Genomic DNA, 54432 nt, shown 5'->3' with positions numbered 1-54432 from the left:
ACGTCCACAGCCCGACCTCGTCCTCCGGGGTGAAGGTGGTGAGGGCCTGGAGCAGAGCCGCCCTGGTCACGGCCATCCGGGACTCGCTGGTGCCCGGCACCGGGTCCGACATGGACGAGGAGGCGTCGACGACCGCGGTCAGCCGGGCGCTCTGCACGGTGATCGTCCACATGCCGAGGGCCTCCTCGATCTCCTTGTCCGTGATCGGTTCGTCCGGCAGCACCTTGTACGGCTGCGGCGCTCGGCCTCCCGCTCCGGCGACCAGGGCGGCCGGGGCCTCGTCGTCGTCCGTACGGAAACCGCGTTTCTCCAGGATCCTGCGCCCCGCGGGCTCGCCGAGGAGTGTCATGAAGCGCAGCGCCGCCCGGCTCTCGTCGGTGGTCAGCGTCGGTTCGTCGACCAGCGCGAACGGGTGGTCGAGGCGGGGCGAGCCGTCCTTCGGATAGAACAGGTCGAGGTCGTCGCCGCTGTCCGCGGACGCGTTGTACGCGAACGCCGCCTGCTCGGCGAGGATCAGTGCCTGATTGCGCCTCGCGTTGCCCTGCTCGGCGGCGGAGAGGTCGCGCGGCAGGGTTTCCAGGACCTGGCCGTCGCTGTCGGAGGTGCGCTGCGAAAGGGCCTTCGCGGTGGCGGCCGCCTGCGTGTCGCCGTCCTTCGCCCCGCTCGTCGCGTGGACCAGCTGGGTCAGCGCGAGCAGGCCCGTGGCACTGTGCGAGGGGTCGCCCGCACCGAGCTTCAGGCGGCCGCTCGTCAGGGCCGCGCCCGCCAGCTCGGTCCAGGAGTACTGCTTCTCGGGCCAGCCGAGGGACTTCGCCGCCGTGGGAATCATGGCGACGGCGATGGGGGACAGGGCGACATTGCCCGCCGGGGTCACCGGAATCGACCGGTCGTCCGCCAGGACCCGGTTCACCCACACGCCCGAGTCCGGTACCCACGCCTCGAAGTCGGTCGCGCCCTTGCGCCGCGACCGCAGGTCTTCCATCACCTCGTCGCTGTCCCGGGCGGTCACGCTGATGTCGAGGCAGCTGCCGTCGGACGTCACGTCGTTGTCCCGTGCGTAGCCGGCCGCGTCCTTGAGGGCGGGCGCGATGCCGGGTGCGGCGACGATCCTGAGGCGGACGGCGCTGTCCCAGCAGGACGCGCCGAAGGACAGCGGGCCACCGTCGACCGCGGCCGCGGTGCCGGCGGCGAGGGCGAGCGCGAGGCCCGCCGCGAGTGCCACGTTGCGGCGCGGAATGCGTGACCGGGGGCCGGTGCGGCCCCTTCGCGGCCCGTCGGGCAAGCTGTGACGTCCCATGACGGTGTGCCCCTCCCTGATCGAGCCTTGAGCCGTAGAAGCCGGAAACGGCCGAATGGTATGGCACAAGGGGGATGCGCTCCGCATGACGTCCGTCCACCGACGGCCCGTCGCGCACGATCTTCGTAACTTCTTTCGAGACCCTAGCGGGGCGAAGACGGGGATGAGGCGGGGATTACTCAACTGGAGGCATGCGTGCAGGTGGGGCAGGGGCCGGTGGCTGATTCCTTTCCCGGGGAACGGCCCACGCGGCGGATTCTCCGCGACGAGACGCTGCTCGTACTGGGGGTCTCGCTCGGGGCGAGCGGGGTCTCCGCGCTGATCAGCTTTGTCGGGTCGGTCACCCGACCGGGAGGTCTGAAGGATCAGGCGGCCACGCTCAACGCCTCGGCCGCGCCCGGCCGTCCGTGGCTCGATCTGGCCTGGCAGCTGTTCGGGATCGCGTCCGCGCTGGTGCCGGTCGCCCTGGTCGCGCACTTCCTGCTCCGCGAGGGGAAGGGGCTGCGCACGCTCGGCTTCGACCGCACCCGTCCGTGGCCCGACCTCGCCCGGGGCGCCGCGATCGCCGCGGTGATCGGCAGCTCCGGCATCGCCTTCTACCTGGCGGCGCGCGGCTTCGGCTTCAACCTCACCGTCGTGCCCGAGGCCCTGCCCGACGTGTGGTGGAAGTTCCCCGTCCTGATCCTCTCCGCGATCCAGAACTCGGTGCTGGAGGAGGTCATCGTCGTCGGGTATCTGCTGCGCCGCCTCGACCAGTTGGGCTGGACGCCGGTCTCCGCCCTGGTGGCCAGCTCGGTGCTGCGCGGCTCGTACCACCTCTACCAGGGCATCGGCGGGTTCATCGGCAACATGGTGATGGGCGTGGTCTTCGTCTACCTGTACCGCCGCTGGGGCCGGGTCGGTCCACTGGTGGTAGCCCACGCGCTCCTCGACATCGGGGCGTTCGTGGGATACGCGCTGCTGGCGGGCAAGGTGGGGTGGCTGCCCACCGCCTGAGCGGAGCCGCCGGCACCTGCGCGGCATGCCGGGGGCGTGGCGTGTGAGGGGCGTACGAGTCGGTCGTACGCCCCTTTGTGCTGTTCACGGCCTGCTCGTGCTGTTCACGCGAGCAGGTCGCCCTCGATCACGGTGACCGCACGGCCGGAGAGGAACGTGCGGTCGCCCCTGAGCTCCGTGCGGACCCGTCCGGAGCGGGCGGAGGCCTGGAGGCCGGTGAGTTCGGCACGGCCGAGGCGCTCGGACCAGAACGGGGCGAGGGCCGTGTGGGCGCTGCCGGTGACCGGGTCCTCGTCGATGCCGATGTTCGGGAAGAAGCAGCGGGAGACGAAGTCGTAGCCCCTGGAGGGATCTTCGGCGCGGGCCGTCGCGATGATGCCTCGTTCCGAGTGACGGCCGAGGGCCACGAGGTCGGGGGCGAGGCCCAGGACCGTCTTCTCGTCGGCGAGTTCGACGAGCAGGTCGCCGATGTTCGGGCCGGTGTCGTAGGTGGTGAGCGGCTCGGCGCCCAGGGCCTCGGCGACGCCCGGCAAGTTCTCGACAGCGGTGAGCGGGGCGGTCGGGAAGTCCATCGTGATGGAGCCGTCCTCGAGCGCGGTCGCGACGAGCACACCGCTCCTGGTCGCGAACCGTACGGGGCCCCGGGCCGCCCCCGTGGTGGCCAGCACGTGTGCGGTGGCGAGTGTCGCGTGGCCGCACATCGCGACCTCGGCGGCGGGGGTGAACCACCGCAGTGCCCAGTCCGCGTCACCGCCCTTCGGGAGGGGGTGGGCGAACGCCGTCTCGGCGTGGTTGACCTCCAGGGCCACGTGCTGCAGCCAGGTGTCGTCCGGGAAGGACGTCGAGGCGTCGAGGAGGAGGACCCCGGCCGGGTTGCCGGCGAAGGGGCGGTCGGTGAAGGCGTCGACGATACGAATCCGCATGCGCACGACGGTAGGCGCTGCTCACGGGCACGGGCCAAGGCCAATCCGCGGCGGGCGGCCTTCTTCTGACCCTCTCCGGTCCGCCTCCTGGCCGCCTTCTGCCGGCAGAACCTTGTCGTGCGACCTATTCCGATATATCGTTGACGCATCGCGACAGATCAACGATGGAATGGAGTGATGGCGATGCGTTCCCATGGAGAGGAATACGGACCGGGCTTCGGCCCCGGTCACGGTCGTGGACACGGCCACGGTGGCCCCGGTCGGGGCGACCGGGGAGGCTTCGAAGGGCGGCGTGCGGCCTTCGGTCCCTTCGGGCCCGGCTTCGGCGGTCCCGGATTCGGTCCGGGCCCCTGGGGCGGGCGCGGAGGCCGGGGCGGACCGCGTGGCAGGGCGCGGCGCGGCGACGTACGTGCCTCGATCCTGGCCCTGCTCAAGGACCGGCCCATGCACGGTTACGAGATGATCCAGGAGATCGCCGAGCGCAGCGGAGGGGCGTGGAAGCCGAGCCCCGGCTCGGTGTACCCGACCCTTCAGCTGCTGGAGGACGAGGGCCTGATCAGCAATGCGACCGAGGGCGGCAAGAAGCTGTTCTCGCTGACCGAGGAAGGCCGCGTCGCCGCCGACGAGGGTGCGGAAGCGCCCTGGGAGGATGCGGGACGCGGGGTCGACTGGGAGGCGCTGAGCGACATCCGGCAGGCCGGCTTCGGTCTGATGGAGGCGTTCGGGCAGGTCTGGAAGACCGGCAGCAAGGAGCAGCGCGAGAAGGCGCTGGCCGTCATCAACGAATCGCGCAAGAAGCTGTATCTGATCCTTGCCGACGAGGACTGATGGCTCGGTCCATCCGGCCGAACCGGCCGCGACGAAGGGGGTGCCTCGACTTCGAGGCACCCCCTTCACGTGTGTGCCGGAGGGGTATGTCGTGGAGGCCTCTAGGCGACCAGCCCACCCAGTTTGCGCAGGGACTCGTTGAGGGCCGCCGTCGCCGAGTCCTTCAGCTTGCCCGCCATCAGTGAGACGGCGGCGCCCGTGAACTCGCCGTCGATACGGACCGTGGTGGCCCCGCCCTCGGGGGCCAGCGTGTAGCGCGTGGCGACGATCACGGACATCGGCCCCTTGCCGCGGATCGCGAACGTCCGGGCCGTCTCCAGTTCCTCGATGGTCCAGTTGACCTCGGCCGGGAAGCCCATGAGCTTCATGTTCTCCTCGAAGGTGCCGCCCACTTCCAGGGTCTGGGGGCCGCCCTTCGGGAAGCTGGTGTGAGTGGAGTTCCACTCTCCGTACGAGGAGAAGTCCGTGAGCTGCGCCCAGACCTTCTCGGGGGGCGCCTCGATCCGTGCTTCCGCGCTGACTTCGGCCATGCGGCCACCCCTTCGTCTCGGGCGCTGCGCCGGGCGCAGCTGCCTACGGTGTCGCGGAACGTAGCCGCAGGGGCCCGAACATTCAATACTGATGAACCGTCAGGAAATGTGGAGGCCGTTGCCGCCGCGAGGGGCGACGAGCGGGGACTGCGCTCAGCCGACGCGCCGTATCACCGCCGCGTCGAACAGGTCCCACGCGCGCGGGAAGGGGCCTTCGTCGTGGCAGTGCCACGCCTCCCAGAACAGGTCGGCGAGCAGCGCGTCCTCAGGGGCGTAGACCCGGTACACGTACTGTCTGCCGTCGACCGACGGCAGGGCCACCAGCCAGCACCTGCTCTCCATGTCGCTGTGGACGAGCACCCGAGCGACGTGGTTGCGCGAGGGGCGCGGATCCGAGCGGCGCGCGCCCCCGACGCGAAAGCGGCGCGGTGTCATCCGTAAGGAGGAGGAAGCGGCTACCGGCGCACACCCTGCGCCGGACGCGAAAATGCTTCCTCACGAGGATGACCGGACGCCGGGTGGCTGATGAGGTGGGGGATGTGCAACACCGTACTTCCCATCAGCAGGCCGCCGAGCGAGGCCCGGTCGGCGTGGACGCGGACGCCCGGATCGGCGCGGAGCTGGCAGCCGTGGTCGCCGGAGCGCGCAGACGGGCGCTGCGGGACGGGGACCGGCAGATCGACACGGCTCATCTGCTGCACACGCTCCTGGAGTCGGACCCCGAAGTGCGCGAGCTCTTCGGGGGCGGCCCGCAGATCGCCCGCCTGCTCGGCTACCTCGTGCAGCGCAGCATCGGATACGGGCTGCGCTGGCAGGGTTCCGTCGAGGACTCGGGAGCCGTGCCGACGGTCACCGGCGACGGGTGGTCGCCGGTGGCGGCCGCGGTCATGACGGCCGCGTACGAGCGCGCCACGCGGCGGGGTGACCTGCTCGCGGAAGGCGTCGACCTGCTCGCCGCGCTCATCACCGAACCCGGGTCGCGGGCCGTGGAGGTGCTGGGGCGCGCGGGGGTCGACGTGCGGGAACTGCTGGCGCGCCTGGAGGGTGCGGCCGGTCGGGGCGTCGAGGCCTGAGGTACTCGGACCGGACCTCCGAACCGTTTCCGGCCCACTTGCTCGCGGGGCGCGCCCCGGGCTCCGGCGCGCGGAGACGGTGTGGCCGGTGATGTGCCCGTCCGGCGTGCCGATCCTGGACGCCCACTTCGGTGCTCCGGTGCCTCGACGTGCCGGGGGTCGGCCCGTCCAGTCGATGAGACAGGTGTCAATGGGGGTGACGCTCATGTCATCGCCTGTCATCATGGTGCATACGTCAGAGAGCAGTCAGGGCAACCGCGGCAGGGGCATCGGCCTGGGGCTCGCGCTCGGGTCCGCGGTCGCGTTCGGTGGATCCGGTGTCGCCGCCAAGCCGTTGATCGAGGCGGGCCTCGACCCTCTGCACGTGGTGTGGCTGCGCGTCGCGGGTGCCGCGCTGGTCATGCTGCCGTTGGCCGTGCGCCACCGGCGGCTGGTGCGTGAACGCCCCGCGCTGCTCGCCGGATTCGGACTGCTGGCCGTCGCCGGCGTCCAGGCCTTCTACTTCGCCTCGATCTCCCGGATACCCGTCGGGGTCGCGCTGCTCGTCGAGTACCTCGCGCCGGCGCTGCTCCTCGGCTGGGTGCGGTTCGTGCAACGCCGGCCCGTCACCCGTGCCGCCGCCCTCGGGGTCGTCCTCGCCGTCGGTGGTCTGGCCTGTGTCGTCGAAGTGTGGGCGGGGCTGAGCTTCGACGTCCTCGGACTGCTGCTCGCACTCGGCGCCGCGTGCTGCCAGGTCGGCTACTTCGTCCTGTCCGACCAGGGCGGCGACGCGGGCGAGGAGGCGCCGGCCCCGCTCGGCGTCATTGCGTACGGACTGCTCGTCGGTGCGCTGGTCCTGACGGTCGTCGCGCGGCCGTGGGGCATGGACTGGTCGGTCCTCGCGGGCACGGCGGCCCTGGACGGAACGGCCGTCGCGGCCTCGCTGCTGCTGGGCTGGATCGTGCTGATCGCGACCGTCGTCGCCTACATGACCGGCGTCCTGGCGGTGCGCAGGCTCTCGCCCCAGGTGGCGGGGGTCGTGGCGTGCCTGGAGGCGGTCGTCGCGACCGTGCTCGCCTGGGTCCTGCTGGGCGAGCACCTCTCGGCGCCCCAGATCATCGGCGGCGCGGTCGTGCTGTGCGGTGCCTTGATCGCGCAGACCTCCACGCCGGCCAAGACCTCGCAGACACCGGCGGATGCTTCGCAGGCGCCGGGGGAACCGGGGGCGGGGGAGGGCTCGCAGGAGCCCGGGGCGCGTGCCGCGGGGGACGCCGAAAGGGAGTTGTCGGGACGGGGAACCGCGGTCTAGGCTCTTGATCATGCATTCGAACGCTCTCGTTCTTCCGCCTCCGGCCGCCTGAGCGGGCCGTCCGGAACCCGCGCCCGGCCACCGGCCGGGCGCGCCGGTGTTGCCCGCGGACGAAGTCCGAGGACCCTCCGTGCCGAAGCGACAGCCGTGCTCTCGGCGACGTCCCGTTCACATCGACTGCCATCTCCGTGGCCACCGCCGTGCTCGTGGTGATCGTCGTGTTCGTGCCGCCTGCCGCGCGTGACGGCCGCCCGTCCCGCGGCGGCGCACGCCGCTGAAGCGCTGACGTGCTGTCTGCACGGCGTTGGACGTGGTCCTTTCCCGAACTTCTGCGGATCTGCGGAGAGAACACGTGTCGAATGCCGTCTCCGGCCTGCCCCTCGGGCGAGGCCTCCTCTACCTGACCGTCGCCGGCGCCGCCTGGGGCACCGCGGGCGCGGTCGCCGCGCTCGTCTACCGCTCGAGCGACATGGGCCCCGTCACTCTGTCCTTCTGGCGCTGCGCGGGCGGCCTGGCCCTGCTGCTCGCCGTCCGGTCGCTGCGACGCCTGGCACACCCTCTCGCACGGCCCCGGCTGCGTACCCGCCTGCTGCGGACCGGTGCCACGGGCATCGGGCTGGCGGTCTTCCAGACCGCGTACTTCGCCGCCGTCGAGGCCACCGGACTGGCGGTGGCCACCGTCGTCACCCTCGGCGCCGGGCCTGTGCTCATCGCGCTCGGAGCGCGGCTGACCATGGGAGAGCGGCTCGGGCGGGCCGGACATGCCGCCGTCGCCGGGGCGCTCGCCGGGCTCGCGGTGCTGGTGCTCGGCGGCGGGGACGCGACGGTCCGGCCGTGGGGGATCGCGCTCGCGGTCGTCTCCGCCGTCGGCTACTCCGTCATGACCTTGCTGACCCGCTGGTGGGGGCGTGGCGGCGGCGTCGACGCGTCGGCCGGCACCGTGGGGGCGTTCGCCGTCACGACCCTGTGCCTGCTGCCGTTCGCTCTCGCCGAGGGACTGGTACCGCACACCACGGAACCCGTCAGGGTCGTCGCGCTGCTGGCGTTCGTGGCGGCTGTCCCGACCGCCCTCGCCTACGCCCTGTACTTCGCGGGTGCGGCCGTCGTCCGCTCGGCCACCGTCTCCGTGATCATGCTCCTCGAACCCGTGAGCGCGGCGGTGCTCGCCGTCGGGCTGCTCGGCGAGCGGATCACCGCGGCGACCGTCGCGGGCACCCTGCTGATGCTCGGATCGGTCGCGGGGCTCGCGGTCGCCGAGGCACGGGGCAAGGGGACCGCCGGGACAGTGTCCGAGGAGGCGCCGGCGCCGCTCCGTCCGCGTCTCCACGACGCCCGCAAGCCGCAGGACCCCGAACTCGGCGAGCGCGTATGACCAGCCGCGCGGGCCCACCCCTGTAGGGCCCGCGCGGCACGGTCATTCCCGGGGTGACCCGGTGTCAGGCCCGGCGCCGCCTCAGCAGGTGGGCTCGCGCCGCCGCGTCCCCGGGACCGCCCCTCTCGGACAGTTCGTCCGCGACACGGTTCTGGATTTCCTCCGACCGGTGATTGGCGTACTTGAACTTCGCCCGTACGCCGGTCACTTCGAGCCGCAGGCCGCGAATCCCGGACAGCATCCGGCCGTACGGGCCCTCCCCGACGGCCACGCGGGCCGAGCCGCCCTCCGGCTGGAAGTGGCCGACCTGCCGGTTGAGGAGCTCGGCCTTCTCCGCGGGGTCGTCCACCACATGGGCGGTGCAGCGGAGCTGGACGGCGGCGTAGAAGCTCGTCGGGGTGCCGTGGTCCGACGGGGCGTCGGGCGGAGCCTGCCAGGGGCCCGGCACGAACACGTAGTCGTCGACCACGCTCAGCGTCACGAGCGGGTCGGCCCGGAGCGCGGGCCACAGCGGGCTCGGGCGGGCCAGGTGGGCGAGGACCTCACCGCGCTCGGCGTCGTGGACGAAGTGGACCGGCTGGACGTGCGGCGGCTCACCGGACAGGCCGTTCACCGCGAGCTGGCCGAAGTCGTGGACGGCCAGCCACTGCTGCCACTCGGCGTCGTCGAGGGACGCGTCCCAGGGATGGATGAGCATCAGAGCGTCGTCAGGTAGTCGGGCACCTCGATGCCGGGCGCCAGGTCGTCGGCCGCCACGGGAGCCCCGTAGCTCGTGCGGACCGGGAGGACGCCGGTCCAGTGGGGCAGGCCGAGGTCCTCCGGTTCGTCGTTCGGCCCGCCGGTGCGCAGCTTGGCGGAGACCTCGGCGAGGTCCAGGCGCAGTACGGCGGTGGCGGCCAGCTCCTTGGCGTTGGCGGGCCGGGAGTCGTACGAGCGGCCGGGCACCACGTGGTCGACCAGCGCGTCCAGCGCCTCCCGCTTCTCGTCCGGGTCCGTCACCTGGTGCGCCACGCCGTGCACCACCACCGAGCGGTAGTTGATCGAGTGGTGGAACGCCGAGCGGGCCAGCACCAGCCCGTCGACGTGCGTGACCGTGAGGCAGACCGGCAGTCCTGGGTCGGTCTGACCCGCCATCCGCAGCGGGCGCGAACCCGTCGAGCCGTGCACGTAGAGCCGCTCGCCGACCCGTCCGTACAGCGTGGGAAGCACGACCGGCGCCCCGTCCCGGACGAAGCCGAGGTGGCCCACGTACCCCTCGTCGAGTATCGCGTGCACCATCTCGTGGTCGTACGCGGCGCGGTCCCGGGAGCGGGTGGGGACGGTGCGGTCGGTCGGGGTGTAGGTGGCGGGGTGCGGGGCGGCCGTCTCCGTCATGGTGCTCTCCAGGTCAGCGTCGTCATCTGTTCTCGTGGGTACGCGGTGGGCTCGGGCATGCCGTGCTCGCCTTGCGCCCTGTATTGCACTAGTGCATACTCTGCTTTGTGCTAGGAGAGTATCGGATCGAAGGAAGGCGCGCAGCCGAGATTGCGGCCAGCGTCGAGCGAGCGGTGGGCTCCGGAGAGCTGGAGCCCGGTCAAGTGCTGCCGCCCATGCGGGAGTTGGCGGACCGGCTGGGCGTGAATCCCAATACCGTCGCGGCCGCCTACCGCACGCTGCGGGAGCGCGGGGTCATCGAGACCGCGGGCCGGCGCGGCAGCCGGGTACGCCCCAAGCCGGTGACGACAGCCCGTGAGCTGGCCCGTCCGGACGTACCGCCCGGGGTGCGCAACCTGTCCGACGGCAACCCGGACCCTGCCCTGCTGCCCTCGCTCGCCGAGGCGTTCGCGGCCGCCGCGGAACTCTCCGACCGCAGGCCGGTGCTGTACGGAGAGGCGGGCGTTGACCCGGAGCTGGCGCGGGCGGCCCGCGCCGACATGGACGCGGACGGTGTGCCGGACGGGCCGGTCCTCGTCACCTCGGGATCGCTCGACGCCATCGAGCGGGTGCTCAGCGTCCACCTCCGGCCCGGGGACGCGGTCGCCGTCGAGGATCCGGGCTGGCACAGTGTGCTCGACCTGGTCCCGGCCCTCGGGCTGCGGGCCGTGCCGGTCGGCGTCGACGACGAAGGGCCGCTGCCCGACGACGTACGGGCCGTCCTGGCGGGCGGCGCGCGGGCCCTGATCGTCACCGACCGGGCGCAGAACCCGACGGGCGCCGCGGTGAGCGCCACGCGCGCGCGTGCCCTCCGTGCCGTCCTGGGGGAGTACCCGGAGACCCTGCTCATCGAGGACGACCACGGGCACCGCATCGTCGACGTGCCACTGCACCCGCTGGCCGGGGTGACCCGGCACTGGGCACTGCTGCGCTCGGTCGCCAAGGCGTACGGGCCCGACCTGCGGCTGGCCGTGGTCACCGGCGACACCGAGACCCTGGACCGCGTCCAGGGGCGGCAGCGGCTGGGACCGGGCTGGGTGAGCCGACTGCTGCAGCGGGCCGTCGTGCACCTGTGGGCGGGCGGCGAGGTGGACAGCCGGGCCGTGGCCGTCGCCTACGGGCGGCGCCGGGACGCCCTGATCGGCGCGCTCGCGGAGCATGGCATCGAGGCGCACGGGCGCAGTGGCATGAACGTGTGGGTGCCCGTACCGGACGAGACCGGGGCCGTCGCGCGGCTGCTGCACTCCGGCTGGGCCGTGGCGCCGGGGGCCCGCTTCCGGACGGGTGCGCCGCCCGGGCTGCGGATCACCGTGTCGACACTCGGAGTGGACGAGGCCCGGCCCATGGCGGACGCGATCGCCGCCGCGGTGGGGCCCGCGCCCGCACGGCGGTACGTCTGACCGGCGCCGGCCTTGGCCCCGGCCTCTGGCCTTCGGCCCCCGGCCCCCGGCCCCCGGCCTCTGGCCTTCGGCTCGGGGTGTCCGGTGGCGAAGGTCAGGCACGGAGCCGGGCGAGGTCCCGGACCTACGGCGAGGTCCTGGGCCTGGACTGGGTGAGTGCCGCGCCCGCCAGCACGATGACGGCACCCACCGGCGTCGACCAGGTCAGTGATTCGCCGAGGATCGCGACACCCGCGGCGGTGGCGATGACGGGGATGAAGTACGTGACCATCTGGGCCGTGGTCGGGCCGACTTCGGCGACCAGGCCGTACTGGATGAGGACCGCCAGGCCCGTGCCGAGGGCGCCCAGCGCGATCACCGCGAGCAGCGGTACGAGCGCGAAGTGGGTCGGAGCCTCGGTGAACAGCGGTGTGACAACCGCCAGTTGGACCGTCGCGATCAGCAACTGGGCGCCCGTCAACGACAGGTTGGACTCACTGGAGCCGGCCAGCGTGCGGCGGACGTAGATCCAGCCGATCGGGTAGCTGAGGGAGGCCAGCAACGCCATCGTGGTGCCGGCGGCGTCCAGGCCCTGGAAACCCTGCCAGGCGCCGAGCACCGTCAGCACGCCGACGAAACCGATGCCGAGGCCCGCCACGCGGCGGCGCGTGGGCCGGTCCTCGGAGAGGGCGACCATCGACAGGGCCATGCCCCACAGGGGCGAGGTCGCGTTGCAGATCCCCGCCAGCGTGGACGGGATCGTGAGCTCGGAGTAGGCGAACAGGGAGAACGGCAGCGCGTTCAGGAGCAGGGCCGCGACCGCCAGATGTCCCCAGGTGCGTACACCGCGCGGCAGGCGCTCGCGCTTCCAGACCATCGCCGCGGCGAGCACCAGCGTCCCGAACAGCAGCCGGCCGAGCGTCACCTGGAACGGCGCGTACCCATCCGTACCCACCTTGATCAGAAGGAAGCTGAAGCCCCAGACGAGGGAGAGCGCGCCGAACCGCAGGCGCCAGTCGAGGGCCGGGCAGGGGTGGAGCGCGGTGTCCCGGGATGAAACCGCAGGGGCGTCGGGGGAGGTGGGAAGGGGGATCCGGGGCTCGGTCGGGGCGCTCATGCGTCTCACGATGACGGAGACGATCTCGTAGAACAAGCGAGATTTCTCGGACGGTATCTCGTAGTCTTGCTTACATGTTGAATCTGGAGCGCCTGCGCACTCTCGACGCCCTCGCCCGGCACGGCTCGGTGAGCGGCGCGGCCGACGGGTTGCACGTGACGACTTCCGCGGTCTCCCAGCAGATGTCCAAGCTGGAGCGGGAGGTCGGGCAGCAACTGCTCGCGAAGAACGGGCGGGGGGTCCGTCTCACCGACGCCGGGCGGCTGCTCGCCGACCACGCCGCGCGCATCCTGTCCCAGGTCGAGCTCGCCCAGTCCGACCTGGAGGCGCAGCGCGGGCAGGTGGTGGGTGAGCTGCGGATGTCGGCGTTCCCGACGGCGGCGCGCGGGCTGTTCCCCGCCGCGCTGGCCGCGCTGCGGTCCGAGCATCCCGCACTGCGGGTCCGCTCCCGCGAGCTGGAGCCGGAGGGCGGGGTCGCCGGGGTACTGCGCGGCGACATCGACCTGGCCGTCGTGCTCGACTGGTACAACAAGCCGTTGCCCATGCCCGAAGGGCTGGTCAAGGCCTCTCTCCTCGACGACCCCACCGATGTGGCGATGCCCGCGGGGCACCCCCTCGCCGACCGTTCCGAGGTGGACCTCGAGGACCTGGCCGACGACGAGTGGATCGCCTGGGAGGAGGGCGAGTTCTGTCACGAGTGGCTGCTCTTCACCCTGCGCGGCAAGGGGATCGAGCCGGTGATCGCCCACCGCGCGGAGGAGCATCACACACAGCTCGCTCTGGTCGCGGCGGGGCTCGGGGTGTGCGTCGCGCCCCGGCTCGGGCGCGGCCCGGTGCCGGAAGGCGTGCGGACGGTCCCGGTGCGGCACCGGGTCACCCGGCACGTCTACGCGGTGTGGCGGGCGGACGCCGACCGCCGTCCGTCGATCCGGGCGGTCGCGGACGCGCTGCGGAAGGCGGGCTCGGCGCTCGGGTGACCCGGCCCGCCGTCGGCCATGGTGCGTGGCGTGCGCGCACGCCCGGCGACGCAGCGGGCCGCAGACCGCGGGCCCGGGATGCGGGCCGGGGTGCGGGGAGAGCGGGCGACGCCCGTGCCGCCCGAACCCCCTCCCGTCACGGCGAGGCGAGCTTGCGGAAGTCCCATGAGGCCGTCGCCTCCGGCGTCAGCCGCATCCAGGCGTGTCTGCCGTCGTGCGGCATCTCGTCCAGCCCGAAGTTCTTACGGGCGAACAACCGCTCCACGGCGTCGAGTTCGGGACACGGCTCGCCGGTGCGCGGCACCTCGCCGACGAACTCGACCGAGCCCGACAGCTCGACGCCCCGCAGCTCGTCGTACTCCTCTCCCGTGTCGACGACCACGGCCACCCGGGGATCGCGTCGCAGGTCGGCCCACCGCTTGCTCCGGGTGATGGAGTACAGCCAGAGCGACTTGCCGTCCCAGGCGAACCACAGTGTGCTGACGTGCGGCGCGCCGTCGGCGGAGACGGTCGCGACGCGGCAGGTGCGCTGGGCGGCCAGGAACTCGTCCAGCTCCTCGGGAGTCATCATGATCCTTCGGCCCCGGCGCTGAGTGGCGGCCATACGGTTCCCTCTTCCCCGACATCATGTCTGACGCCTCGTCAGGAAAGCATGGTCCGTCTTCCGTCCGTACGCAATGGTGGCTACGCTCGCCCGCCACCGCCGGTCGGGCGGCACGGTCGCGCCGGCCCGAAGACCGCTTGCGACAGGGGAGCCCATGCCGTCGTACGAAGAACTCCGCGAACTCCTCGATCCCGCGACCACGGTCTTGCTGACCGTCGAGTGCCAGCAGGGTGTCGTCGGCCCGGGCAGCGCGCTGCCGGAACTCGCCGAGGCGGCCCGCGCCTCGGGCGCGCTGACCCGTGTCGCGCGCCTCGTGGACGCGGCCCACGAGAGCGGCGTACAGGTGGTGCACGCGATCGCCGAGCGCCGTCCCGACGGCCGCGGCGCGAACCACAACGCCCGGCTGTTCCGCGCGGCCGGGCGTCTGCCGGTCCAGCAGTTGAGGGGCACCGCCGCGGTCCGGGTCGCGCCACCGGTCGTGGTGGCCGAGGAGGACCTCGTCGTACGCCGTCTGCACGGCCTGTCGCCCCTCGCCGGCACCGAACTCGACGCACTGCTGCGCAACCTGGGCTGCCGCACCCTCGTCGTGACCGGGGTCTCCGCCAACGTGGCCGTGCCCAACACGGTGTTCGACGCCGTGAACCGCGGCTACACCGCCGTGGTCCCCGGGGACGCCATCGCGGGCGTGCCCGCGGACTACACCCCCGTGATGATCCGCAACACGCTCGCCCTGGTGGCCACCATCACCACCACGGACGAGGTGCTGGCCTGTCTCGAACAGCGCCGTCCGGTCAGGCGAGCGTGATCGAGTCCCCGGACACGGTGATCTTGGCCGCGGTCAGCCCGCTGGTCGCGGGGCCCTTCTCGACGCTGCCGTCCGTGACGCTGAACTGGCTGCCGTGGGCGGGGCAGGTGATGAGGCCGTTGTCCACGCTGTTCACGCGCTGCTTCTGGTGCGGGCACACCGTCGAGAAGGCCTTGAACTCCCCGGCCGTCGGCTGGGTGACGACCACCGACTGATCGGCGAACACCTTGCCGCCGCCCTCCGGGATGTCGCTGGTCTTGGCGAGCGCCGCGCCCCCCGCAGATCCGGTGGATCCGGACGAGCCGGTGGATCCGGCGGAGCCGGTCGAGGTGTCGGAGGAGCCCGACGAACTGTCGTCGGAGCCTCCGCAGGCGGTCAGCGTGGCGGCGATACCGGCTCCGCCCAGCGCCGCCAGGAGGGTGCGGCGACAGACTGCGGGCGCAGGCTCGATCGATTCGCTGGACATAGTGGCGGTCCCTTCCACAGATGTGCAGATGTTCAGATGTGCGTCTACGCGGATGTGCCTTGATCCGACAAGGGGTACGGGAAGGTCATCCACACGGTTCAGACGGTCCGGTGATCGAGCGACTTCTTGATGAAATCGAGATCGAGCCGGAGCAGGGTGTCTATCACGCCTTCCTGTGCCACCAGGTGCGTCGCCCCTGCCAGCGGGAGCACGGTGTGCGGCCGGCCCGCCGCGAGCAGCGCCGCCGAGAACCGCAGCATGTGTGCGGGCGCCACATTGTCGTCGGCCATACCGTGGACGAGCATCAGGGGGCGCGTGAGCTTGTGGGCGTGCGCCACCAGGGAGCAGCGTTCGTAGTGGTCCGGCTGTACGTCCGGATGCCCGAGGAACCGTTCCTTCCAGTGCGTGTCGTACAGCCGCAGATCGGTCGGCGCCGCGCCCGCGACGGCCGCGTGGAACACGTCGGGCCGGTGCAGTACGGCACCCGCCGCGAGATAGCCGCCGAAGGACCAGCCGCGGATGGCCACACGGCCGGTGTCCAACTCCGGGAAGAGCTCCGCGGCGGCGCGTACGGCGTCCGCCTGGTCCTCGATCACCGGCATCAGCTGGTCGCCGTGGATGGCGGTCTCCCAGGCCCGGTCACGCCCCGGGGTGCCGCGCCCGTCGACCGCCAGCACCGCGAACCCCTGGTCGGCGAACCACTGGTTCACGGGGTGGTGCCACATGGCCGCCTTCACGACCTTCTGCGCGCCCGGCCCGGAGTACGAGTGCACGATCACGGGGAGGCGGCGCGCACCCGGTTCGTACGACGCCGGCAGGTACAGCGCAGCGCGCAGCTCCCGCTCGCCGAGCGTCAGGAAGCGGGGGCGCGGCCGGGTCACGGGCCGCTCGGCCAGCACCCGGATCCGTCCGGCCGGGACGCCGTCGCGCAGCACCGTGACCGTCCGGCCGTCGGGCGTGAGACTGTCCAGCACGACCGTGCCGGCCCCGACGGTGGCGTGGTGCACGCCCGGCTCGTCGGTCAGGCGCGCGAAGCCGCTGCCCGGGTCGTACGACCAGACGTGTGCCTCGGTCGGTTCCTCGGCGGCCATGAAGTAGAGCTGGCCGTCCGCCGTGCCGAGCAGCTCGTGGACGTACAGGCCCTCCGGTGTGCGCACCCCGGTCGCGGTCATCAGCAGCCCGCGGGTGCCCTCCTGCGTGGTGAGGACGAGACCGGTGGCGGGGGTGGACAGGGGTGTTCCGGGGACGAACTCCAGCCAGGCGGCGTCCCTGAGGTGGTGCAGTGTCGTGGTCGCGCCGGTCGCCGGATCGACGCGCAGCAGGTACGCCGAGCGCTGGTCCCGGGTCTGTACGACGGCGAGGGGGGCGGCCTCGCTCCAGCCCGCGTGCACGACGTACTCGAAGGCCGGGTCCGTCCACGCCCCGTCCGGATGCGACTCGGCGGCCTTTTCGGGGAGCGCCACGTCGACACGGCCCCCGTCGAGGCCCACGACGTGCAGGGAGAGCCGCGCGTTGGCCGTGCCCGCCGCCGGATACCTGACCGCGCGCGGAGGACGCTCGGGATGCGCCGGATCGCTGATGTACCACCGCTGGACGGGCGTGTTGTCGACCCGCACCACCAGCAGCGCGCTCCCGTCCGGCGACCACCAGAACGACCGCGTACGTTCCAGGGACTCGGACGACACGTGGTCCGAGAGCCCGTACGTGATCTCCGGGCCCTCCGGCTCGGCCAGCGCGCGGTCACCGGTGCCGTCGGCGCGTACGACCCACAGGGCGCCCTCGCTCACGTACGCGATGTGCGTGCCGTCGGGGCTGGGGCGCGGGGCGACGACCGGGCCCCGCGTGGGGACCGGGCGCGGGACGCCCTCGTCCGTGCGCACGGTCCACAGGGCACCCGCGAGAGCGAACGCGACCAGACGGACGGCCGTGTCCGTGGCGTACGAGACGATTCCGCCGCTCGTCTCGCGGGCCCGCTCGCGGCGGATCCGCTCGGCCTCGGGGACCTCGCCTTCGGCGCCCAGCGCGAGCGGGTCGGCGAGCAGCCGTTCCCCGCCGTTCTCGTGCAGCCACAGCAGGCCCGTCGTGGAGCGGCCGCTCGCGGTGCGCACGAAGAGCACGCGCTCGCCGTCGGGCGAGACGGTGAAGCCGCGCGGCACACCCAGGGAGAAACGCTTCGTGCGGGCGAACTGCAGGGGCAGGTCCTCTGCGGTCACGGATGGTCCCTTCGTGCGGACGGACGCAGAACGTCGCGTGGGCGGACGGGGAACGCCCCAGTAACCTGGGGCGATGCTCAAGGAAGTCAGTGCGACCCGCTACATCACGCCCATGCGTGAGGGCGGATCGCTGCCCGGACTCGTCGAGGCCGATGATCTGGAAACGTACGTCATGAAGTTCACCGGCGCGGGACAGGGGCGCAAGACCCTCGTCGCGGAGGTCGTCTGCGGTGAACTCGCCCGGCGGCTGGGCCTGCGCGTGCCGGGACTGGTCGCGATCGGCCTCGATCCGGTCATCGGACTCGGCGAACCGGACCAGGAGGTGCAGGAGTTGCTCAAGTCGAGCGGCGGACTGAACCTCGGGATGGACTTCCTCTCCCGGGCGATCGGCTTCGACGCCCTCGCCCACAGGGTGAGCCGGGAGGAGGCCGGCAAGGTCGTGTGGTTCGACGCGCTCGTCAACAACGTCGACCGGTCGTGGCGCAACCCCAACCTGCTGGTCCGCGACGGGGATCTGTGGCTCATCGACCACGGCGCCACCATGATCTGGCACCACAACTGGCCGGGCGCACAGGCCTCCGCGGCCAGGCACTACGACGCCTCCGACCACGCACTCGCCCCCTTCGACCCCGACATCGCGGCTGCCGCAAGGGAGTTGGGGCCGCGGGTCACACCGGACCTGCTCGCCGAGGTGACCGCCGCGATCCCCGACGCATGGCTCACGGACGAGCCCGGGTTCGACTCGGCCGACGCGCTCCGGCAGGCGTACGCGGAGCCGCTCCTCGCCCGCGCCGCCACCGTTCACGAGCGCATCCGCACCGTCCGGGAGGGCACGAAGTGAGCGAGCGCGACGGCCGCGTCGTCTACGAGTACGCGCTGCTGCGCGTCGTACCGCGCGTCGAACGGGGGGAGTACTTCAACGCGGGCGTGCTCGTCTACTGCCGCGCGAAGTCCTTCGTGGCCGCCCACACCCACCTCGACGAGACCAAGCTGCGCGCCCTCGACCCGAAGGCGGACGTGGCGGGAGTACGGGCCGCCCTGCGGGCCGTCGAGGGTGTCTGCGCCGGGGGCGAGGCGGCGGGACAGGCCGCGGGCGACGACCCCGGACGGCGCTTCCGCTGGCTGATCGCGCCCCGCTCCACGGTCGTGCAGCCGGGGCCCGTCCACACCGGTCTCACGGCCGATCCCGCGGCCGAGGCGCGGCGGCTGCTCGACCTGCTGGTCAGGTAATGGATCACATGGGCGCCGTCGGCCGTTGACACTGGGTGCCAAGGCTTCTAGCGTCACGTCTGCTGAAGGTACTAAGCGGTCGCTCACCACAGGGGCGTACCGTGAGAGCCGCAGGCTCAGGCCTGTCAGAGGGCTTCCCAAGGGCGAGGAGAACCAGCAATGTCCACCACTGAGCAGCGCGTCGCCGTAGTCACCGGTGCCGCGCGCGGCATCGGCGCCGCGACCGCCGTACGACTGGCCGCCGAGGGCCGCGCCGTCGCGGTGATCGACCTCGACGAGGCCGCGTGCAAGGACACCGTCGAGAAGATCACCGCCGCCGGCGGCAGGGCGATCGCGGTGGGCTGCGACGTCTCCGACGAGGCGCAGGTCGAGGCCGCCGTGACCCGGGTCGCCACCGAGCTCGGGGCGCCGACGATCCTGGTGAACAACGCGGGCGTGCTCCGCGACAACCTGCTGTTCAAGATGAGCGCGTCCGACTGGGACACGGTCCTGAACGTGCACCTGCGCGGTTCCTTCCTGATGACGCGGGCCGTGCAGAAGTACATGGTGGACGCCAAGTTCGGCCGGGTCGTCAACCTCTCCTCGTCCTCGGCGCTCGGCAACCGCGGCCAGGTCAACTACTCCGCCGCCAAGGCCGGACTGCAGGGCTTCACCAAGACCCTCGCGTTCGAGCTCGGCAAGTTCGGTGTCACCGCGAACGCCGTCGCGCCCGGCTTCATCGTGACCGACATGACGGCCGCCACCGCCGAGCGGGTCGGCATGGGCTTCGAGGAGTTCCAGGCCGCGGCCGCCACCCAGATCCCCGTCCAGCGCGTCGGCAACCCGGACGACATCGCCAACGCGATCGCCTTCTTCACGGGCGAGGACGCCGGATTCGTCTCCGGCCAGGTGCTGTACGTGGCCGGCGGACCGCTCAACTAGGACTGGGGACAGCGACATGACCACTGTGGAACTCTCGGGCAAGGTCGCCCTCGTCACCGGCGCCAGCCGCGGCATCGGCTACGGCGTCGCCGAGGCACTGCTCGCCCGCGGCGACCGGGTGTGCATCACCGGCCGCAACGAGGACGCGCTCAAGGAGGCCGTCGAGAAGCTCGGCGCCGACCGCGTCATCGGTGTCGCGGGCAAGGCCCACGACGTCGCCCACCAGGCCCAGGCCGTCGAGCGCACCATGGAGGCGTTCGGCCGCGTCGACTTCCTGGTCAACAACGCCGGTACGAACCCGGTGTTCGGGCCGATCGCCGACCTCGACCTCGACGTGGCCCGCAAGGTGTTCGAGACCAACGTCGTCTCCGCGCTCGGGTTCGCCCAGCAGACGTGGAAGGCGTGGCAGAGCGCGAACGGCGGCGCGATCGTCAACATCGCCTCCCTCGCGGGCGTCTCGGCCTCCCCGTTCATCGGGGCGTACGGCATCAGCAAGGCCGCCATGATCAACCTGACCCTGCAGCTGGCGCACGAGTTCGCGCCCCAGGTGCGGGTCAACGCGATCGCTCCCGCCGTGGTCAAGACCAAGTTCGCGCAGGCGCTGTACGAGGGCCGGGAGGCGGAGGCCGCCGCGGCCTACCCGCTCGGCAGGCTCGGTGTGCCGTCGGACATCGGCGGCACCGCCGCGTTCCTCACCTCGGAGCAGTCCGACTGGATCACGGGGCAGACCCTCGTGGTCGACGGCGGCATCCTCCTCAACGCCGGCGTGTCCTGAACCGGCCGCTCCGGCGAGGATTTCGGTGATTTCTCCGCGGTGTCTCGCAGGGGGCGGCGACTTGGATAATTCGTACAGTTGACGGATTTGTTCCGCACACTTTCCAAACAAGTGCCGCAGAGCCGAAAAAAATCGCACAGATGATGTTCGTGCACGTCAGGTGCCCCGCCAACGGATCCGGTTGACCGGGCGGGGCACTGCGATATGGTCCTGCCCACCTTGGCAGGGCACATCGAGGAGCGTGCGGTGTTCAACCGGAACAGGTCTCTACGGCACTTGTCGGCGATCGCGTCCATATCCCTGGTGACGGGATGCGGGGTGTTCTCCTCGGACGCGTCCGAGGACGAGGGTCCGATCGTCGTGGGCACGACCAGCGCGCCCAGCACCCTGGACCCCGCCGCGTCCTGGGACGGCTCCTGGGAGCTGTTCCGCAACATCTACCAGACGCTCCTCAGCTACCCGGCCGGGGCGGCCGCGCCCGAGCCGGACGCCGCCGAGAGCTGCCGTTTCACCGACGACTCCAACCGCGTGTACAGCTGCACGCTGCGGGAGGGTCTCTCCTTCTCCGACGGGCACGGACTCGACGCCAAGGCCGTGAAGCACTCCATCGACCGCATCCGGAAGATCGCCGTGGACGGCGGCCCCGCGGGGCTGCTCGGCAGCCTGGAGCGGGTCGACACGAAGGGCGACCGCGAGGTCGTCTTCCGCCTCAACAAGCCGGACGCCACCTTCCCGTTCGTGCTCGCGACGCCGGCCATGTCGATCGTCGACCCCGAGGAGTACCCGGCCGACGCCCTGCGCGAGGACGGCAAGGTCACCGGATCGGGACCGTACGGCCTGGACGGCTACGAGGAGGGGCAGGAGGCCCGGCTCGTCCGCAACGACAACTACAAGGGCTTCGCCGACCGGAAGAACGGCGCCACCACCATCCGGTACTTCCAGGACTCGGGCGAGATGGTCGCCGCGCTGGAGGACGGGCAGATCGACGTGACCCTCCGCGGACTCGCCGCCAGGGACGTCGTCGACCTCCAGGACCGGCGGGCCAAGGACGAGATCCAGCTGGTGGAGGGGGCGGGCACCGAGATCAGTTACCTGGTGTTCAACCCGAAGGACCCGTGGGCCAAGAAGGCCGCCGTCCGCAAGGCCGTCGCGCAGGTCATCGACCGCCCGGCCATCGCCCACAACATCTACAAGGACACCGTCGAGCCGCTGTACTCCATGGTCCCGCGCGGACTGGCGGGTCACACCACGGGCTTCTTCGACGACTACGGCAAACCCAGCACCGCCAAGGCCCGGCAGATGCTCCTGGAGGCCGGGATCGCCGAACGCGTCCCGCTCACCCTCTGGTACACGACCGACCGGTACGGCTCGACGACCAAGCCGGAGTTCGAGGAGCTCAGACGCCAGCTCAACGCGTCCGGCCTGTTCAGCGTCACCGTCAAGGGCCGCCCCTGGAAGACGTACGAGGCGGGCTACCGCAAGGGCGAGTACCCGGTGTTCGGCCGCGGCTGGTTCCCCGACTTCCCGGACGCGGAGAACTTCATCGCGCCGTTCGTGGGCGAGCAGAACGCGCTCGGCACGCCGTACAAGTCCCCCGAGATCACGGACGTGCTGCTGCCCGAGTCGCGCCGTCAGAGTGACCGAGGGGCCGTCGTCGCGCAGTTCAGGAGGGCCCAGGACATCCTCGTGGACGACGCGCGGCTGCTGCCGCTGTGGCAGGGCAAGCAGTACGTCGCCGCCAGCGAGGAGATCTCCGGCGTCGAGCGCTCCATCGACCCGTCGACGATCATGATGATGTGGGAGCTGGACCGCAAGACCAGCTGGTAGCGGCGGAGTCGGCCGGAGCCCGGCCGGTTGTCAGTGGGCGGCGGTAGGTTCTGGTGCACCGGAAACGACCGCACATCTAAGGAAGTTCACGTGACCGACACCGCCATGCTGCCCGAGTCCTGGCGCGGCGTCCTGGGCGAAGAGCTGCAGAAGCCCTACTTCAAGGAGCTCACCGAGTTCGTCGAGGAGGAGCGCGACAGGGGCCCCGTCTACCCGCCGCGCGACGAGGTCTTCGCCGCGCTCGCCGCGACGCCGTACGAGCGCGTGAAGGTGCTCGTCCTCGGCCAGGACCCGTACCACGGCGAGGGCCAGGGCCACGGCCTGTGCTTCTCGGTCCGCCCCGGTGTGAAGACCCCGCCCTCCTTGCGGAACATCTACAAGGAGATGAAGGAGGAGCTCGGCCACCCCGTGCCGGACAACGGCTATCTGATGCCGTGGGCCGAGCAGGGTGTCCTGCTGCTCAACGCGGTGCTGACGGTCCGAGCCGGTGAGGCCAACTCGCACAAGGGCAAGGGCTGGGAGAAGTTCACCGACGCGGTGATCCGGGCCGTGACCGACCGGCCCGACCCGGCGGTCTTCGTCCTGTGGGGCAACTACGCGCAGAAGAAGCTCCCGCTCATCGACGAGGAGCGCCACATCGTGGTGAAGGGCGCCCACCCCTCGCCGCTGTCCGCGAAGAAGTTCTTCGGCTCCCGGCCCTTCACCCAGATCGACGAGGCGGTCGCCAAGCAGGGCCACGACCCGATCGACTGGCGGATCCCCGACCTCGGCTGACGCGAGGTGACGTCACCAGGTCGTCACCGGCACCGGACCTGGGAACCGGCAGGGCGGCCCGTGCGCCGGGCCTGCCGGCCCCGGCCCCGTCACCGGGCTGGCCCAGCGCTGCACGGGGCCGCCTGAGCTCGATTGTCAGTGCCTGCCGTTAGCGTCGGGAGAGGTGGCAACGGCCGGCGCGGGTGCGCCGGCCGGCGGACGATCGGGTGGAGGGTGACGCGGTGGCGGAGCAACAGGAACAGGCGGCGGACGCGATGATGACCAGGATCGGACAGGCCGTCATGCTCCTCCACGGCGGCGACCGTGAGGAGGCCCGGAGCCGCTTCCTGGACCTGTGGGCCGAGATCGGTGAGGAGGGCGACCCGCTCCACCGCTGCACGCTCGCGCACTACATGGCCGACGCGCAGGACGATCCCTCGGACGAGCTCGCCTGGGACCTGCGGGCCCTGTCGGCGGCGGACGAGCTCACCGACGCGCGGGTCGCGGAGCACCACCAGTCCCTCGCGGTACGGGCCTTCTACCCGTCCCTGCATCTGAACCTCGCCGCCGACTACGTGAAGCTCGGCCGCTCCGAGGCGGCCCGCAGCCACCTGGGTGTGGCGCGCAGCCGTGTGGACGTCCTCGGCGACGACGCCTACGGCGACGGGATCCGGGCCGGCATCGGCCGCCTGGAGTCGAGACTGGACCGGCCAGGTCCGGCCGAAGCACCCGAACCCACGCCGAGGCAGGGGAGAGGGCCGGGCGGGGACACGCTGGGACCGCCACGCCAGAGGCCCTAGCGATCGAAGGCGGGGGTGCGGGTGCTTCGGCCGGGCCGGTCGTCGCCCGGCCGACGCCTTCGGGGCGGCCCCGGTGGTCAACGGCCGTACATGTCCTTGCAGATGGCCGCCTGCGGACTGTCCGCCTTCCACCCGCCGTACGCCCGGCCCAGAGCGCAGACGTCCGTGTTGGCCGACGGCACGGACGTGGGCAGGGGCGGGACCGCACGGTGCTCGGGACGCCGCGGGCGCTGCTGCTGCCCGGGCGGCTCGGCGGGGACGTGGCGGGGCGGGGCCGCCGGGGCCGCGGCGGGACCCTCGGGGGCCGTACGGGCAGGAGTGGACGCGGCTGCCGGAGGCCGGGACGGGCCGATGAGTTCCAGGGCCTCGCGGGCCGGGGCCTGCACGATCTGGGGTTCGGCCCGGCCGCCCGGCCGCGGCTCCGCCACCGGGGGCGGTACGGGCGGTGGGCCGGGCGGGGCTGTCCGCTGGACGGTCACACAGCCGGAGACGGCCGAGACGGCCACGGTGACCAGGAGCGTTGCGGTGGTCGCGGTTCGATGCACCCGCGCAACTCTGCTGCGTCGGCCCGGGTTTGGGGAGCCGACGACAGGAGTGTGCCCCGCATGGGTGAACACCCGGCGGCCTGTGCCTCAGTCACCGGTGGCCCCGTCGATGCTCTCGCGGAGCAGGTCGGCGTGACCGTTGTGCCGTGCGTACTCCTCGATCATGTGGGTGTAGATCCACCGCAGGTTGTAGGGCTCACCGGTGTGCCTGCTCCCGCCCTCCGACAGGTCGTCCAGGCCGAAGCGCGCGGAGTTGCGGCGGGCGATGGCGATCTCGCCCTGCCAGGTGGCGTGGGCCTCCTCCCAGGTGTCCGCCTCGGTGAGGTGGAACTCGCCGTCCCGGTCCTCGTCGCTGTAGTGGATCGGCCCGGGGTCGTCGTTCACGAGGACCCTGCGGAACCAGCCGCGCTCCACGTCCGCCATGTGCCGGACGAGACCGAGCAGGGACAGTTCGGAGGGCGGGACCGACGCGGTCCTGAGCTGAGCGTCGTCCAGCCCCGCGCACTTCCAGGCGAGGGTCTCCCGGTGGTAGTCCAGCCAGCCCTCCAGCATGGCCCGTTCGCCGGCGTCCTGGGCGGGTTCACTGCGTTCGATCGTCATGGCCGCATCATCGCGGACCGCCGAGGGCCCGGCCCACCACTTTTCGTGCCCGCGCCACCGGCGCACCGGGCCGCCGCTGCACCGCGCCACCGGCGCACCGGCCGCCGCGGTGCGGGACCGCCCGGCCACCGGGTCCGGGTCCCCGGGTCCCCGCTCTCGGCAGGCGCCCATGCCCGCGGACCGTCTCGTCAGTCGCGCAGCATCCCGTCCAGCAGCTCCCGCAGTCCGGCCCGTACCTCGCCGAGGGACGGCACGTCCGCGTGGTACGAACCCGCGGCGCACGAGAACATCAGCCCGTCCGCCCAGGCCACCAGGGACAGCACGTGCCGTGCGGGGTCCGGTGAGCCCGCCGCCGTCAGCAGCCCGGTGAGGGCGTCCCGGAACTGCCGCCCCGTGGCGTCGAAGAACGCGCGCAGTTCCGGACGGCGGGTCGCCTCCAGCGCCAGCTCGTACCGTGCGATCAGCAGGTGACGGTTGCCCGTCAGCGAGCGGTGAACCCCGAGGGCCATGCCCTCCGCCAGCGAGTCGAGGCCGCCCCGCGGATCCGGCATCTCGTCGAGGCCGAGCACCCGCGCCTCGCGCTCCGCGAGACGCCGCACCGCCGCCTCCAGCAGCGCGAGCCTCGTCCGCGCGAGATTGGACGTGGACCCGGGTGGGAGCCCGGCCGCCGCGTCGACGGCGCGGTGGGTGAGCCCGCGCATGCCGCGCTCGGCGAGCAGGTCGAGGGCGGAGTCGGCGATGAGTTCGGCGCGGGTCGCGCCGGTGCTGCTGGGGGCCATGGGGACCAACCTACCTTTCGCACTACATCTGTAGTACGGTCGACATGTTCGGATACTACAGATGTAGTGGACGTTGGGGGAGTCATGGCACAGTCACCACGCGCACTGATCGTGGGCGGCGGCATCGGAGGTCTCACCGCGGCGGTGGCCCTGCACCGGCGCGGCTGGGCGGTCACGGTCCTGGAGCGGGCGCGTTCCCTCGAACCGGTCGGCGCGGGCATCTCCCTCGCGCCCAACTCGCTGCGCGCCCTCGACGTGATCGGGCTCGGCGACGAGATCCGCGGCCTCGCCGCCTGGCAGGGCGACGGCGGACTGCGCACCCCCGGCGGTCACTGGCTCTCGCGGAGCAGCGCCGCCGTGATGGCCGAGCGCTTCGGCGGACCGCTCGTTCTCCTGCATCGCGCCACACTCATCGACAGCCTGGCCGCACGGCTGCCCGAGGGCGTCGTGCGGACGGCGTCCGCGGCGGCCCTGGTGGATCCCGGTGGTGCGGGCCGGCCCGCGCGCGTGAGCACCCCCGCCGGTGAACTGGAGGCCGAGCTGGTCGTCGGCGCGGACGGTATCCGGTCAGCCGTACGCGGGACGCTGTTCCCGGGGCATCCGGGGCCCGTCTACTCCGGTTTCACCACCTGGCGGACCGTCATCCCGCTGCCCGGGGCGGACTTCGCCTCGCACGAGACCTGGGGACGGGGCCGCATCTGGGGCACGCACCCGCTCGACGACGGCCGGGTGTACGCCTACGCCGCCGCCCGAGTGCCCGCCGGAGGGCGGGCGGCCGACGACGAACGGGCCGAGCTGGTACGGCTCTTCGGCGACTGGCACGACCCGGTCCCCGCCGTGCTCGCCGCCGCCCGCCCCGTGGACGTCCTGCGCCACGACGTCCACCACATCGCCGAGCCCCTGCCCGCCTTCCACGCCGGCCGGGTCGCCCTGCTCGGGGACGCGGCGCACGCCATGCCGCCGACGCTGGGCCAGGGCGGCAACCAGGCGATCGAGGACGCGGTCGTGCTCGCCCACCACGCCGCCCCGCGTGACGGCCGGACCGTCGAGGGCCTCGCCGGGTACACGGCGGCCCGCAAGGCGCGTACGACCGGAATCAGCCGCAAGGCCGTCGGGGTGGCCCGCCTCAACATGATGCGAAGCCGTCCCGGGATCCTGCTGCGGGACGCGGCGATCACCATGGTCTCCAAGGCCGGGCCCGCCCTCTTCCTGCGGAGTTTCGACGGAATCGCCGACTGGCGGCCGCCGCGGTCGCCGTATGCTTCCGACGAGACGGGCGTACGTGTCCCCTAGCCCGCCAATGCGTTGGAGGAGATCCCCGTGAAGGTCGGCTGCATCGGACTCGGCGACATCGCGGTGAAGGCGTACCTGCCGGTGCTCGCCACCCGCCCGGGGCTCGAACTGCACCTGCACACACGGACGCCCGCGACCCTCGCCACGGTCGCCGACAGCCTGCACGTGCCGGCCGAGCGGCGGCACACGGACCTCTCCGCGCTGCTCGCCCAGGACCTCGACGCGGCGTTCGTGCACGCGCCCACGCACGCGCATCCCGAGATCGTGACGCGGCTGCTCGAAGCGGGCGTCGCCACCTATGTCGACAAGCCGATCGCGTACGAACTCGCCGACTCGGAGCGCCTGGTGCGGCTCGCGGAGGAGCGCAGCACCAGCCTGGCGGTCGGCTTCAACCGGCGCTACGCACCCGGGTACGCGCAGTGCGCCGACCATCCGCGTGACCTGATCCTGATGCAGAAGAACCGCGTCGGCCTGCCGGAACAGCCCCGCACGATGATCCTCGACGACTTCATCCACGTCGTGGACACCCTGCGGTTCCTGGTGCCGGGACAGGTCGACGACGTGAGCGTACGGGCACGCGTCGAGGACGGGCTGCTGCACCACGTCGTGCTGCAACTGGCCGGGGAGGGGTTCACGGCGCTCGGGGTGATGAACAGGCTGAGCGGCTCGAACGAGGAGATCCTGGAGGTGTCAGGACAGGACACCAAGCGTCAGGTGCTCAACCTCGCCGAGGTCGTCGACCACAAGGGGCAGCCGACGACGCGGCGGCGCGGCGACTGGGTGCCGGTGGCCCGACAGCGCGGTATCGAGCAGGTCGTGCTCGCCTTCCTCGACGCGGTGGGCGCGGGCAAGGTCCTCAGCGCCCGGGACGCGTTGGCGACTCACGAACTGTGCGAGCGAGTGGTACGGGCGGTGACTGAGCGCTCCGCCTGAGGCGCAGCGCCCGTATGACCTCCGCGCCGCCCAGAGTGGCCAGGATCAGCAGGGCCGCGTGGACCGGCCACGCGCCGAACCGCGCGTACGGGGTGACACCGTCGGCCAGCGGCACCTCGTACACGGCGGACGCACTCGCGTCGGTGCCGAGCCAGGAGCCGACGCGCTCGCCGCTCGGACCGTAGACCGCCGACACACCGGTGAGGGTCGCGTGGACCATGGGCCGGCCCGTCTCGGCGGCCCGCAGCGCAGCGAGCGACGCGTGCTGCTCGGGTGCCCAGCTGCTCTGGAACGACGAGGTCGCCGACTGCGCGAGCAGTACCTGGGCCCCGTCCCGCGCGAGGTGCCGGCTGATGTCGGGGAACGCCGATTCGAAACAGACCATCGGACCGACCCGCAGTCCGTCGCCGACGTCCATCACGACCTGCTCGGTGCCGCGCATGCGGTCCTCGCCCGCCGCCTTGCCCACGGAGGTGGCCCAGCCGAGGAGGGACCGGGCCGGGACGTACTCCCCGAAGGGGACGAGTCGCATCTTGTCGTAGCGGTCGCCCGTCGGGCCCTGCGGACCCACGAGCACGGAACTCTTGTATATGCCCGGCCGGTCGGAGCGGCGGGCGTCCACGTTGACCATGATGTCGGCGTCGACCTCGCGGGACAGCGCGGCGAGCCGGTCCGCCAGGTCCGGGCGGTCGACGAGGTCGAAGCCGACACTGCTCTCGCCCCACACGACGAGGTCCACGTCCTGACCGGCCAGTTCCCGGGTGAGCTCCTCCTCGCGCGCGAACCGCCGCTCCGGGCCGTCGGCGCCGTCGATCATGCCGGGCTGTACGACGGCGATCCGGGTCCGGCCGTCGGTCTCCGGGCGTGGCGACCAGGACCAGACCGCCGAGGTGAGCGCGGCCGTGGCGACGAGTCCGGCGACCGCGGGGACGCGGGAGCGCCGTACCGCGACGAGGACGGCGACCGCGACGTTCACGGCGACGAGCAGGAAGCTGAGCAGCCACACACCGCCGACCGAGGCGAGCCGCAGCGCGGGCTCCACGTCCCACTGGCTCGACCCGAGCAGGCCCCAGGGGCCGCCCAGCCCCTCCCACGAGCGCACGAGTTCGACCATCAGCCAGCCCGAGGGCACGACGAACAAGGCGGCCACCACCCGGCCGGGCGACGGCACACCGGCCAGGAACCGGCGTACCAGCCAGCCCCACGGAGCCCAGAGCGCGCCCAGCAGGGCCGCTATCACGAGGGTGAAGACATGCAGGCTCGGCAGCAGCCAGTGGTGCACGGCCAGCATGAAGCCGAGCCCGCCGAGCCAGCCGTCGTACGCGGCCCGCCGCCCGGTCGGGGCCGAGCGCACGAGCAGGATCCACGGCACCAGGGCGACGTACGCGAACCACCACAGGGACGGTGCGGGGAAGCTCAGCATCGGGAGCGCTCCGGCGAGCGCGGCCGCCGCACCACGCCACCAGGGAGAGGCGAGACGTCGGCGCCAGTCAGTGGCGGACAGGTTCATCCAGCGCCTCCCTCGGCCCCCGAAGCCCGGTGCGTGACTCCAGTGTGCGCGTACCGGAACGATCTCCGTAAGGGTGCCCAGACTCGCGCGGGTCAGGCCAGTCGGCAGGTGTCGTCGGGGTGGGCCGGGCCCGCGAGGACGCGAAGGGCGGGGTCGGCCCGTCTCAATGGGCGGCGGGCTCCTGGCGCGGCTGGGTGGCCCGGCGCCACTTCTCGTGCACGACCACCTCGCGCAGCCGCCAGCCGTTGTGCGTACGCAGCAGTCCGAAGTCGTACCGGCCGCCGCACACGAAGTCGGGTTCGGTGGATCCGTCCCCGTGGCCCGAGAAGCGCATCGGGTTGACGTAGTCGGCCCGCACCCGGGCCGTGTCGCCCGTGTCCTGCTCCAGCAGCCCGAACGTCACCTGCCGGTTGACGATCAGATGCTGCCGCATGGGAAACAGCTCCATGGTCTGCGAGAGCCACCCGGCGATCTGGACGGCGTCCCCCTCGATGCCGCCCGCGGACCGGTAGTCCGCCCGTCCGTCCGGCGCGAACAGCCGTCGGTACGCCTCCCAGTCCCCGTCGTCGACCGCCACCGCGTACTCGGTGACCACCCCGTCGACCGCGAGCCGGTCCATCACCGCTGCCAGTTCCACGCGCTGCGTCATCGGCTCAGTGTTGGCCACGAGGGGGGCCGAGCCAAGGGGCGTGCAGGGACATTCACCGGGCGTGTGCCGCACGGACGCCCGGACGCGCCCCGGGATGAATGCCCGGTGCGCGGAAGGGAGTTGCTCCTACGGGGCGGCCGGCTCGCTCGGGTACGGGCCGTTCAGGACCTTTGCGACGAAGGCGGCCAGCTCCGCCCGCAGTCGCTCTCGGGGCGCGTCCTGACGGTCGGCCAGGTGGTCGACGAGGTCGGCGCGGACCGCGGCGAGCAGTGCGTGGGCGGTGAAGTCGCTGCCGTCGAAACCGGGGATCTCCTCCAGGACGCCCCGCAGCGTGCCGTGCCACCAGTCGTAGTGCCCGGCGCCGTAAGGGCTGCCGCTCCCCGCCTCCTCCAGGGCCAGCGAGAGGTGCCGGTGGTCGAGCTTGAAGCACAGGACGGCGTCCAGCAGGGCCGGCGCGCGCTCCAGGGGCGGGGTGGCGGGGCCGAGAGGGCTCGGTCCGTCCGTGACGGCCCGGCGGACCGGTTCCAGTCGGGTTTCGTACAGGGCCTGGATCAGGCCGGTGCGGTCGCCGAAGCCGCGGAAGAGCGTCCCTTTGCCCACGCCGGCCTCGGCCGCGATGTCGGCCATGGTCACCTGCTCCGGACGGTCGCTGCGGGCGAAGAGCCGGTCGGCCGCGGCGAGTACCGCTTCCTGGTTGCGTACGGCGTCCGCTCGGGGCTTGCGCTCGGGCACGGGGTTCCTCCGGGTTTCCCAGGCTTGCATAAACGGACCCGCGGTCCGTATTGTTGTAGTCAAGCGGACCGCTGGTCCGCATCGTATCGGAGGAGCCCTCATGACCACGACCACGCGACCGGCGGACCTGTTCCGCCACGGCCTGCGGCTGCTGATCGACAAGGACGTCTCCGGCTGGATCGACCTGTGGGACGAGGGCGGCGTCCTCGAGTTCCCGTTCGCGCCGGAAGGGTGGCCGAAGCGGTTGGAGGGCAGGGGCGCGGTCGCCGACTACATGCGTCACTACCCCGACCACATCGACCTCCACGACTTCCCCGACGTGGAGATCCACGAGACCGGCGAACCCGGGACGATCGTGGTGGAGATGCGCGGGGTGGGGAAACTGGTGGAGACCGATGTGCCGTTCGACATGAGGTACATCGCCGTGGTGAAGGTGGCCGGCGGTCTCATCACCCACTACCGCGACTACTGGAACCCGCTCGCCGTCCTCCAGGGCGACGCCGCCGACTTCACGCGGAGGGACCGATGACCGGGCCCGGCGCCGCACTGGTCCTCGGGGCCACCGGCACCACCGGCAGGCGCGTGGCCTCCCGCCTCGCGGCTCGGGGGTATCGCGTCAGGGCCGCCGGCCGGCGCGCCACCCCCGTCGACGGCGCGGAGGCCGTGCGATTCGACTGGCACGACCCGGCGACGTACGAGGGGGCCCTGCGCGGCGCGGATCGCGTCTATCTCGTCCCACCCGTGGACTCACCGACGCCGGCCGACGTCATGCTGCCCTTCCTGGAACAGGCCCGTGCGTCCGGGGTGCGCCGCGCGGTCCTGCTCAGCTCCTCGGCGATACCCGCGGGAGGTCCCGCCGTCGGACAGGTGCACCGGGCTCTGCCCGCGCTCTTCGACGAGTGGGCGGTCCTGCGGCCGTCGTGGTTCATGCAGAACTTCACCGGTGACCACCTGCACGCGCGGAGCATCCGGGAGGAGGGCGTGATCCTCACCGCGGCGGGCGAGGGCCGGGTGGCCTTCGTCGACGCCGACGACATCGCGGCCGTCGCCGAGCACGCGCTGACCGATGTCCGGGCGCCCGGCACCGACCTGGTCGTCACCGGACCCGAGGCGCTGAGTCACGCCGACGTCGCGACCGTCCTCACCGAGGTGACCGGGCGCACGGTCGTCCACCGGCCGCTGGCGTACGAACGGATGCGGGACCACCTGGCCGCCTCGATGCCCCTGGAGTACGCCGCGATGCTGGCCGGCATGGACCGCGCGAACGCGGAAGGGGCCGAGGACCGCGTCACCGACACCGTCCGACGCCTCACCGGCCGCGAGCCGCGCACCTTCCGTGCCCACGTGCTGCGAGCGATGCGAGTGGCCTCCGCGTCCGCCGCGCCCGGGGCGACAGGCTGAGGCCGCCGCACGCGCCGCACGCGCTGTGCGGGGCGCGAGGGCGGGGGCCGGTCCGGGAGGAGGGCCCGGGAGGGGGCGGGCGGGGCGCCGTGACGGGCCCCGCGCGCCCCGGACGTCATGCCGCTTCGATGATCTCCTTGCGTACGGCGGCGGCCCACTTCACGACCAGAAGCTCGTACTCGGCCCGCTCGTGGGCGGACAGGGAACCGCCCGCGCGTATCCATAACGCTCGGATCTGCTCGTTCAGTGCGGCAGCAGACCGCACGGAACCAGGGGTCAGGGAATCGGGGGACATGCGCACCAGCCTAGGGCCAGGGACTGACCGTGCGCTACCGGATGACTACCCATGCCGTATGTGGTTGGTCACGCCATAAACCTGCGGGAGCCGCCGAGTTGAGGTTCCGGTGCGGCGGACCCGGGCCTCACTGCCGCTCCGCCCACGTGTGCGACCAGGCGAGCAGGGGGCCCATCGCCGTCACGAGCTCGTCCCCGAGGGGGGTCAGGCGCCAGGTGGACGCGTCGGTGGGAGCGGCGATCCCCGCCTCGCGCAGCTCGGTGAGCCGGGCGGACAGCACGCTGGAGGACATGGCGTCGCAGCGCCGCTGGAGGTCGCGGAACCCCACGGGGGCACCGCCCTGGTGGAGCTCCCAGATCACCCGGAGCGTCCAGCGGCGGCCGAGGAGGTCGAGTGCGGCCATCACGGGGCGGCCGGTGTCCGAGCCGCGCACGGGCCGGCCGGGACGGGGCGTCGTGCTCACGCAATGCCTCCCTTCCTTGTCGGCTGCCTCACTGAACGGACAACTCTCCGAGTGGTCCGCCGCGTTCCGACTCTTGCGCTTCTGATTCAGAAGCGCAAGAGTCGACAGGCATGAAGCAGCGCATCGACGGCATCTCGCCGCCCTACGACCCTGACTCCGAGCGCGCCCTGCGCGGCTGGATGCCGCCCGGCGTCACCCGGGAACCCCTGATGCTCTTCAAGGTCCTTCAGCGCCACCCGAACCTCGCCTCCCGCATGCGCGCACTCGGCGCGGGCCTCCTCGTCCACGGCCTGCTCTGCGACGCGGACCGTGAGCTGGTCGTCGCACGGGTGACGGCCCGCTGCGGCTGCGCCTACGAGTGGGGGGTCCATGCGGCCGCGTACGCGCAGGCCGCCGACCTCACCCCGGAGCAGGTGCTCCTGACCGTGACCGGCGCTCCCGACGACCCGGCCTGGACGCCCCGCCAGAAGGCCCTGCTCACGGCCGTCGACCAACTCCACGACACGGCCCGACTCGATGACGAGGCCTGGGCCGGGCTGCGCGAGCACCTCGGCGAACGCGAGGCCCTGGAGTTCCTGGTCCTCGCGGGCTGGTACCGCACCATCGCGTACGTGGCCGGCGGCCTGGAGATCGAGCAGGAGCCGTGGGCGAAGGCCTTCCCGGAGGAGTGAACGCCCCAGCCGCACCGGGCGAGGTCCGCGCTTCTCGGCCCGGCCGCTTTTATTCGGGTGCCCGCGAGCGCCGGGCCCGCTACGGTCGTAGACGTCCAGGTGCGAAGGCAGCGGATACTTCTCCTCATAAGAGGGAAACGCGGGTTCGAATCCCGCCGCCGGTGAAGGCCGGTGTCGTCCAGTGGCCCAGGACGCCTTGTCGCCGCCGCCGAGTCAGACCTCCGGACATCGAGCACGGGCCGCCCGCCACGGGGGAATCAGGCGGGCGGCTTCGTCATGTCGCGATCCCCGGCGGGCGTGCGTCAGCCCGACGGCTTTGCCGTGTGCGCGCGTCAGCCCGACGACTCCGCCGCGTGCGGGCTCAGTACGCCCATGCTGACCAGCACGATGATCAGGATGCCGAGCGCGACGCGGTAGTAGACGAACGGCATGAAGCTCTTGGTCGTGATGAACTTCATGAACCACGCGATCACCGCGTACCCCACCAGGAAGGCGATGATCGTCGCGAAGACCGTCGGTCCCCAGGAGACATGACCGCTCTCGCTCGCGTCCTTCAGCTCGAACGCGCCGGAGGCGAGCACGGCCGGGATGGCGAGCAGGAACGAGTAGCGGGCCGCGGCCTCGCGGGTGTAGCCCATGAGGAGGCCGCCGCTGATGGTGGCGCCCGACCGGGAGACACCGGGGACGAGGGCCATGGCCTGGCAGATGCCGTAGATCAGGCCGTCCTTCACGGTCAGGTCCTGGAGCGACTTGCGCTCCTTCGCGGCCCGGTGCTTCCCGCCTGTCTCGTCACGCGCCGCGAGCCGGTCCGCGATGCCCAGGATGATGCCCATCACGATCAACGTGGTCGCCGTGATGCGCAGATCGCGGAAGGGCCCCTCGATCTGGTCCTTGAGGGTGACGCCCAGCACGCCGATCGGAATCGAGCCGATGATCACCAGCCAGCCCATCTGGGCGTCGTGGTCGCGTCGCATCGCCTTGTTCGTGAGGGAGCGGGACCATGCCGAGATGATCCGCGCGATGTCCTTGCGGAAATAGATCAGCACCGCCGTCTCCGTGCCGATCTGGGTGATCGCCGTGAAGGCCGCTCCCGGGTCCTCCCAGCCCGCGAACGCCGCGGTCAGCCGCAGGTGCGCGCTGGAGGAGACGGGCAGGAACTCGGTCAGCCCCTGGACGAGTCCGAGGATGAGGGATTCAAACCAAGACATGAATTACGTGATCCAAGTGCTGATGGCGGGAGCGCGGTGAATGGGCGGGCGGACGTGCCGTGTTGTCGCCTTCGGTGATCAGGCGCGCCCGGGGCAGCGTAGCGCCCCCGGGTGACCGGGCGACCACAGGGCCTCCCCGGCGGAGATCCCACGAGGTGACCGGGGTGTTGACCCGCGACGATGCCGCCGCTTACGTTTCCGCGAGGAGTGAAAGCGCTTGCTTCCGTCGGGACGCCGCCAGTGGCCGTCGCGACGGCCGGGCGTCTGCCAGATCCGCTGTTTCGTCCGATGGAGTGCTGATCCCGTCCATGCGTACTTCCCGCGACGCCACCACCAGCCAGACGCCCGAGCACGAGGACATCGCACACGAGAGCACGGAACACCCGAACCCCGAGAGCCATGAGAGCCCCGAGCCTCAGAGGCGGAGCCCGGCCCCGCTCGAAGGCCGCCGGATCCGGGCCGCCGTCATCGGCACCGGAGCCATCGCCTCCGGCAGCCACCTGCCCGCCCTCGCGGCGCTCGCCGCCGAGGGCGAGGTGGAGGTCGTCGCAGCGGTCGACATCGACGCCGCGGCGGTGAAGCGCTTCTGCGCGGACGGCGGTGTCCCGCACGGCTACACCGACCTCGACCGGATGCTGGCCGAGCAGCGCCCGGACCTCGTCACCATCTGCACCCCGCCCACCCTGCACCGCGACCAGACCGTCGCCGCGCTGCGTGCCGGCGCCTGGGTGTGGTGCGAGAAGCCGCCGGTACCCACGCTCGCCGACTTCGACGCCGTGGAGGCGGCGGAGGGAACCGAGGGCGGGCCGTACGCCTCCATCGTCTTCCAGCACCGCTTCGGTTCCGGCGCGCAGCACGTACGCCGCCTGCTCGCCGACGAAGCCATGGGGCGGCCCCTCGTGGCGCACTGCCAGACCACCTGGTACCGCAACGCCGCCTATTACGCGGTGCCCTGGCGGGGCAAGTGGGAGACCGAGGGCGGCGGCCCCGCCATGGGTCACGGCATCCACCAGATGGATCTGCTGCTGGACCTGCTCGGTCCGTGGAGCGAGGTACGGGCCATGGCCGGGCGCCTTGTGCACGACGTGCAGACGGAGGACGTCTCGACCGCGCTCGTACGCTTCGAGAGCGGAGCGCTCGCGACCGTGGTCAACAGCGTGCTCAGCCCGGACGAGGTCAGCCGCATACGCATCGACTGCGAGCGGGCGACGGTCGAACTCACCCACCTCTACGGCCACAGCAACGACAACTGGCGGATCACCCCGGTACCGGACGCGCCGGCCGAGGACGTGACGGCCTGGCAGGACTTCGGTGCCGACGTGCCCAGTTCGCACCTGGCCCAGCTGCGTGACCTCGTCACGAGCATGCGCGCGGGCGAACGGCCGCGCAGCAGCGGCGCCGACGGGCGCACCAGCCTCGAACTGATCACCGCTCTATACAAGTCGGCGTTCACGGACACGACCGTCCGGGCCGGCGAGATCCGCCCCGGCGACCCCTACTACACGGCCCTGCACGGTGGCGCGCCCGGCTGGGCACCCGCGACGCACGAGGAGGCATCGGCATGACCGCACGAGGCGGCCTGCGCATCGTCCACGCCCACGGCGACCGCATCACGGTCACCGAACCCACCACGGGCGTGGAGCTGTTCAGCTATGTCTACGGCCCGGAGGCGGCCTGGGAGGCCCCCAAGCCGTACCTGCACCCGCTCAGGACGCTCGCGGGCAACGTTGTCACGGACTACCGGCCCAACGACCACCGCTGGCACAAGGGTCTGCAGATGACCGCCTCGCACCTGTCGGGGGCGAATCTGTGGGGCGGCAACACATACGTCCACGGGGACGGGTATCTCGAACTCCCCGAGCGCGTCGGGTCGATGGACCACGTCGCGTTCGACCGGGTCGAGGCGGACAGCACGGGCGAGGGCGGCGCGGTCATCGCCGAGCGGCTCACCTGGCGTCCGTACGACGGCTCGCTGTGGGCGGAGGAGGAGCGCCGCGTCGAGGTGCACGACGTGGACCCGGCGGCCGGCTCGTGGGCGCTGACCTGGACGACCTCCGTCACCAACCGCCGGGACGAGCCCCTGCGGTTCGGCAGCCCGACGACGGCCGGGCGGGAGATGGCCGGCTACACGGGCCTGTTCTGGCGCGGACCCCGCGGCTTCCGGGACGGCCGGATCATCGGTCCCGACAGCGAGGGACCGGACCTGATGGGGCAGCAGGCGCCGTGGCTCGCCTACTCCGCGGAGCACGACGTCACCGACGGGTACGCGACACTCGTCTTCGCGCACGCACCCGAGAACGACCACACGGGCGACGGCGGCGCACACCCGGCCCACTGGTTCGTCCGCAACGAGCCGTTCGCGGCCGTCGCGCCCTCCTTCGCGTTCTTCGACGAACTGGAGCTCGCGCCCGGCGCCACGCTCACCCGCCGCTACCGCGTGGTCGTCGCCGACGGAGCCTGGGAGCGCGAGGAGATCGCCAAGTACCTGGAGGAGCACCCGTGGTGAGCGACGCCGAAGGGTCCACCGGCCCGTCCGAAGGCCTCACCGGCCCGCCGGAAGGCTTCGCCGGCCTTCCCGGCGGGGTCGCCGTCTCGCATCTCTCGGTGTACGACTGGCCCGCCGACGACGGGGTGTGCGGGGGAACTCCCCATCTGCACCTGACCTGTTCGGAGGCGTACGTCGTCACCGGCGGGCGCGGCTCCGTGCAGACCCTGACGGCCTCCGGGTACGAGGTCACGCCGCTCGCGCCGGGCACGGTCGCCTGGTTCACGCCCGGCACGATCCACCGGCTGGTCAACGACGACGACCTGCGCATCACCGTCCTCATGCAGAACAGCGGCCTTCCGGAGGCGGGAGACGCGGTCCTGACGCTGCCGCCGAAGTACCTGACCGACCTGCAGACGTACGCCGCCGCCACCGTCATTCCGGCGGACGCGTCCGAGGAGGAGAAGGAGCGCGTCGCCCGCGCCCGCCGCGACCTCGCCCTGGAGGGATACCGGCTGCTGCGGGAGGCGGACGGGCCCGAGCCCCTCGCCGCGTTCCACCGGGCCGCCGCGGCCCTCGTACGGCCTCGGCTCGCCGACTGGCGGGACCGGTGGCGGCGCGGAGCCGAGGCCGCCGCCGCGGCGACGGGCGCACAGCTCGACCGGCTGGAGCGGGGCGACGTGTCCCACCTCGCCGACGCCGCGGTGCGGGCCGAGCAGCCGTCGGCGTACGGGAAGTTCGGGATGTGCGGGCGGCTCGACGTGTACCGGGGGACGTGAACCGCTCCCCGTGCGCCCCGACGCGGACGCTCCGGGCGTCCGCCCCGGGGCTCGTGCCGCGGAGGCCACGGGGCCCGGGCGGCCGGTCGGGGGTACGGCCTCAGCGGGACTGGAAGTGGTGGCGTTTGCGCCAGGCGACGATCGCGCCCGCCAGAGCGGGGAGCGCGATGAAACCCATGGCGATCAGGAAGGCCGGAGAGGTCGGCGTGGAGGCGCGGGCCCCCGCGACGGCGTAGGCGGCGGTGTTGGGGATCGAGCCGAGCCCGGTGGCCAGCAGGAACGGGAACCAGCCCATGCGGGACACGGACGCGCAGTAGTTCGCCGCCCAGAACGGCACCCCGGGGAAGAGGCGCGCGGCCATCATCGAGCGGAAGCCGTGCCGGCTGAGCTGACCGTCGGCCGCCGTCAGCCAGCGGCCGCGCAGCAGGGGCCGCAGCGCGTCCTGCCCGAGTATCCGGCCGAGCCCGAAGGCCAGCCCGGCGCCGAGGACCGTGCCGCCGAGCGCGGCCCCGAGCCCCAGCTGTGAGCCGAAGAGGGCACCCGCCGCGAGGTTGAGGATCGGCCGGGGCACGAACGCGACCGTGCACAGCCCGTACGCGACCGCGAACACCAGCGCCGCCGCGGCGCCGTTCAGCTGGGGCGGCCAGCCGTCGGACAGCAGTCTCTGTGGCTCGAACAGCAGCACCGTCCCGGCGGCCGACAGCAGCAGCGCGATCAGGAGCGAGAGCCGGGACCACGGCGAGAGCAGTGCTCTCGTGCAGCGGGCGGCCAGGCCTCTCGGCGCGGCGGAGAACTCGACGGGGACGAGTTCCGTTGCGGGGAGTGGGGGAGTGACCGTGGCGGTGCCCCCAGAGCGGGTGGTGGCATCGAGCATCCGGTGACACTAACTGACCCATGTGTGTGATCGCCGTATGGTTCGTCTCATGGGCGTCACAGCTTCCGGAATGTCGGGTGACCGCTCGGAGCCGCCGCACAGCGCTCTCGCGGACACGGTGCTGGAGCGACTGACCGCCGCGTACGCCGCCGGCGCCGACCCGCAGCGGGCCGAGTCGGCGCGCGCCTACATGAAGGATGTCGCCCCCTTCCTCGGCCTGACCACGCCTGATCGCCGCGCGCTCTCCCGTACGGTCCTCGCGGGAACGCCCCGCCCGGACGAGGCCGACTGCACGGCGGTGGCCCTGCGCTGCTGGCGGCTGCCGGAGCGCGAGTACCAGTACTTCGCCGTCGACTACCTGCGCCGCAATGTGAGGTGTCTCTCGTCCGGATTCCTGCCCGTGGCCCGTCGTCTCGTCTCCACGGTCCCTTGGTGGGACACCGTCGATCTGCTCGCCTGCCATGTGGTGGGAGGCCTCGTGGCCGCCGACCCGCGCCTGCGGGCCGACATGGACAGATGGATCGAGGACGACGACCTGTGGATCGCCCGCACGGCGCTCCTCCACCAACTCCGGTACAAGGAAGCCACCGACACCGAACGGCTCTTCGCGTACTGCGTCCGCCGCTCCGGGCACCCCGACTTCTTCGTCCGCAAGGCGATCGGCTGGTGTCTGCGGGAGTACGCCAAGACGGATCCGGCGGCCGTACGGGAATTCGTCGCCCGCGAGCGGGACCGGCTCTCGCCGCTCTCCGTGCGCGAGGCGCTCAAGAACATCGGCCCCTGACGCACCAGCAGAAACACCCGGATCACGGCGGCCCGCGCCCGCGGAAAACCATTCGACGCGGCCGGACGCGTCGGCGATGATCGCCTCATGTTCCGGTACGCCTTCCCTCTCGCAGCGTCCGCAGTCGCGGATGCCCCGAAGGCTGCCGTCGTGACCACAGCGGCTGCCGCCGAAGGCGCCCGAAGCTGACCCTTCCCGGATAGTCCGGCGGACCCCGCAGGGGGAGGGTCGGCAAGTCCTCGGGGTCCCTGTCCCGGCCGCTGAGACGCCGGGGCCATCACTCAGCTCCGCTGACACTGAAGAGGCTTCGAGGTTCTGCCATGCCCAAGACGGCTTACGTGCGCACCAAACCACATCTGAACATCGGCACCATGGGTCATGTCGACCACGGCAAGACCACCCTGACCGCCGCCATCACCAAGGTCCTCGCCGAGCGCGGCTCCGGCACCTTCGTACCGTTCGACCGGATCGACCGGGCGCCGGAGGAGGCCGCGCGCGGCATCACCATCAACATCGCGCACGTCGAGTACGAGACCGACACCCGGCACTACGCGCACGTGGACATGCCGGGCCACGCCGACTACGTCAAGAACATGGTCACGGGCGCGGCCCAGCTCGACGGGGCGATCCTCGTGGTCTCCGCGCTCGACGGGATCATGCCGCAGACCGCCGAACACGTGCTGCTCGCCCGGCAGGTGGGCGTCGACCACATCGTCGTCGCCCTGAACAAGGCCGACGCCGTCGACGACGGCGAGGACACCGTCCTGGCGGACCTCGTGGAGCTGGAGGTCCGTGAGCTGCTCACCGCGCACGGCTACGGGGGCGACTCCGTACCGGTCGTCCGGGTCTCCGGGCTCCGGGCGCTGGAGGGCGACCCGCGGTGGACCGAGGCGATCGGCGCGCTGCTCGACGCCGTGGACACGTACGTGCCCATGCCCGAGCGGTACGTGGACGCGCCGTTCCTGATGCCGGTGGAGAACGTGCTGACCATCACCGGCCGCGGCACGGTCGTCACGGGCGCGGTCGAGCGCGGCACGATCAGGGTGGGCGACCGCGTCGAGGTGCTCGGTGCCGCCGTGGACACCGTGGTCACCGGGCTGGAGACGTTCGGCAAGCCCATGGACGAGGCGCAGGCCGGCGACAACGTGGCGCTGCTCCTGCGTGGCGTCCCGCGCGACGCCGTGCGCCGCGGACACATCGTCGCGGCGCCCGGCAGCGTCGTCCCCGGCCGCCACTTCTCCGCGCAGGTCTACATCCTGTCGGCGCGCGAGGGCGGCCGGACGACGCCGGTGTCCACCGGCTACCGGCCGCAGTTCTACATCCGCACCGCGGACGTGGTCGGCGACGTCGACCTCGGTGAGAGCGCGGTCGCGCGGCCCGGTGACACCGTCACGATGAGGGTCGAGCTCGGTCGCGAGGTGCCGCTGGAGCCGGGGCTCGGCTTCGCGATCCGTGAGGGCGGCCGCACGGTCGGCGCGGGCACGGTGACCGCCGTCGGCTGAACCGGCGCTGCCGGACCGGTGCCCGTCTCCCGTATCCGTACGGGAGACGGGCACTCGCGCGTCGCCGTCCGCCCGGTCCGGGAGCACGGGCGCCGGACACCGCCCGCCCGGAAAACACGGGTGCGCGTGCCGACGCCTCCGACCGAGGATGGGGGCATGACGAGCCAGCGACCACACCGAAGAGCCGGGATTTTCGCCGCAACCGAGGAGGACCGTCGATTCAGCACGTCCGCCACCGCCGACGAGCGCAGCCTGCTCGTCGACATCCTGGGCGCCCAGCGGGCGACGCTGGAGATGAAGTGCGCGGGTCTGGCGGGTGAGTTGGCCCTTCGGTCCGTGGAGCCCTCCACGCTCTCGCTGCTCGGACTGGTACGGCATCTCGCCGACGTGGAGCGCCGCTGGTTCCGGCGGGTGCTGGCCGGGCAGGACGCGCCCGCGCTCTTCACCTCGGCGGCGCACCCGGACGGCGACTTCGACGGCGCGGTCGCGGACCCCGCGGTGATCGCCGAGGCCTGGGCGGCCTGGCGGGCGGAGGTGGCGTTCTCCGAGGGCTTCGTGGCCGAAGCGCCCGATCTGGCCGTCGCGGGCGAGGACTCCTGGCGCGGGCCGGTGTCGCTGCGCTGGGTCCTCATCCACATGATCGAGGAGTACGCCCGGCACAACGGCCACGCCGACCTGCTCCGCGAGTGCGTCGACGGGGCCGTCGGCGTGTGACGTGCGGGCGCGGGACCGCGTGCGGCTCGGCGGGGACGGGGCCGCAGGGGCCGTGAGAGCCGGGATCGGAGGAGAACCGGGTCCGGTCATGCCCGTACGGGCACAATGGCCCCGTGGACGAGCCGATACCCGTGACCAGGACCGTGGATCACGGGACCGCCAAACTGATGCCGGACGTCGACCGGAAGCGGGCCTGGCTCCTGACGGTCGACGGGGCGCCCCAGTCGTACGTCGATCTGGACGAGCCGACGCACCTGGAGTTCGAGTACGCCCGCCGGCTCGGGCACGTCCTCGACGCGGTCGGGGAGCCCGGGCGGGCGCTGGACGTTGTGCATCTCGGCGGTGGCGCGCTCACGCTGCCCCGGTACGTCGCCGCGACGCGGCCCGGGTCGCGGCAGGACGTGGTCGAGGCCGACGGCGGCCTCCTGGACCTTGTCGTCGAGCAGCTGCCCCTCCCCGAGGACGCCGGAATCGTGCTGCACGGCGCGGACGCCCGTGCCTGGCTCGAAAACGCCCCCGCGGCCTCCGCCGACGTCCTGGTCGCCGACGTCTTCGGCGGCTCCCGGGTACCGGCGCATCTGACCTCGCAGGCGTACGCGCGGGAGACCGCGCGCGTCCTGCGGCGCGACGGCGTGTACCTGGCCAACCTCGCCGATGCCACGCCCTTCGCCTTCCTGCGCTCGCAACTCGCCACGTTCTCCACGGTGTTCGAAGAGCTCGCGCTGATCGCCGAGCCCGGCGTGCTGCGCGGCCGCCGCTTCGGGAACGCCGTGCTCGTCGCCTCGCACCGGCCGCTCGACACCGCCACCCTCATGCGCCGCACGGCCGCCGACGCCTTCCCCGCCCGGGTCGAGCACGGGGACACGCTGCGGGTCTTCATGGGGGACGCGCGGCCCGTACGCGACGAGGACGCGGTGCCGTCGCCGGAGCCGCCGGCCGGGGCGTTCGGCATCGGCTGAGGGCTTCCGGACCCAGGGATGCCAGGGATGCCGTGGTGGCCGCCCTCGTCCAGGACGGCGAACGCCGCCGCGATCGACGTACCCCGGCTGCTCGGGTCCGTCGTGATCGCGGCGGCGGTGGGATGCGCCGGGGACGCTAGCCGTCCGTCGGCGCGTCCTCGGTCAGGCGTACCGTGCCCAGGATCTTCTGGACCGTGGCCTCGGGGATCTCGTCGTCGACACCCTTGGCGCCGTACAGGTTCCAGGTGACGTAGTCACCCGCGCCGTTCTTGAAGGCGAAGGTGATCGCCTTGCCCTCGCTGTCGCACTTCTTGTTCTGGGGCGTGTTGCTGGAGTGCGCCGTGGCGATGCTGCCCTTGAGACCCGACTTGGTCGTGTACGGCTTCGCCTTGTCGAACTTCACGCTCTTCTTGTCGGGCTGCGTGTAGCCGCCGAAGATCCACCACGGCACACGGGTCTCGGCCGCCTCGGCCGAGTCCTTGGCGCCGTTCTCGCCGCGTGTTCCGGCGGTGGCCAGCGCCGTGTCCTCGTCGCGGCCGTCCTTGTCGTCGTCGCTGGTGCACCACTTGGACTTGAGGTAGGCGGGGGCGGTGACCGTGGTGCGGTCGGTCTTGCCCTTCTCCTCCCACTCGAAGCCGACACTGGTGTCGGCACTCTCGATCTCCCAGTCGGCCGGCACGTCGAACATCGTTCCGAAGCGGGGGTTGATGACGACCTTCCAGCCCGCGATCGTCGGCTTCTCGCCGTCCGCGCCGCGCGGGTTGTCCTCACCGGTGGACGCCGACGCGCTCGGGTCCTTGGCCGCGCTCGACGACGGCGACTGCTTCGCCTTGCCGCCCTTGTCGCCGCCTGCCTCGTCGTCCTTGTCGCCGCCGAGAACCAGCACGCCCGTGACACCCGCCGCGACGACGACGGCCGTGGCCGCCACGATCGCGACGAGTTTCGTCCTGTTCCCGCCACCGCCGCCCTCGGGGGGCTGCGGTGCGCCGGGCGCACTCCAACCGGGCTGCCCCGGCTGTGTGTAAGGGCTCTGCGGCTGAGGTCCGGTCTGCTGGAATCCGGGCTGCTGATACGGATTCGGCTGCTGGTACCCCGGCTGCTGATATGGGTTCTGGTTCGGGTCCTGCGGGTTCTGCTCGCCCCCGGGCGGCTGGTTTCCTGGCCACATGGCCAGTAACCCTAGTGCTGTCCCGGACACGGTTGGGTCACTGCCCCTCGTCAGGGACGTACCGGATCCGGAGGCAGATGGGTCCTTATGCGGACGCACCGGTACCGGGACTCCTCCCGCCGGGCCGAGTGAAGAGGGTCTCTTTCTGGCCATGCTTGGCTACTCGTGGGTAACGTGCGGCCATGAGCGCAGATCAGATGTCGATCGGCGAGATGCTCGCCGCCACGGTGCCGATGGTCCGGACCCTGAAGCTGGAGTATCTCGAGACCACTCCGGAGAAGGCCGTGCTCGCGCTGCCCGACCAGAGCGAGTACCACAACCACGTGGGCGGGCCGCACGCCGGAGCGATGTTCACGCTCGGTGAGTCGGCGAGCGGCGCGGTCGTGCTGGCCGCGTTCGGGGACCAGCTCGCACGGGCCGTACCGCTGCCCGTGACCGCCGAGATCGCCTTCAAGAAGCTGGCCAGAGGGCCTGTCACGGCCACCGCGACGCTGGGGCGTCCCATCGCCGACGTCGTCGCCGAACTCGACGCGGGAGAGCGCCCGGAGTTCCCGGTGGCGGTCGCCATCCAGCGCGAGGACGGCGCCGTGACCGGGGAGATGACGGTCCTGTGGACGCTCCGCCCCAACGGCTGAGCGATCTGCCCGTCACCCCTGGCCGCCGGTGCGGACGTCCGTCAGGGGTGTCTCGGGCGGCATGTTGTACGGCGTGACGACCTGGATCGCCGACGGGAGCGAGGGCGCGGGGTCGGCGGGCATGGCGTCATGGGCCCTTATGACGGCCTGGCAGGCGGTGCGCATGTCCTGGCGCAGGTCGTGGTGGAGCACCGCGGAGAGGCGCCCGGCGCGCAGCAGACGGGCGTTGTCGTGGTCCAGGTCATGGGCGACGAAGACGTCACAGCGCCGGCCGACGGCGTCGAAGGCTTCGAGCGTGGCGTTGTTGCCCCCGCCCATCGAGTAGACGGCCCGGATCTCGGGGTCGTGCCGGAGCGCGGCGAGCACCAGGTCGTACTGGGTGGCGTCCAGGCCGTCGCTGTCGGTGACCTCGACGAGCCGCCGGGCCGGACGCAGCGTGCGCATCGTGGCCCGGAAGCCCATCTCGCGCTCCTCCTCGCCGCGGAAGAAGCCGCGGCTGATGGTGGTGAGGACGTGCCCCGGGCCGTCGCCCAGCCACTGGCCCATCAGATATCCGGCGGTGGCGCCGGCCGCCCGGTTGTCTATGCCGACGTAGGCGAGCCGGCCGCTGGCGGGCAGGTCGGTCACCAGGGTCACCACCGGGATGCCCGCGGCCACCAGCCTGCCGACGGCCGCCGTGACCTCCGGGACGTCCGGGGCCTTGAGGATCACGCCCTGTGAGCCGCGGCGGGCGATCCGGTCCAGCGTCGTGATCAGGTCGTCCGGCGCGCCCGTCTCCCGGAAGTGGAACCGGCAGCGCAGCACGGCCGGGCTCAGCGACGGCAGTTCGGCCTCCAGCGCCATGCGCACCGCCGTGGAGAACCGCTCCGGGGTCTGCATGACGATGTCGGTCATGAAGGTGCGGCCCGTCAGCCGGACCTGCGTCCGCTGCCGGTCCAGGTCCGCGACGGCCTGGTGCACCGAGCGGGCCGTGCTCTCGCGGACCCCGCCCCGCCCGTTCAGGACCCGGTCCACGGTCGCCTCGCTCAGGCCCGCCTGACGAGCGATCTCCCGGATCGCGTACGGGTGGCCCATTCTCCGGCTCCTTGAGGGGTTTTTGATGGCTCACTGACGATTGCTTGAGGGGTTCGGCGACACAAGAATGACATCAACGCGTCGCCGCGACACCGGAAGGGGTCGCCGCGATCTCCGAAAGGACGACGATGTCCCGCACCCTTTCAGGACCCCGGACGTGGCTGTCCGTGGACGACTGCGACCTCGAAGGCTTCCGCGAGCTGGTCGAGCGGGGCACCGACCCGGCCGACCACCCGTACGCCGCCTCCGTCGAGCGGAACGTGCCGCTGTACGACAGTGAGAGCCTGCGCGCCGGGATCCGGACGCCCGAGGGCCGTCGCCGCGTCCAGGCGGAGCTGGTGCACGCGCTGGCCGACGGCCCCGGCATCGTGGTGTTCCGGGGTGCCTTCCCCGACCGCGGGGTCCTCCGCCGCATGAGCGAGGCCTTCGACGCCCTGATCGCCGAGCAGCGTGCCTCGGGCGCCACCGCGGGCGACCACTTCGCCAAACCGGGCGCGAACGACCGTGTCTGGAACGCGCTGGAGAAGGCGGCCCTGCTGGACCCGGAGGCCTTCGCCGACTACTACGCCAACGACGTCCTCGCCCTCGTCTCCGACGCCTGGCTCGGCCCCGGCTACCAGGTCACCTCGCAGGTCAACGTCGTGAACCCGGGCGGCGCCGCGCAGACCGTGCACCGGGACTACCACCTGGGATTCCTGAGCGACGAGGCCGCCGCCGCGTATCCCGCGCACGTGCACCGCCTCTCGCCGGTGCTGACGCTCCAGGGCGCGGTCGCCCACTGCGACATGCCCGTCGAGTCCGGCCCCACGATGTACCTGCCGCACTCGCAGAAGTACGAGAGCGGCTACCTGGCCTGGCGGCTGCCCGAGTTCCGCGCGTATTTCGAGGCGCACCACGTGCAGCTGCCGCTGGCCGAAGGGGACGCGGTGTTCTTCAACCCCGCCCTCTTCCACGCCGCCGGACACAACACGTCGCCGGACATCCGCCGCATGGCCAACCTGCTGCAGGTCTCCTCCGCCTTCGGGCGGGCCATGGAGAGCGTCGACCGGCAGGCCATGACCAACGCCGTCTATCCGGTGCTGCTCAGGCGCAAGGCGGCGGGCGCGAGCCAGGAGTGGCTGGACACGGTCGTCGCGTCCTGCGCGGAGGGCTACCCCTTCCCGACCAACCTGGACTCCGACCCGCCCGTCGACGGGCTGGCCCCACCGTCCCAGGCGGACCTCGTCCGCCGTGCCCTGAGCGAGGACCGGGCCCCGGACCACCTGCGTGACGCGCTGCGGTCCGCCGCCGGGCGCCGCGAGAGCTGAGGAGGCAGCAGAGCATGGGACTTCTCGACGACAAGGTCGTCCTCGTCAACGGCGGCAGCCAGGGCGTCGGCGCGGCCGTCGCCCGGGCCGCGGCCCGGGAGGGCGCGACCGTCGCCGTCACCGGCCGTCGCCCCGAGCCCGGCGAGGCGCTGGTCACCGAACTGACCGGGGCCGGCGCCAAGGCCCTGTACGTGCGGGCCGACCTCTCCGACGCGCAGCAGGCACGTGGCAGCGTGGCCGAGGTGATCGCCGCGTACGGCCGGGTCGACTGCCTGGTCAACTCCGCCGGGCTCACCTCGCGCGGGACGCTCCTCGACACGACCCCCGAGCTGTTCGACGCGCACATCGCGATCAACCTCAAGGGCCCGTTCTTCGCCATGCAGGCCGCCGTGGCCGACATGGTGGCCCGCAAGGCGCCCGGCACGGTCGTCAACATCATCACCAGCTCGGAGCACGGCGGACAGTCCTTCCTGGCCCCGTACGTGGCTGCCAAGGCCGGACTCGCGGGACTGACCCGCAACGCCGCGCACGCCCACCGCTGGGACCGGATCCGGATCAACGGCCTGAACATCGGCTGGACGGCGACCGAGGGCGAGGACACCACCCAGCGCACCTTCCACGACGCGGGTGACGACTGGCGCGAACAGGCGGCGCGGCGACTGCCGATGGGCAAGCTCGGCCAGCCCGACGAGATCGCCGACTTCGTCGTGCTGCTCCTCTCCGACCGCAGCGGTGTCGTCACCGGCTCGGTCATCGACTGGGACCAGAACGTCCTCGGCGGACTCGACTGAGCCGCCGCGCGACGGACTCGGCCGAGCACTTCGGCACAAGCACGCAAGCAAGCAAGCACGCACGCAGGCAAGTAAGTACGCAGGCAAGCAAGCACGCAGGCGAACAGCAGACAAGCACCAAGCACGTGAGCAAGGAGCCCTGAACCATGCGCATCGGCATCCTCGGCCTCGGCCGGATCGGCGCCTTCCACGCCGAGACCCTCTCCCGGCTCGACGCGGTCGAGTCCCTCGTCGTCGCCGACCCGTACCGGGCCGCGGTCACGGCGGCCGTCGAGCGCTTCGGCGCCGAGGCCAAGGACTCGCCCGAGGCCGTACTGGCCGCGGGCGTGGACGGCGTGGTGATCGCCGCCGCGACCGACGCCCACCCGGGCCTGATCCTCGCCGCCGTCGAGGCGGGCGTGCCGGTCTTCTGCGAGAAGCCCGTCGCCCGCACCATGAAGGAGGGCGTCGAGGTCCTCGACGCCGTGCGCGACAGCGGCGTCCAGATCCAGATCGGCTACAACCGGCGCTTCGACGCCGGGTTCGTGGCCGCCCGCGCCGCCGTCCTCGGCGGCGAGCTCGGCCCGCTGCACACCGTACGGTCCACCACGCTCGACCCGGCGCCGCCCCCGGCCGCGTACATCGCCGCCTCCGGAGGCATCTTCCGCGACTGCTCCGTGCACGACTTCGACATCATCCGCTGGGTCACCGGGCGCGAGGTCACCGAGGTGTACGCGACCGGCAGCAACCGCGGAGAGCCCTACATCGCCGAGGCCGGTGACGCCGACACCACCGCGGCGATCCTCACCCTCGACGACGGCACGCTCGCCGTGGTATCCAACTCCCGGCACAACGCGCGCGGTTACGACGTCCGCATGGAGCTCCACGGATTCCGGGACAGCATCGCGGTCGGTCTGGAGGACAAGCTGCCGCTGCGCTCCGTCGAGCCCGGTGTCACCTTCCCCGCGGGCACTCCGCACGACTTCTTCATGGACCGCTTCACCGAGGCGTACCGTGCCGAACTGAGCGCGTTCACCGATGTCGTCGCCGGCCGGCGGACCTCGCCGTGCACCGTCGCCGACGCGCTGGAGGCGGGCTGGATCGCCGACGCCTGCACGCTCTCCCTGCGTGAGCACCGCACCGTGACGATCGAGGAGGTACGCGGCGTATGACGATTCCGGCCGAGCCACTACGCATCGGAGTGCTGGGCGCCGCCCGCATCGCCGATCTGTCCCTCGTCGGCCCGGCCCGCGCGACCGGCCACCGCCTCGTGGCGGTGGCCGCCCGCGACCGGTCCCGGGCCGAGGCCTTCGCCGCCGAGCACGACGTCGAACGGGTCGTGGACTCGTACGCGGAACTGATCGCCGACCCCGGGATCGAGGTCGTCTACAACCCGCTCGCCAACGGCCTGCACGGACCGTGGAACCTTGCCGCGCTCGCCGCGGGCAAGCACGTGCTGACGGAGAAGCCCTCCGCGAGCAACACGGAGGAGGCCGTCGAGGTCCGGGACGCCGCCGACAAGGCGGGCACCGTCTTCATGGAGGCCTTCCACTACCTCTTCCACCCCGTCACCCGGCGCCTGCACGACCTGCTGGAGTCCGGGGAGCTGGGCGAGCTGCGGCACGTCGAGACGCTCGTCGCCGTCCCCGCCCCGCCCGACACCGATCCGCGCTGGTCCCTGCCGCTCGCCGGCGGCGCGCTCATGGACCTCGGCTGCTACAGCCTGCACGCCCTGCGCATGCTCGCCCCCTGGGCGGGCGGGGCGCCCACCCTGGTCGAAGCCAGGGGAGGCGGCCGCGAGGGCGCCCCGGAGGTCGACGAGTGGCTGGACGCGGACCTGGCCTTCCCGAGCGGCGCCACCGGTTCCGCCCGCTGCCACATGGACTACAGCGAACTGCGGATGACCTGCCGGATCGTCGGCTCCCTCGGCGAGGCGACCGCGATGAACTTCGTCCTGCCGCACCGGGACGACCGCGTCGTCGTCCGCACGGCGTCGGGGGAGCGGACCGAGCAACTCGGCAAGCGGTCCTCGTACACCTACCAGCTGGAGGCGTTCGCCGCCCATGTGCGCGGCGGGGCGGCGCTGCCGCTCGACGCGCAGGACGCGGTGGCCACCATGAGCCTGATCGACGACTGCTACCGCGGGGCCGGCTTCTCGCCCCGGCCCCGTACGGAGCTTCCGCGCGCGTGAGCGTCCGGCGGCGTCGCCGGACTCGCCGCCCCGGGCAGGAACCCGCCCCGGTCCGTCGTCCGCAGGCCGTCGTGGGCTGGTCGCGCAGTTCCCCGCGCCCCTGAGGGGGGTGGCCCGATCGGGCCACCCCCCTCAGGAGCGTTGTTGCCGCTGTGCACGGCTCAGGCGTAGAAGGCCGGGCGTTCCACGAGGTCGACCTCGACGCGGCCGCCCTCGGTCTGGGCCCGGACGCCCGCCTCGCAGACCGCGGCCGTGGCGTACCCGTCCCAGGCGCTGGGTCCCGTGACCTCGCCGCGCCGGGTGGCGTCCACCCAGGCCTGCATCTGGCGGTCGTACGCGTCCTCGAAGCGCTCCACGAAGTCCTGGGCGATGGTGCCTCCCCAGCGGCCCGCCATGTTCGTGACCAGGGCGTGTCCGTCACCGATGCGGGCCGTGCCGCGCTCGCAGACCATCTCGGCCTGGACCTGGTACCCGAAGCCGCAGTTGACGTTGATCTCGACGTCCACGATTGCGCCGCCGGCGGTCTCGAACACCACGAACTGCGGATCCTGCAGGCCTTCCGGCGCGTTGCCCGACGGTGTCGGCTTCAGCACGGTCACCGCGGTGATCTCGTGACCGAGCAGCCAGCGGGTGATGTCCATCTCGTGCACGACGGAGTCGTTGATGAGCATCTCGCTGGTGAAGCCGGGCGGGGTCGCGACGTTGCGGTGGCGGTTGTGCAGCATCAGGGGCCGGCCCAGCTGGCCCGTCTCCAGCAGCGCCTTGAGCTTCGCGTACTCGGTGTCGTAACGGCGCATGAAGCCCACCTGCACCCGGCGGTGCCCGAGCTTCTGCTCGGCCTCCAGGACGCGCAGCGCCGAGGCCGAGCCCGGCGTGAGCGGCTTCTCGCACAGCACGGGCAGGTCGTGCTCGAAGGCGGTGAGCAGGGCCGCCTCGTGGGCGGGGCCCGGCGAGGCGATGAGGACGGCGTCCACACCGTCCGCGGCCATCGCGGCGGCCGGGTCGGTGTACGCGGAGCAGCCCTCGACGCCGTCGGCGATGCGCTTGACCCGTTCCGCGTCCACGTCCACGACGGCGACCACGCGGGCCCCGTTGGTCACCTCGCTGAGCCGACGGACATGATCGGCGCCCATCTTCCCGGTGCCGATGACGGCCACGCCGAGCGTTCCGCGCTGAGCCATGGTCGGTTGATCCCTTCTCAGGCGCCGCAGGAGCGCAGGAACGTGCGGGTGCGCACCGCGATGGGCAGGGGCTTGTCCGGCGGACAGGGGTACATGTCCTGCTCGACGATGGCGAACAGGTCGACGCCGAGCTTCTGGGCGGCGGCCAGCACCGGTTCCAGGGCGGGGACGCCGGCCGGGGGCTCGCACATCACGCCGCGCTGCACGGCGGGGCCGAACGGGATCTCGTTTTTGACGACGTCGGCGAGGATCCGCGGATCGACCTGCTTGAGGTGCAGATAGCCGATGCGCTCGCCGTACGTCTCGATCAGCTTGACGCTGTCTCCGCCGCAGTAGGCGTAATGGCCCGTGTCCAGACAGAGGTTGACCAGGCCGGAGTCGGTCGAGTCGAGGAAGCGCTCGACGTGCTCCTCGGTGTCGATGTGCGTGTCGGCGTGCGGGTGCACGACGATGTCGAGCCCGTAACGCTCCCTGACCTCGTGCCCCAGCCGCTCCATGCCCTTGGCCAGGTACGACCACTGACGGGCCGTCAGGTCGGGCGGCTCGATCAGCGCGGCGGTCTTGTCGTCCCGCCAGAACGACGGGATGACCACGAGGTGCTTCGCGCCCATGGCCCGGGTCAGTTCGGCGACCTGGCCGACATGCTCCCAGGTGGCGTCCCAGACGTCGGGGCCGCGGTGCAGCGCCGTGAAGACCGTCCCGGCCGACACCCGCAGGTCTCGTTTGGCCACCTCGTCCGTGAGCCTGGCCGGGTCGGTCGGCAGGTAGCCGTACGGGCCGAGCTCGATCCAGGAGTAGCCGGCCTCGGAGACCTCGTCCAGGAAGCGTTCCCAGGGCACCTGCTGGGGATCGTCGGGGAACCAGACGCCCCAGGAGTCCGGAGCCGAGCCGACGCGGATTCGGTCGAGCGCGCCGGCCATCAGGACGTGCCCTCGGACGCGGGGAGGGGCGCCTGGAGGTCCGCCTCCTCGGGGAGTTTGTCGACGTCGACGCCGCGGACCTGGGCGAGTTCGTGTTTGAGGGCGGCGAGTTCGGCGCCGCCGGCCATGTGGTTGGTGAGTTCTTCGAGGGTGACGTCGCTGCGGGCGGCGGAGAGTTCCATGGTGCCCAGGCGCAGGACGCTGAAGTGGTCGCCGACCATGTAGGCGTGGTGGGGGTTGTGGGTGATGAAGATGACGCCCAGGCCGCGGTCGCGGGCGGCGGCGATGTACTTGAGGACGACGCCGGACTGCTTGACGCCGAGGGCGGCGGTGGGCTCGTCGAGGATGAGGACGCGGGCGCCGAAGTAGACGGCGCGGGCGATGGCCACGGACTGGCGCTGGCCGCCGGAGAGGGTGCCGATGGGCTGGTCGAGGTCGTCCAGGACGATGCCCATGTTGCGCAGTTCCTGGTCGGCGGTCTCCTTCATCTTCGCGATGTCGAGGCGGCGGACGGGCCAGGGGCCCTTGGTCATCTCGGAGCCGAGGAAGAAGTTCCGCCAGACCGGCATGAGGGGGACGGTGGCGAGGTCCTGGTAGACGGTGGCGATGCCCTTGTCGAGGGCTTCGCGTGGGGTGCTGAGGTGGACGGCGTGGCCGTCGATGAGGAACTGGCCCTCGGTGTGCTGGTGCAGGCCGGAGATGATCTTGATCAGGGTGGACTTGCCGGCGCCGTTGTCGCCGAGGACGCAGGTGACCTGGCTGGGATACACGGCCAGGTCCACGCCGTGCAGGGCGCGGACGTTGCCGTAGGCCTTGCCCGCGCCCTTCAGCTGGACGACCGGCTCGGCGTCCCCGGGCCTGTCCTGGACGGCGGTGGCCCCGTTGGGGGAGGTGTTGTCGGTGGTCATGGCGTTACCTCCGGGTGGCCTGGCTGCGGACCCACAGATTGACGAGGGCGGCGAGCAGGAGCATGACGCCGAGGAAGGCCTTGAACCAGTCGGGGTTCCAGTTGGCGTAGACGATGCCCTGGGAGACCATGCCGAAGATGAAGGCGCCGATGACGGGGCCGATCGCGGAGCCGTATCCGCCGGTGAGGAGACAGCCGCCGATGACCGCGGCGATGATGTAGAGGAACTCGTTGCCCACGCCCTCGCCCGACTGGACGGTGTTGAACGAGAACAGGATGTGCATGCCGACGAACCAGGCGCCGGCGCCGACGCCCATGAACAGGGCGATCTTGGTGAAGGTGACGGGGACGCCGACCGCGCGGGCGCTGTCCTTGTTGCCGCCGGTGGCGAAGATCCAGTTGCCGAACTTGGTGCGCAGCAGCAGCCAGGTCGCGGCGGCGGCGAAGACCAGCCAGTAGAAGACGGTGATTTTGACGTCGACGCCGCCGATGCCGATCTCGGAGGCGAAGACCTTCTTGGCCTGGTCGAAGCCGTCCATGTCGCTGATCGAGTCGGTGGCGACGTTCCCGGTGAAGATCTTGGTGATGGCGAGGTTGGCGCCCTGCAGGATCAGGAACGAGCCCAGGGTGATCAGGAACGACGGCAGACCGGTGCGTACCAGCAGGTAGCCGTTGAACGCGCCGATGGCCAGCGACACCACCAGGGCGACGATGACGCCGACCCAGATATTCATGGAGAGCTGGAAGCTCCACATGCTGGCCGTCAGAGCGGAGGTGGTCACGGCCACGCCGGCGGACAGGTCGAACTCGCCGCCGATCATCAACAGCGCCACCGGCAGGGCCATGATGCCCATCACCGACGACTCGTAGAGCACGTTGGCCAGGGAACTGGCCTCGCGGAACGGCGAGGCGACCGCGAAGAAGAAGACGTAGACGGCGATCGCCGCGATCAGCGCGCCGATCTCGGGACGGGCCGCCAGCCGGCGGGCCAGTGACCGCTGTGAGGTCCGGCCGTCCTTGGGGGCGGCCGGCGAACCCGGCGACGAGGAACTCGTCGCCGGTGCCGTTGCCTGGGTCATGGGTGTCACCGAGTGCCCTTCGCGGCGAACTTCGCGATGTCGGCCACGTTCTCCTTGTCGACGAACGCCGGACCGGTCAGCACCGGCTCCTGGCCACCACCGCTGAAGTTGCCGTTCGTCTTGTAGAGCCACAGGGCGTCGACCGAGAGGTAGCCCTGCAGGTACGGCTGCTGGTCGACGGCGAACTGGATGTCGCCGTCCTCGATGGCCTTGACCATCTCCTTGTTGAGGTCGAAGGTCGCGACCTTCGCCTTGCTGCCCGCGTCGTCCACGGACTGCACGGAGGTCAGCGCGAAGGGGGCGCCGAGTGTGACCACGTAGTCGATCGAGCTGTCCTGCTTGAGCTTGGCGGTGATCGTCGACTTCACGGACGGCATGTTCGTGCCGTTCACGTACAGGTTCGTGGTCTTGCCCTTGAACGTCTTCTTCACACCGGC

The 54432-nt window shown here is 71.9% G+C and carries 59 protein-coding genes (1 of these 59 only partly in view); 32 read left to right on the top strand and 27 right to left on the bottom strand.

Features of this window, described 5'->3' with window-relative positions; translation table 11 throughout:
* Positions 1-1297, bottom strand: the 5' portion of a protein-coding gene (locus tag KUF83_RS39145) for a substrate-binding and VWA domain-containing protein (protein ID WP_217459868.1). It extends 473 nt beyond the left edge of the window; the window shows 1297 of its 1770 coding nt (coding positions 1-1297); its start codon is at positions 1295-1297; its stop codon lies off the left edge, out of view.
* Between the two features lie 195 nt (positions 1298-1492).
* Between KUF83_RS39145 and KUF83_RS39140 the strand changes: the two genes are divergently transcribed.
* Entirely contained in the window at positions 1493-2293 is an 801-nt protein-coding gene (locus tag KUF83_RS39140) for a CPBP family intramembrane glutamic endopeptidase (protein WP_217459867.1), read from the top strand.
* Positions 2294-2397: 104 nt separating this feature from the next.
* Here the strand turns inward: KUF83_RS39140 and KUF83_RS39135 are convergent, their stop codons facing one another.
* Entirely contained in the window at positions 2398-3216 is an 819-nt protein-coding gene (locus KUF83_RS39135) for a PhzF family phenazine biosynthesis protein (protein WP_217459866.1), read from the bottom strand.
* A gap of 183 nt (positions 3217-3399) precedes the next feature.
* On the opposite strand from KUF83_RS39135, the gene KUF83_RS39130 reads away from it, so the two are divergent.
* Positions 3400-4044, top strand: a complete 645-nt coding sequence (locus KUF83_RS39130) for a PadR family transcriptional regulator (RefSeq protein ID WP_217459865.1) — start codon at positions 3400-3402, stop codon at positions 4042-4044.
* A 101-nt stretch (positions 4045-4145) separates the two neighbouring features.
* Here the strand turns inward: KUF83_RS39130 and KUF83_RS39125 are convergent, their stop codons facing one another.
* Together KUF83_RS39125 and KUF83_RS39120 are read right to left on the bottom strand one after the other, a co-directional pair.
* A complete protein-coding gene (locus KUF83_RS39125) occupies positions 4146-4574 on the bottom strand; it encodes an SRPBCC family protein (protein WP_217459864.1) in 429 nt (142 codons plus the stop codon).
* Positions 4575-4727: 153 nt separating this feature from the next.
* Positions 4728-4916 carry a hypothetical protein gene (locus tag KUF83_RS39120; protein ID WP_217459888.1) on the bottom strand — a complete coding sequence of 63 codons (189 nt, stop codon included), beginning with the start codon at positions 4914-4916 and terminating at the stop codon, positions 4728-4730.
* A 197-nt stretch (positions 4917-5113) separates the two neighbouring features.
* Here KUF83_RS39120 and KUF83_RS39115 point away from each other — a divergent pair, with 197 nt between their 5' ends.
* The 3 genes from KUF83_RS39115 to KUF83_RS39105 all read left to right on the top strand — a co-directional run bounded on the left by KUF83_RS39115 (position 5114) and on the right by KUF83_RS39105 (position 8307).
* Entirely contained in the window at positions 5114-5647 is a 534-nt protein-coding gene (locus KUF83_RS39115; protein ID WP_374106248.1) for a Clp protease N-terminal domain-containing protein, read from the top strand.
* A 220-nt stretch (positions 5648-5867) separates the two neighbouring features.
* Entirely contained in the window at positions 5868-6935 is a 1068-nt protein-coding gene (locus tag KUF83_RS39110; RefSeq protein WP_217459887.1) for a DMT family transporter, read from the top strand.
* Positions 6936-7287: 352 nt separating this feature from the next.
* Entirely contained in the window at positions 7288-8307 is a 1020-nt protein-coding gene (locus tag KUF83_RS39105) for a DMT family transporter (protein ID WP_217459862.1), read from the top strand.
* Between the two features lie 64 nt (positions 8308-8371).
* Here the strand turns inward: KUF83_RS39105 and KUF83_RS39100 are convergent, their stop codons facing one another.
* Together KUF83_RS39100 and KUF83_RS39095 are read right to left on the bottom strand one after the other, a co-directional pair.
* Positions 8372-9004: an FMN-binding negative transcriptional regulator gene (locus KUF83_RS39100; protein WP_217459861.1), complete on the bottom strand. Its 633-nt coding sequence runs from the start codon at positions 9002-9004 to the stop codon at positions 8372-8374.
* A complete protein-coding gene (locus tag KUF83_RS39095; RefSeq protein ID WP_217459860.1) occupies positions 9004-9681 on the bottom strand; it encodes a pyridoxamine 5'-phosphate oxidase family protein in 678 nt (225 codons plus the stop codon). Before KUF83_RS39095 ends, KUF83_RS39100 begins: the two co-directional genes overlap by 1 nt.
* Before the next feature lie 107 nt (positions 9682-9788).
* Between KUF83_RS39095 and KUF83_RS39090 the strand changes: the two genes are divergently transcribed.
* Positions 9789-11120 carry an aminotransferase class I/II-fold pyridoxal phosphate-dependent enzyme gene (locus KUF83_RS39090; protein WP_217459859.1) on the top strand — a complete coding sequence of 444 codons (1332 nt, stop codon included), beginning with the start codon at positions 9789-9791 and terminating at the stop codon, positions 11118-11120.
* Between the two features lie 124 nt (positions 11121-11244).
* Here KUF83_RS39090 and KUF83_RS39085 read toward each other — a convergent pair whose 3' ends face one another.
* On the bottom strand, positions 11245-12216 hold the full coding sequence (locus tag KUF83_RS39085; protein WP_374106247.1) for a DMT family transporter: 972 nt from the start codon (positions 12214-12216) through the stop codon (positions 11245-11247).
* Positions 12217-12290: 74 nt separating this feature from the next.
* On the opposite strand from KUF83_RS39085, the gene KUF83_RS39080 reads away from it, so the two are divergent.
* The gene (locus tag KUF83_RS39080; protein WP_217459857.1) at positions 12291-13193 is read left to right on the top strand and encodes a LysR family transcriptional regulator; all 903 of its coding nucleotides are present in this window, start codon (positions 12291-12293) and stop codon (positions 13191-13193) included.
* A 136-nt stretch (positions 13194-13329) separates the two neighbouring features.
* Here the strand turns inward: KUF83_RS39080 and KUF83_RS39075 are convergent, their stop codons facing one another.
* A complete protein-coding gene (locus KUF83_RS39075; RefSeq protein WP_217459856.1) occupies positions 13330-13797 on the bottom strand; it encodes a pyridoxamine 5'-phosphate oxidase family protein in 468 nt (155 codons plus the stop codon).
* Positions 13798-13951: 154 nt separating this feature from the next.
* Here KUF83_RS39075 and KUF83_RS39070 point away from each other — a divergent pair, with 154 nt between their 5' ends.
* Entirely contained in the window at positions 13952-14602 is a 651-nt protein-coding gene (locus KUF83_RS39070; protein ID WP_217459855.1) for a cysteine hydrolase, read from the top strand.
* Here KUF83_RS39070 and KUF83_RS39065 read toward each other — a convergent pair.
* Together KUF83_RS39065 and KUF83_RS39060 are read right to left on the bottom strand one after the other, a co-directional pair.
* Positions 14589-15068, bottom strand: a complete 480-nt coding sequence (locus KUF83_RS39065) for a Rieske (2Fe-2S) protein (protein WP_217459854.1) — start codon at positions 15066-15068, stop codon at positions 14589-14591. The two genes, KUF83_RS39070 and KUF83_RS39065, sit on opposite strands and share 14 nt — an antisense overlap.
* A 98-nt stretch (positions 15069-15166) precedes the next feature.
* Positions 15167-17281, bottom strand: a complete 2115-nt coding sequence (locus KUF83_RS39060; protein WP_217459853.1) for a prolyl oligopeptidase family serine peptidase — start codon at positions 17279-17281, stop codon at positions 15167-15169.
* A 73-nt stretch (positions 17282-17354) separates the two neighbouring features.
* Between KUF83_RS39060 and KUF83_RS39055 the strand changes: the two genes are divergently transcribed.
* The 7 genes from KUF83_RS39055 to KUF83_RS39025 all read left to right on the top strand — a co-directional run bounded on the left by KUF83_RS39055 (position 17355) and on the right by KUF83_RS39025 (position 23587).
* Entirely contained in the window at positions 17355-18122 is a 768-nt protein-coding gene (locus KUF83_RS39055) for a HipA family kinase (protein WP_217459852.1), read from the top strand.
* Positions 18119-18511, top strand: a complete 393-nt coding sequence (locus KUF83_RS39050; RefSeq protein WP_217459851.1) for a DUF3037 domain-containing protein — start codon at positions 18119-18121, stop codon at positions 18509-18511. Before KUF83_RS39055 ends, KUF83_RS39050 begins: the two co-directional genes overlap by 4 nt.
* 159 nt (positions 18512-18670) lie before the next feature.
* Positions 18671-19432, top strand: coding sequence for a 3-oxoacyl-ACP reductase FabG (gene fabG, locus KUF83_RS39045; RefSeq protein WP_217459850.1), 762 nt, complete (start codon positions 18671-18673; stop codon positions 19430-19432).
* 16 nt (positions 19433-19448) lie between these two features.
* Positions 19449-20207, top strand: coding sequence for an SDR family oxidoreductase (locus KUF83_RS39040; protein WP_217459849.1), 759 nt, complete (start codon positions 19449-19451; stop codon positions 20205-20207).
* A gap of 246 nt (positions 20208-20453) precedes the next feature.
* A complete protein-coding gene (locus KUF83_RS39035) occupies positions 20454-22034 on the top strand; it encodes an ABC transporter substrate-binding protein (protein WP_217459886.1) in 1581 nt (526 codons plus the stop codon).
* Positions 22035-22124: 90 nt separating this feature from the next.
* On the top strand, positions 22125-22808 hold the full coding sequence (ung, locus tag KUF83_RS39030; RefSeq protein ID WP_217459848.1) for a uracil-DNA glycosylase: 684 nt from the start codon (positions 22125-22127) through the stop codon (positions 22806-22808).
* A gap of 221 nt (positions 22809-23029) precedes the next feature.
* Positions 23030-23587: a hypothetical protein gene (locus KUF83_RS39025; protein WP_217459847.1), complete on the top strand. Its 558-nt coding sequence runs from the start codon at positions 23030-23032 to the stop codon at positions 23585-23587.
* 77 nt (positions 23588-23664) lie between these two features.
* Here KUF83_RS39025 and KUF83_RS39020 read toward each other — a convergent pair whose 3' ends face one another.
* The 3 genes from KUF83_RS39020 to KUF83_RS39010 all read right to left on the bottom strand — a co-directional run bounded on the left by KUF83_RS39020 (position 23665) and on the right by KUF83_RS39010 (position 25511).
* Entirely contained in the window at positions 23665-24132 is a 468-nt protein-coding gene (locus KUF83_RS39020) for a hypothetical protein (RefSeq protein ID WP_217459846.1), read from the bottom strand.
* Between the two features lie 87 nt (positions 24133-24219).
* Positions 24220-24732 carry a DinB family protein gene (locus tag KUF83_RS39015; protein ID WP_217459845.1) on the bottom strand — a complete coding sequence of 171 codons (513 nt, stop codon included), beginning with the start codon at positions 24730-24732 and terminating at the stop codon, positions 24220-24222.
* Positions 24733-24920: 188 nt separating this feature from the next.
* Positions 24921-25511: a TetR/AcrR family transcriptional regulator gene (locus KUF83_RS39010; RefSeq protein WP_217459844.1), complete on the bottom strand. Its 591-nt coding sequence runs from the start codon at positions 25509-25511 to the stop codon at positions 24921-24923.
* Between the two features lie 84 nt (positions 25512-25595).
* On the opposite strand from KUF83_RS39010, the gene KUF83_RS39005 reads away from it, so the two are divergent.
* Complete coding sequence (locus KUF83_RS39005) at positions 25596-26804, top strand: FAD-dependent monooxygenase (protein ID WP_217459843.1); 1209 nt, start codon at positions 25596-25598, stop codon at positions 26802-26804.
* A gap of 27 nt (positions 26805-26831) precedes the next feature.
* Positions 26832-27737 carry a Gfo/Idh/MocA family protein gene (locus tag KUF83_RS39000; RefSeq protein ID WP_217459842.1) on the top strand — a complete coding sequence of 302 codons (906 nt, stop codon included), beginning with the start codon at positions 26832-26834 and terminating at the stop codon, positions 27735-27737.
* On the opposite strand, the gene lnt is transcribed toward KUF83_RS39000, so the two are convergent.
* From lnt to KUF83_RS38985, 3 genes are all read right to left on the bottom strand, one after another.
* Positions 27661-29247, bottom strand: a complete 1587-nt coding sequence (gene lnt, locus KUF83_RS38995; RefSeq protein WP_217459841.1) for an apolipoprotein N-acyltransferase — start codon at positions 29245-29247, stop codon at positions 27661-27663. The two genes, KUF83_RS39000 and lnt, sit on opposite strands and share 77 nt — an antisense overlap.
* A gap of 163 nt (positions 29248-29410) precedes the next feature.
* Complete coding sequence (locus KUF83_RS38990) at positions 29411-29896, bottom strand: nuclear transport factor 2 family protein (protein ID WP_217459840.1); 486 nt, start codon at positions 29894-29896, stop codon at positions 29411-29413.
* A 126-nt stretch (positions 29897-30022) separates the two neighbouring features.
* The gene (locus tag KUF83_RS38985; protein ID WP_217459839.1) at positions 30023-30628 is read right to left on the bottom strand and encodes a TetR/AcrR family transcriptional regulator; all 606 of its coding nucleotides are present in this window, start codon (positions 30626-30628) and stop codon (positions 30023-30025) included.
* A 100-nt stretch (positions 30629-30728) separates the two neighbouring features.
* Between KUF83_RS38985 and KUF83_RS38980 the strand changes: the two genes are divergently transcribed.
* Positions 30729-31157 (top strand): nuclear transport factor 2 family protein, encoded by a 429-nt coding sequence (locus KUF83_RS38980; protein WP_217459838.1) that lies wholly within the window; start codon positions 30729-30731, stop codon positions 31155-31157.
* Entirely contained in the window at positions 31154-32029 is an 876-nt protein-coding gene (locus KUF83_RS38975; protein ID WP_217459837.1) for an NAD(P)H-binding protein, read from the top strand. The genes KUF83_RS38980 and KUF83_RS38975 overlap by 4 nt, the downstream gene beginning before the upstream one ends.
* A gap of 115 nt (positions 32030-32144) precedes the next feature.
* On the opposite strand, the gene KUF83_RS38970 is transcribed toward KUF83_RS38975, so the two are convergent.
* Together KUF83_RS38970 and KUF83_RS38965 are read right to left on the bottom strand one after the other, a co-directional pair.
* Complete coding sequence (locus tag KUF83_RS38970) at positions 32145-32324, bottom strand: hypothetical protein (protein WP_217459836.1); 180 nt, start codon at positions 32322-32324, stop codon at positions 32145-32147.
* Between the two features lie 127 nt (positions 32325-32451).
* Positions 32452-32727, bottom strand: a complete 276-nt coding sequence (locus tag KUF83_RS38965; protein WP_217459885.1) for a helix-turn-helix domain-containing protein — start codon at positions 32725-32727, stop codon at positions 32452-32454.
* 170 nt (positions 32728-32897) lie between these two features.
* Here KUF83_RS38965 and KUF83_RS38960 point away from each other — a divergent pair, with 170 nt between their 5' ends.
* Entirely contained in the window at positions 32898-33458 is a 561-nt protein-coding gene (locus tag KUF83_RS38960; RefSeq protein ID WP_217459835.1) for a carboxymuconolactone decarboxylase family protein, read from the top strand.
* Positions 33459-33790: 332 nt separating this feature from the next.
* Here the strand turns inward: KUF83_RS38960 and KUF83_RS38955 are convergent, their stop codons facing one another.
* Positions 33791-34666 carry an undecaprenyl-diphosphate phosphatase gene (locus KUF83_RS38955; RefSeq protein WP_217459834.1) on the bottom strand — a complete coding sequence of 292 codons (876 nt, stop codon included), beginning with the start codon at positions 34664-34666 and terminating at the stop codon, positions 33791-33793.
* 308 nt (positions 34667-34974) lie between these two features.
* Here KUF83_RS38955 and KUF83_RS38950 point away from each other — a divergent pair, with 308 nt between their 5' ends.
* The 3 genes from KUF83_RS38950 to KUF83_RS38940 are packed head-to-tail and all read left to right on the top strand — an operon-like array spanning position 34975 to position 37930.
* Positions 34975-36231: a Gfo/Idh/MocA family protein gene (locus KUF83_RS38950; protein WP_217459833.1), complete on the top strand. Its 1257-nt coding sequence runs from the start codon at positions 34975-34977 to the stop codon at positions 36229-36231.
* Entirely contained in the window at positions 36228-37172 is a 945-nt protein-coding gene (locus KUF83_RS38945; protein WP_217459832.1) for a PmoA family protein, read from the top strand. Before KUF83_RS38950 ends, KUF83_RS38945 begins: the two co-directional genes overlap by 4 nt.
* The gene (locus KUF83_RS38940; RefSeq protein WP_308403350.1) at positions 37169-37930 is read left to right on the top strand and encodes a cupin; all 762 of its coding nucleotides are present in this window, start codon (positions 37169-37171) and stop codon (positions 37928-37930) included. The genes KUF83_RS38945 and KUF83_RS38940 overlap by 4 nt, the downstream gene beginning before the upstream one ends.
* A gap of 100 nt (positions 37931-38030) precedes the next feature.
* Here KUF83_RS38940 and KUF83_RS38935 read toward each other — a convergent pair whose 3' ends face one another.
* Positions 38031-38804 (bottom strand): TVP38/TMEM64 family protein, encoded by a 774-nt coding sequence (locus tag KUF83_RS38935; RefSeq protein WP_217459831.1) that lies wholly within the window; start codon positions 38802-38804, stop codon positions 38031-38033.
* A 49-nt stretch (positions 38805-38853) separates the two neighbouring features.
* Here KUF83_RS38935 and KUF83_RS38930 point away from each other — a divergent pair, with 49 nt between their 5' ends.
* The 4 genes from KUF83_RS38930 (at position 38854) to KUF83_RS38915 (ending at position 42763) form a co-directional block, all read left to right on the top strand.
* The gene (locus KUF83_RS38930; protein ID WP_217459830.1) at positions 38854-39588 is read left to right on the top strand and encodes a DNA alkylation repair protein; all 735 of its coding nucleotides are present in this window, start codon (positions 38854-38856) and stop codon (positions 39586-39588) included.
* A 320-nt stretch (positions 39589-39908) separates the two neighbouring features.
* Positions 39909-41090, top strand: coding sequence for an elongation factor Tu (tuf, locus tag KUF83_RS38925; RefSeq protein ID WP_217459829.1), 1182 nt, complete (start codon positions 39909-39911; stop codon positions 41088-41090).
* A gap of 156 nt (positions 41091-41246) precedes the next feature.
* The gene (locus KUF83_RS38920; RefSeq protein ID WP_217459828.1) at positions 41247-41804 is read left to right on the top strand and encodes a DinB family protein; all 558 of its coding nucleotides are present in this window, start codon (positions 41247-41249) and stop codon (positions 41802-41804) included.
* Between the two features lie 113 nt (positions 41805-41917).
* Entirely contained in the window at positions 41918-42763 is an 846-nt protein-coding gene (locus KUF83_RS38915) for a spermidine synthase (RefSeq protein ID WP_217459827.1), read from the top strand.
* A 136-nt stretch (positions 42764-42899) separates the two neighbouring features.
* Here the strand turns inward: KUF83_RS38915 and KUF83_RS38910 are convergent, their stop codons facing one another.
* Positions 42900-43931 (bottom strand): hypothetical protein, encoded by a 1032-nt coding sequence (locus KUF83_RS38910; RefSeq protein ID WP_217459826.1) that lies wholly within the window; start codon positions 43929-43931, stop codon positions 42900-42902.
* Between the two features lie 197 nt (positions 43932-44128).
* Between KUF83_RS38910 and KUF83_RS38905 the strand changes: the two genes are divergently transcribed.
* Entirely contained in the window at positions 44129-44566 is a 438-nt protein-coding gene (locus KUF83_RS38905) for a DUF4442 domain-containing protein (protein WP_217459883.1), read from the top strand.
* Positions 44567-44578: 12 nt separating this feature from the next.
* Here KUF83_RS38905 and KUF83_RS38900 read toward each other — a convergent pair whose 3' ends face one another.
* The gene (locus tag KUF83_RS38900; protein ID WP_217459825.1) at positions 44579-45640 is read right to left on the bottom strand and encodes a LacI family DNA-binding transcriptional regulator; all 1062 of its coding nucleotides are present in this window, start codon (positions 45638-45640) and stop codon (positions 44579-44581) included.
* A 128-nt stretch (positions 45641-45768) separates the two neighbouring features.
* Between KUF83_RS38900 and KUF83_RS38895 the strand changes: the two genes are divergently transcribed.
* The 4 genes from KUF83_RS38895 (at position 45769) to KUF83_RS38880 (ending at position 49908) form a co-directional block, all read left to right on the top strand.
* Positions 45769-46947 carry a phytanoyl-CoA dioxygenase family protein gene (locus KUF83_RS38895; protein WP_217459824.1) on the top strand — a complete coding sequence of 393 codons (1179 nt, stop codon included), beginning with the start codon at positions 45769-45771 and terminating at the stop codon, positions 46945-46947.
* Between the two features lie 14 nt (positions 46948-46961).
* Positions 46962-47738 carry an SDR family oxidoreductase gene (locus KUF83_RS38890; protein ID WP_217459823.1) on the top strand — a complete coding sequence of 259 codons (777 nt, stop codon included), beginning with the start codon at positions 46962-46964 and terminating at the stop codon, positions 47736-47738.
* A gap of 146 nt (positions 47739-47884) precedes the next feature.
* Positions 47885-48889: a Gfo/Idh/MocA family oxidoreductase gene (locus KUF83_RS38885; protein WP_217459822.1), complete on the top strand. Its 1005-nt coding sequence runs from the start codon at positions 47885-47887 to the stop codon at positions 48887-48889.
* Entirely contained in the window at positions 48886-49908 is a 1023-nt protein-coding gene (locus KUF83_RS38880; RefSeq protein WP_217459821.1) for a Gfo/Idh/MocA family protein, read from the top strand. Before KUF83_RS38885 ends, KUF83_RS38880 begins: the two co-directional genes overlap by 4 nt.
* Before the next feature lie 161 nt (positions 49909-50069).
* On the opposite strand, the gene KUF83_RS38875 is transcribed toward KUF83_RS38880, so the two are convergent.
* The 5 genes from KUF83_RS38875 to KUF83_RS38855 form a co-directional block, all read right to left on the bottom strand.
* Positions 50070-51089 carry a Gfo/Idh/MocA family protein gene (locus tag KUF83_RS38875; protein ID WP_217459820.1) on the bottom strand — a complete coding sequence of 340 codons (1020 nt, stop codon included), beginning with the start codon at positions 51087-51089 and terminating at the stop codon, positions 50070-50072.
* Positions 51090-51106: 17 nt separating this feature from the next.
* On the bottom strand, positions 51107-52009 hold the full coding sequence (locus KUF83_RS38870) for a sugar phosphate isomerase/epimerase (RefSeq protein ID WP_217459819.1): 903 nt from the start codon (positions 52007-52009) through the stop codon (positions 51107-51109).
* Entirely contained in the window at positions 52009-52917 is a 909-nt protein-coding gene (locus KUF83_RS38865) for an ATP-binding cassette domain-containing protein (RefSeq protein WP_217459818.1), read from the bottom strand. Before KUF83_RS38865 ends, KUF83_RS38870 begins: the two co-directional genes overlap by 1 nt.
* A gap of 4 nt (positions 52918-52921) precedes the next feature.
* The gene (locus KUF83_RS38860) at positions 52922-53995 is read right to left on the bottom strand and encodes an ABC transporter permease (protein ID WP_217458084.1); all 1074 of its coding nucleotides are present in this window, start codon (positions 53993-53995) and stop codon (positions 52922-52924) included.
* A gap of 5 nt (positions 53996-54000) precedes the next feature.
* A partial coding sequence (locus tag KUF83_RS38855) for a substrate-binding domain-containing protein (protein WP_217459481.1) occupies positions 54001-54432 on the bottom strand: 432 nt, incomplete at its 5' end.

This window comes from Streptomyces sp. BV286 (assembly GCF_019090165.1).
Lineage (GTDB): Bacteria > Actinomycetota > Actinomycetes > Streptomycetales > Streptomycetaceae > Streptomyces.
Note: the sequence above shows the minus strand (reverse complement) of the source record. Positions and strands in the feature narration are given on the sequence as shown.

Bases quoted from the DNA above. Each gene is read 5' to 3' on its own strand.
- KUF83_RS39070 (WP_217459855.1), top strand. From the start codon at position 13,952: ATGCCGTCGTACGAAGAACTCCGCGAACTCCTCGATCCCGCGACCACG.
- KUF83_RS38970 (WP_217459836.1), bottom strand. From the start codon at position 32,324: ATGTCCCCCGATTCCCTGACCCCTGGTTCCGTGCGGTCTGCTGCCGCA.
- KUF83_RS39095 (WP_217459860.1), bottom strand. From the start codon at position 9,681: ATGACGGAGACGGCCGCCCCGCACCCCGCCACCTACACCCCGACCGAC.
- KUF83_RS39065 (WP_217459854.1), bottom strand. From the start codon at position 15,068: ATGTCCAGCGAATCGATCGAGCCTGCGCCCGCAGTCTGTCGCCGCACC.
- KUF83_RS39005 (WP_217459843.1), top strand. From the start codon at position 25,596: ATGGCACAGTCACCACGCGCACTGATCGTGGGCGGCGGCATCGGAGGT.
- KUF83_RS38955 (WP_217459834.1), bottom strand. From the start codon at position 34,666: ATGTCTTGGTTTGAATCCCTCATCCTCGGACTCGTCCAGGGGCTGACC.
- KUF83_RS39080 (WP_217459857.1), top strand. From the start codon at position 12,291: ATGTTGAATCTGGAGCGCCTGCGCACTCTCGACGCCCTCGCCCGGCAC.
- KUF83_RS38870 (WP_217459819.1), bottom strand. From the start codon at position 52,009: ATGGCCGGCGCGCTCGACCGAATCCGCGTCGGCTCGGCTCCGGACTCC.
- tuf (WP_217459829.1), top strand. From the start codon at position 39,909: ATGCCCAAGACGGCTTACGTGCGCACCAAACCACATCTGAACATCGGC.
- KUF83_RS39135 (WP_217459866.1), bottom strand. From the start codon at position 3,216: ATGCGGATTCGTATCGTCGACGCCTTCACCGACCGCCCCTTCGCCGGC.
- fabG (WP_217459850.1), top strand. From the start codon at position 18,671: ATGTCCACCACTGAGCAGCGCGTCGCCGTAGTCACCGGTGCCGCGCGC.
- KUF83_RS38880 (WP_217459821.1), top strand. From the start codon at position 48,886: ATGACGATTCCGGCCGAGCCACTACGCATCGGAGTGCTGGGCGCCGCC.
- KUF83_RS39010 (WP_217459844.1), bottom strand. From the start codon at position 25,511: ATGGCCCCCAGCAGCACCGGCGCGACCCGCGCCGAACTCATCGCCGAC.
- KUF83_RS38980 (WP_217459838.1), top strand. From the start codon at position 30,729: ATGACCACGACCACGCGACCGGCGGACCTGTTCCGCCACGGCCTGCGG.
- KUF83_RS38910 (WP_217459826.1), bottom strand. From the start codon at position 43,931: ATGTGGCCAGGAAACCAGCCGCCCGGGGGCGAGCAGAACCCGCAGGAC.
- KUF83_RS38905 (WP_217459883.1), top strand. From the start codon at position 44,129: ATGTCGATCGGCGAGATGCTCGCCGCCACGGTGCCGATGGTCCGGACC.
- KUF83_RS38920 (WP_217459828.1), top strand. From the start codon at position 41,247: ATGACGAGCCAGCGACCACACCGAAGAGCCGGGATTTTCGCCGCAACC.
- KUF83_RS38945 (WP_217459832.1), top strand. From the start codon at position 36,228: ATGACCGCACGAGGCGGCCTGCGCATCGTCCACGCCCACGGCGACCGC.
- KUF83_RS38890 (WP_217459823.1), top strand. From the start codon at position 46,962: ATGGGACTTCTCGACGACAAGGTCGTCCTCGTCAACGGCGGCAGCCAG.
- KUF83_RS39130 (WP_217459865.1), top strand. From the start codon at position 3,400: ATGCGTTCCCATGGAGAGGAATACGGACCGGGCTTCGGCCCCGGTCAC.
- KUF83_RS38935 (WP_217459831.1), bottom strand. From the start codon at position 38,804: ATGCTCGATGCCACCACCCGCTCTGGGGGCACCGCCACGGTCACTCCC.
- KUF83_RS38900 (WP_217459825.1), bottom strand. From the start codon at position 45,640: ATGGGCCACCCGTACGCGATCCGGGAGATCGCTCGTCAGGCGGGCCTG.
- KUF83_RS38960 (WP_217459835.1), top strand. From the start codon at position 32,898: ATGAAGCAGCGCATCGACGGCATCTCGCCGCCCTACGACCCTGACTCC.
- KUF83_RS38930 (WP_217459830.1), top strand. From the start codon at position 38,854: ATGGGCGTCACAGCTTCCGGAATGTCGGGTGACCGCTCGGAGCCGCCG.
- KUF83_RS38950 (WP_217459833.1), top strand. From the start codon at position 34,975: ATGCGTACTTCCCGCGACGCCACCACCAGCCAGACGCCCGAGCACGAG.
- KUF83_RS38990 (WP_217459840.1), bottom strand. From the start codon at position 29,896: ATGACGCAGCGCGTGGAACTGGCAGCGGTGATGGACCGGCTCGCGGTC.
- KUF83_RS38875 (WP_217459820.1), bottom strand. From the start codon at position 51,089: ATGGCTCAGCGCGGAACGCTCGGCGTGGCCGTCATCGGCACCGGGAAG.
- KUF83_RS39120 (WP_217459888.1), bottom strand. From the start codon at position 4,916: ATGGAGAGCAGGTGCTGGCTGGTGGCCCTGCCGTCGGTCGACGGCAGA.
- KUF83_RS39085 (WP_374106247.1), bottom strand. From the start codon at position 12,216: ATGAGCGCCCCGACCGAGCCCCGGATCCCCCTTCCCACCTCCCCCGAC.
- KUF83_RS39125 (WP_217459864.1), bottom strand. From the start codon at position 4,574: ATGGCCGAAGTCAGCGCGGAAGCACGGATCGAGGCGCCCCCCGAGAAG.
- KUF83_RS39040 (WP_217459849.1), top strand. From the start codon at position 19,449: ATGACCACTGTGGAACTCTCGGGCAAGGTCGCCCTCGTCACCGGCGCC.
- lnt (WP_217459841.1), bottom strand. From the start codon at position 29,247: ATGAACCTGTCCGCCACTGACTGGCGCCGACGTCTCGCCTCTCCCTGG.
- KUF83_RS38885 (WP_217459822.1), top strand. From the start codon at position 47,885: ATGCGCATCGGCATCCTCGGCCTCGGCCGGATCGGCGCCTTCCACGCC.
- KUF83_RS39055 (WP_217459852.1), top strand. From the start codon at position 17,355: ATGCTCAAGGAAGTCAGTGCGACCCGCTACATCACGCCCATGCGTGAG.
- KUF83_RS39100 (WP_217459861.1), bottom strand. From the start codon at position 9,004: ATGCTCATCCATCCCTGGGACGCGTCCCTCGACGACGCCGAGTGGCAG.
- KUF83_RS38860 (WP_217458084.1), bottom strand. From the start codon at position 53,995: ATGACCCAGGCAACGGCACCGGCGACGAGTTCCTCGTCGCCGGGTTCG.
- KUF83_RS38865 (WP_217459818.1), bottom strand. From the start codon at position 52,917: ATGACCACCGACAACACCTCCCCCAACGGGGCCACCGCCGTCCAGGAC.
- KUF83_RS38965 (WP_217459885.1), bottom strand. From the start codon at position 32,727: ATGGCCGCACTCGACCTCCTCGGCCGCCGCTGGACGCTCCGGGTGATC.
- KUF83_RS39075 (WP_217459856.1), bottom strand. From the start codon at position 13,797: ATGGCCGCCACTCAGCGCCGGGGCCGAAGGATCATGATGACTCCCGAG.
- KUF83_RS38975 (WP_217459837.1), top strand. From the start codon at position 31,154: ATGACCGGGCCCGGCGCCGCACTGGTCCTCGGGGCCACCGGCACCACC.
- KUF83_RS38895 (WP_217459824.1), top strand. From the start codon at position 45,769: ATGTCCCGCACCCTTTCAGGACCCCGGACGTGGCTGTCCGTGGACGAC.
- KUF83_RS39015 (WP_217459845.1), bottom strand. From the start codon at position 24,732: ATGACGATCGAACGCAGTGAACCCGCCCAGGACGCCGGCGAACGGGCC.